The sequence below is a fragment of the Psychrobacter sp. DAB_AL32B genome, from assembly GCF_002224105.1.
In the GTDB taxonomy this organism is placed as follows: domain Bacteria; phylum Pseudomonadota; class Gammaproteobacteria; order Pseudomonadales; family Moraxellaceae; genus Psychrobacter.
On record NZ_NEXU01000057.1, the window covers coordinates 1 to 55,855 of the forward strand.

Here is a 55,855-nt window from a genome sequence, read left to right on the forward strand (position 1 = left end):
CAAAACTTGAAGCAAGATATTAAAAACATCAGGATGCGCTGTTGCGACTTCATAAAACAAAAGTACACTAAAAGGCTGGCGGCGTACAGCCTCAGTCAAATCGCCGCCTTCTTCATAACCGACGTAACCTGTGAGGCGCGCCCACCAAACGACTGACACTGTGCTTCTCCATGTACTCACTCATATCGATACGTACGATGGCATCTTCACTATCGAACAAGAAGTTCGCCAGTGATTTGGTCAACTCCGTTTTACCGACACCCGTTGGGCCTAAAAATAGGAACGAGCCTGAAGGACGATTCGGATCAGACAAGCCAGCACGACTACGGCGTACGGCATTGGCCACCGCTTCGACCGCTTCATCTTGACCGATGACACGCTCATGGAGTTTTTCTTCCATCGCTAGCATCTTGTCACGTTCGCCTTGCATCATTTTACTAACTGGAATACCCGTCGCGGCAGCAACCACTTCTGCAATTTCGTTATCAGTGACTTTATTGCGCAGTAGCTTTATACCACTGCCCTCACCTGTCTGCTCTTTTTGTTCTGCTAAGTCAGACTCAGTGATGCGGCGCTCAAGCTGCGGGATAGTCTCGTATTGCAGCTTACTCATGGTCTCATAATCGCCCTCGCGACTGGCTTTATCATAAGCAGTACGCGCTTTGTCCAGCTCGTCTTTTAGCTGCTGGCTACCTTTAACCAAGGCTTTTTCTGCTTGCCAAATCTCGTTGAGATCGGCGTATTCTTTTTCCAGCTCTTCAATTTGCATATCAAGCACTTTACGCTCTGCTTGTGCGCCAGCGTCTTCTTCATTTTTAAGCACTTCGCGCTGCATTTTTAGCTGAATCAAGCGACTATCGAGCTTACCTAATGCTTCAGGTTTACTGTCCATCTCCATACGCAAGCGACTGGCAGCCTCATCAATTAAATCAATCGCTTTATCCGGTAGCTTGCGATCAGTAATATAGCGATGACTCATACGTGCAGCGGCAATAATAGCGCTGTCTTGAATATCAACGCCGTGATGCAGCTCATAACGCTCTTTGAGACCACGCAATATCGCAATGGTGTCTTCGACCGTTGGCTCATCGACCAATACCTTTTGGAAACGACGCTCAAGAGCAGCATCTTTTTCAATATATTTGCGATATTCATCTAAAGTGGTCGCGCCGACACAATGCAGCTCACCGCGAGCAAGCGCTGGTTTGAGCATATTACCGGCATCCATCGCGCCGTCACCCTTCCCTGCACCCACTAAAGTATGCAACTCATCGATAAATAAAATGACATTGCCTTCTTGCTTCGATAAGTCACTGAGTACGCTTTTGAGACGCTCTTCAAACTCACCGCGGAACTTTGCACCCGCAATCAACGCGCCCAAGTCCAACGACAACACTTCTTTACGGCGTAAACCTTCTGGCACATCACCATTGATGATTTTTTGCGCCAAGCCTTCTACGATAGCCGTTTTACCAACACCCGGCTCACCGATGAGTACGGGATTGTTTTTGGTCCGACGTGAGAGCACTTGAATGGTACGGCGAATCTCTTCATCACGACCGATGACCGGATCAAGCTTCCCCGTTTCAGCCAGTTCAGTCAGGTTAATCGTATATTTATTCAGCGCATCACGTTGATCTTCAGCATTTTGATTATCCACTGTGTCATCACCTCGCAATTGCTCAATCACTGCTTTTAACTTACTCGCCGTCACGCCAGCCTTTTCAAATATCTTTTTGGTTTCGCCTTGTTCAGCGAGTGCCAGCATTACCCATTCGGTGGCAATAAAATCATCACCTTCTTTTTGCGCTTGGCGATCTGCCAAGTTCAAAATTTTAACCGAATTTGGGTTTAGATTAACGTCGCCTGTTGGCTCCGAAATCGTTGCTTGATTGTCCAATGCCTTTGCCACGCCATTTTTCAACGCAGGAATAGACGCGCCCGCTTGCTGACAGATTGATAAATTAGATTCATCTTGTAGCAATACCGCAAGCAGATGCACCGGATCGATACCGGTATGATCACGGCCTAATGCTAGGCTTTGTGCTTCTTGAATCGCAGATTGCAACTTTTGCGTAAATTTTTCGAACCTCATATTTGTGTCCTCTTATAATTGATATAAATAGTATATTCGGCAGCAGACTTATGCTGTCCACCTACCTTCATCTACTGTCTATATATGGTATATAGTGAAAAATTTCAAGCTATTTATAGGTAAAACCTTATTAATAGTAATGATATTACTCATGGTATCTGAGTAACTACAACAAAAGAAAAATCACGATATAAATGTGAATTAAAATAAAAAATCCGAGCTTTTAAGCATAAACCTTTAAGTCTAAAACCTTAACACTAAACAATAGCTTCTACTCAACTATTTCAATAGCTGTGCCAACCTTCACAGCCGCCATGATTTCATCCATTTCATCATTGGTCACTGCCATACAGCCTGCCGTCCAATCGCGTTGCTGGTTGAGCATTGCTAATGTACCAAAACCATTTTTCTGCCCATGAATCATAATAGCGCCACCGGGGCTCACACCTCGTGATTTCGCATTGGCTTTATCTACAGTATTGGGATAACTGACGTGCATAGAACGATAGTATTGAGATTTTTCATTTTTATAATCGAGTGTATAAGAACCTATCGGTGTACGCTGATCGCCTTCTTGTTGCTTATGACCAATGGGATTACCACCGAGCGCAATATGATAAGACTTAACCACTTTATCACCACTTAGTAGCTGCAAACGACGCTCTGATTTATCGACCAATACTTTATCGATAATAGCAGCACTGGAAATGGGCTGCGGATGTTTCGCGGTATCTTTAGCAGTATCTTTAGCAGCAGCGATAGCACTCGTGCCGATAACAGTAGCAAAACTAAGCCCTATGGCGATAAATAACCAGCTTGAATACTTACTAGATTTTGGACGAAAAAATGACATAGGCTTGAATCCTTATAACTAATATTTAATAGCAATGAGTCATAATATATCAAAGTACTATGCCATGTTTTGTGGCCAAGTTTTGTGCAAAAGTTATGAATAAGATAAAAATGGGTTCTGACAGTCGCTAAACTAAACCATACGAATGGCACCATCAAGACGAATGACTTCACCATTTAAGTAGGCATTATCAATGATATGCATAACCAGTTTGGCAAATTCATTGGGATTGCCCAGACGTTTAGGATAAGGAACGCTCGCCTCTAACTGTTCACGCGCTTTTTCAGGGATAGCATTCATCATCGGAGTAGCAAAAACCCCCGGTGCAATCGTCATGACGCGAATACCATGGCGCGACAGCTCACGAGCAAGCGGTAAAGTTAGACCGACCACGCCCGCTTTTGATGAGGCGTAACTGGCTTGCCCTACTTGCCCATCAAAAGCAGCAATAGAGGCCGTGTTGATAATAATTCCGTTATCAGCATTGGCTTCATCTGATGGTTTAGCAGCCACACGCTTAGCGATACTGGCTGCGACCAAACGCGCGACATTAAAAGAGCCAGCAAGGTTGATATTAACGCCGCGACTAAAGGACTCAAGATCCGCAGGATTATTATCACGGTCTAGTAGCTTTTGCACGACAGCGATACCAGCACAGTTAATCGACCCTTGCAGACCGCCAAACTCTTTTTCAGCCATAGCGACAGCCGCTTGTACCTCATCACCACTAGTGATATCACAGCGTACAAAACGAGCATTGTCGCCAAGCTCGTCGACCAGTGCCTGCCCAGCTGATTCGTTAAGGTCGGCGATAATAGCTTTGCCACCTTTAGCGACAATAGCACGAACTACTGCCTCACCTAAACCTGACGCACCACCAGTGACCAAAAAGCTGTGTTGTTCAATTTGCATAATTATTCCTTGGTATTATTATTTAACTGTCTGTTTTATTATCTGGTTCATACTTTAATGTATTTAAGAGGCGGATAAACTTCTCAGTAAAAAGCGCTGAATCTTACCACTTGGCGTTTTTGGTAGCTCAGACACAAACTCAACTTCACGCGGATAAGCATGAGTTGATAGACGCTTGCGTACCAAATCTTGAATTTCCCTAGCAATCTCATCAGTCCCAACAATACCATCTTTTAGCACCACATAAGACTTAATAGTATGACCGCGCACCTCATCAGGTATACCGACGGCGGCTGACTCTGCAACTGCTTCGTGCTCGAGCACAGTATTTTCAACATCGGTTGGACCCACGCGATAACCTGCAGTAGTAATGATGTCATCATCACGTCCTGAAAACCAGTAACTGCCATCACTATGGCGCTCGACCACATCGCCTGTTAGATAGTAATCGTCAACGAACGCTTGTTTTTCATTCCAGCTATAGCCACGGAAATAAAACGCCGGTGATTGACTGACCACCACTGCCAATTGCCCTTGCTCGCCGTCAGGTAATACCTTCATATCATCATCTAATACCACAAGCGTATGCCCTGGTAGCGCCATACCCATCGAGCCGACTGGGCATTCATGTGCTAATGCATGGTGCTCGCAGCAGGTCATACCAGTTTCTGTCTGACCATACTGATCGCAAACTTTGCAGTTTAAATAAGTATCAACCCAATTCACCACTTCGGTATTTAAGGTCTCGCCTGCTGAGTTAGCACAGCGTAGCGACAACTTTGCATCGGCATCGTTATGAGCTTTTTCAAAAACGCCGCTCGACTTCATCATACGAAATGCCGTTGGTGAAGATGCCAAATTGGTAATCTTGTGACGCACCATAAAGTCGCGGGTATTCTGAGCATCAAAACCCGCTTCATTAAAATAAGTGGTGACGCCCAACAATAAAGGACCCGTGATAGCATAATAGAGCCCATATGCCCAGCCTGGATCCGCCATATTCCAGTAATGATCGTCCTCGCGTAAGTCAATGGCATAGCGCATATATAAATAAAAGGCTGATAATGCAGCTAATGGCACGCTGACGCCTTTTGCCTTACCCACCGTACCTGAGGTAAACATCTGTAAAAATGGCGCATCAGTATTCAAAATAACCGCTTCTATGGTTTGAGGCTGCGTCGATACTTTTTCAGCATAGTTATCATCACCCCAGCTTTGCGCATCTACTTTACTACCAACTAGCACCATTCTGGTCTGCTCAGCCAAGTCTTCAAACTTGTCGCGATTTTCTTGATTGGTAATAACGACTTTGGTATTGGCTTTATCCATCCGGTACTTAATTGAATCATAACCAAAAGCGGTGAACAGCGGTTGATACACTGCGCCAATTCGCCAAATTGCTAATACAATGGTTAATAGTTCGGGGGTGCGCGGTAACATGGTCGCTACTTGATCACCCGCTTGCACACCATAAGACTTGAGTAAGTTAGCCACTTTCGCGCTTGCAGCATCTAACTCAGCAAAGCTCATACGCGTCACGTTACCAGCCGTATCTTCATGCACCAGCGCAAGCTTATCCCCACGGCCGTCACGCACATGGCGTCCACAGCACGCCATATAAGCGTTCAAGCGATCGTCTAAATGCTCGCCAAAGATTTCTGTCGATAATGCATTGATATCAAAATTATTATAATAATCGCTGTAGCTTGTTGGCGTGCTTGCAGTATGCGCAGTAGTATTTGAAGGTGAGGTGTTCATAAGCTAATCCTTTAGCAATCGAGAGTCACTGGCGAAATCAGACATTCAGACATAATAAAACAAAGCGTAAAACAGTCATATCCTATCAACTGTTTAAACATATAAAATGATATATACTCTATTAGTAACGCATTTCTATATTTATTTCAATACATAACGTATCATTTTTAATATAAAATATCTACTTAGTAAGATATTTATTGAAGCGCCCTTAAGAACCCAAGCAAGGCCTTCTCTTCACAGCTTTGATATTGTTTGGTGCGTCCACGACGAGCTTGTTTATAAAGCGCGAAAAACTCACCTGCTAAAAACCGCTCAATAATAATAGGATTGATATAAGAAGCACGGCAGACAGCAGGCGTATTGCCAAGTTCCTCTGCTACCTCTTTGACCATATCAGTGACCAACTGCTGGCGCTCAGAGCTACCAGCCTCACTGGCTAATATACTTTCTCCTTCTGACGTTTGCAGTTGATCGTACAAATGACTGGCAGCCAGCACACTTGCCATCCATGTGCGAAAATCCTTTGCGCTGTATAAATTACCGCTATACATTTTACTTTCACAATCATTAGCGCAAGTATGCTTACGTATGTATTCATTGATATCGGCGCTATCAACCACTTGCTTATTACCATTGTCATCCAGATATTTAAAAACCTGATAACCCGGTAACTCAGAACAAGCCTGTATAATTTCAATCAAACGCTCATCTTGTAACTCAATATGATGCGCTTTGGCACTTTTACCGACAAAGTCAAACGCCAGCCCATTATCCGTCTCGCTCACGTGCTTGCTTCTCAGTGTACTCAAACCGTAGCTTTTATTGAGTTTTGCATAGCGGCTATTGCCGATACGGATCAAGGTGGTTTCTAGCAGTTTGACCACCGCCGCAAGCACATTATCGCGTGATAACGGTGTCGCTTCTAAATCTTTTTCAACCTGCGCGCGTAGATTTGGCAACGCTTCGGCAAAACCTATCATGGCCTGAAATTTGGCTTGGTCACGTACGCGATCCCATTCTGCATGATACAAGTATTGTTTGCGGGCTTTGTCATCACGACCTGTCGATTGTAGATGTCCTTTGTCATCTTGGCATATCCAAACCTCTGACCACATCGGTGGAATCACGAGAGCATCAAATCGCTGGCGCAGAGCCTTATCCTTTACTGTTTTTCCAGTGGCGTCTCGATAGGTAAAGCCGCGCCCCCAACGTCTGCGTCCATAACCAGGCTCATCGTCGTTTACATAGCGCAAATTTGCTAGGCTAGCTAGGTGCTCATAATCATGGCGCACATCTTGGATTATTGTCTGCTGATTTGCCTTAACCATAACGATACTCGTTTGATAACATAGTTGTTTTAGCATAATTAACTACGGCAATTATTGCTGTGTGTTTGCCATGGATAAAGTGTAATCCTGTGTAAAATAAACCGATAAAAGCCTTGTAGATTTTAACCGCTAAGGCATAATTTAAGATAAATTTACTAAAGGCACCGCTAATATGGCAAATCCCAATCCTATGAACATAACCAATAGTTCCTTAAAAATAATGCCATTATCTGCCGATGACTATGAACTTTGGCTCAGCTTATGGCAAAGCTATCTGACTTTTTATGAGAGCAGCTTGCCATTAGAAACTACGAATGCAACGTGGAACAATGTGCTCGATAGCAATGTACCTATTTATGGGTTTGGGGCTTGGTTAGATGATGCGTTAGTCGGAATCACTCATGTGGTGCTACATCCCAATACATGGAATAGCACTGAATGTTGCTACTTAGAGGATTTATACGTGCATGAATCTGTACGTGGAAAAGGCGTAGGACGTGCATTGATTGAGCATGTCTATGAATTTGCCAGTAAGAAAAACTGTAATCGCGTCTACTGGACAACTCAAGAAGGAAATACAGCGGCTCGCATACTTTATGATACGCTGGCTACGAAAACGGATATGGTGCAATACCGTAAAAACTTATAATGTATATCAGCTCCTTTATTATTCATAATAAGACCTGAGATCAAAATAAAATACCCATAAAAAAACGCCAAGCATTTAATACTTGGCGTTTTTATAATTCATATCAGTGTAAGCTAAAAAACTATTCACCATAAGTGCATAGATAAGCTGTTTCGACTGCTACTTTTACTTGAAATTTCTGATTGGCGTCAATGGTAAATTGCTCGCCAGCATTAAAAGTCTGCCATTCATCGCTTTCTGGCAGCTTTACCGTCAAAGCACCGCTAACGACTGTCATGGTTTCAAACTCGCTGGTACCAAATTCGTACTCGCCAACTTCCATGACACCGACAGTCGCAGGTTTAGTTGCCGTTTGAAAGGCAATAGAAGTCACTTTATTATCAAAATAATGATTAACGCTTGGCATAATTTTCCTTAATTAGATATTAGTTACTATTCAAAACCGTCTTTACAATCCCGCTTTTAGGCTCGCTTCGATAAATTGATCGAGGTCGCCATCTAATACAGCACCAGTATTAAAAGTCTCGACGCCAGTACGTAAGTCTTTGATACGCGAGTCATCCAATACATAAGAGCGAATTTGACTGCCCCAACCGACGTCAGACTTGCCATCTTCGACCGCTTGTTGAGACTCCATCCTCTTTTGCATCTCAAGCTCATAAAGCTTGGCGCGTAGCATCTTCATTGCCGTTGCTTTGTTACCATGCTGGCTGCGCTCGTTCTGACAAGTCACAACGACGCCAGTCGGTTCGTGCGTAATACGTACCGCAGAATCGGTAGTATTTACGTGCTGACCACCAGCCCCCGATGAGCGATAAGTATCAATGCGTAAGTCAGCTGGATTGATATCAATCTCAACATTATCGTCGATTTCAGGTGACACAAATACCGCGGCAAATGAAGTATGGCGACCGTTATTACTGTCAAATGGTGATTTACGTACAAGACGATGCACACCTATTTCGGTACGTAACCAACCAAAGGCATAATCGCCCTTAATCTCAATAGTTGCTGACTTGATACCAGCGACACTGCCAGCGGACACTTCAATAACGTCCACTTTAAAACCATGTGCTTCTGCCCAGCGCGTATACATACGTAGCAGCATTTCTGCCCAGTCTTGCGCTTCTGTACCACCACTACCCGATTGGATATCCAAGTAACAGTTATTCGGATCCATCTCACCGCTAAACATCCGGCGGAATTCTAAATCTGCAACGCGCTTTTCTGCATTATCTAATTCAGCTTGTACATCGGCAAGCAGTGACTCGTCTTCTGCCTCTACTGCCAGCTCCAACATTGCAGACGCATCTTCCAATGTGGTTTCAAGCGACACCACCACATCAATGACCCCATCAAGCAGGCTTTTTTCTTTATTAATTTTGGTCGCACGCTCAGGATCGTTCCATAGCTCGGGGTTTTCTAATTCTAAATTGACTTCTTCTAAGCGTTCTTGCTTACCATCGAAGTCAAAGATACCTCCGCAAGTCCTGCCCACGCTCTGATAAATCTTTAATTCTTTCTTGATACGGATTGATTTCCATAAGTGTTCCTGTGTGTTTTGAAAAATACGGTGGCGCTATTTTAAATGAGATTTGCATAAAATGTTTGGTTAATTCTCGCTACTATTTTAGCAACTATTTTATCAAATCGACCAATCTTCTACTGCCCAGCGATGGGCAAGTGCATGTGCATGTAGCGCATCATCGGGAGAGACACAAATAGCCACATCCGCCCATTCAAGTAATGGAAGATCATTTTTGGAATCAGAATAAGCATAGGTTTTATCATATTGCAATCCTGAGGCTTGCTGCTTATCTAGCCATTTATCCAAATGATAAATCTTACCTTCTTTAAAGTTTGGTTTGTCCGTTAACTTACCAGTATAGCGCTCGTCTTTTATCTCAAGCGGGGTCGATAACACATTGGCATCTTCAATCCCAAAACGTTTAGCGATAGCAGAAACCACAAAGTCATTGGTCGCCGAGATAATCACCACATCGTGACCGTGTTCAATATGTTGACACAATACTTCCATCGCTTTTGGACGGATATGCGGCTCGATTTCACTTTTAATATAATCTTCTCGTAGCTCGTGTAGTCTATCCATCGGTAGGCTGCTTAAGAATTGCGCGACAAATTCATTGTATGCCGTCGCATCAAGCGTGCCTTCGATATAATCGTTATAAAACTTCTGGTTAGCAGTACGATACTGCGCTTCATCGACAAGATTATGCTTGACGATATATTCGCCCCATAAATAGTCACTATCGACATCGAGCAAGGTATGGTCTAAATCAAATAACGCTAACGTGCGTGAAGTTGGCTGGCTATCGATGCTTGGCGTACTCATAATAAAATACTCATTAAGGATAATTGATGATGGTTAATAGGGTTTTATTCTGGTTGCTCAATCTCTTTTAGACCGGTTTTAAATTTCTGACAACGCTCTGCATAGTGCAGCGCTGACAGTTTCAGCATTGCTGCCTGCTCATCCGTCAATGTTTTGACCACTTTTGCAGGAGCGCCCATGACCAGCGAATTATCTGGAATCTCTTTGCCTTCGGTAACTAGTGCTTTGGCACCAATGATACAGTTTTTACCGATTTTGGCATTATTTAAGACCACCGCACCAATACCAATCAAACTATTATCACCGACTTCGCAGCCATGCAGCATTGCCAAGTGACCAATAGTGACATAGTTGCCAATCTTGACTTCAATACCCGCATCGGTATGAATCACGCTGTTTTCTTGTACGTTACTGTAGTCACCAATATGGATACGCTCATTGTCACCGCGAATGACTGCGCCGAACCAAATGCTGGCTTGATGACCCAAATACACATCGCCAATGACCCTTGCGGAGTCTGCCACCCACCCGTTAAAAGGTACAGCGAATTCAGGTGCTTTGTCTAAATATTGATAAATCATAATCCATCCTTGATGAGTTCTATTCAGTTGTTATTATTCATAAATGTAGTTGGCACTGATGTCGGCTATAAAGCTGATCTATAAATATTTTCGTGCATGATGTAGGAGCAAGCATTTATAGTATAATGCCATTTCTCTTCATCTGCCCTACCAAACTCTCTTTAGGATTGTCGCAATGATCAGCAAAAACGCTTCCGCTATCATTTTATTACCCAGTAGTTTTTTATTATCGAGCAGCTTGCTTATCGCCATGCCAGCTCAAGCCGGCAGTAGCGATAATATAGATAAGGCAGGCGATATTTTATCTTTTGCCATACCGGCAGTTGCTTACGGTAGCACTTATTATATGGATGATAAAGAGGGGCGAGAGCAATTTTATTATTCATTTGCAACTAATGTTGCAGCGACTTATGCCTTAAAATCCGTGATTGATAAAGAGCGCCCAGATGGCAGCGATGATAACGCTTATCCATCCGGCCACACTTCAAGGGCGTTCCAAGGAGCCAGCTTTATTCATAAGCGCTATGGGCTAAAATATAGTGTTCCCGCCTATATTGGCGCGGGTTTTGTCGCCTATAGCCGTGTCGAAGCTGATGAACATGATGCCATTGATGTATTAGCGGGAGCCGCTTTAGGTATGGCGAGCAGTATGTATCTGACAAAAAGCTATCAAGATGACCAACTACATATCGCCACCAATCTCTCTCCAGACTATTATGGTTTATCGGTACATTATACTTTTTGATAAATAAATTTTATTAGCTAGAAATTATTTTATTAGCTAGAAATTAAGACGCATTTAGGCTTTATCTGAATATTATTCACCATACTTATCCTTAAGGTGCTAGCCCTTAACGCAAAAATCTAGTATAATGCGCAAAATCTGTGCCAAAGCGAGCGGACATGATGTAAGTTACTTATTCACCCCCTAGTGAATCCTGTACCTTTTCATCTATGATGTCTTCTCGCTTTTTTGTGGAAAAATTTTGGCGCTGTCTCTTTTATTATGGTTATTTAGCCGCAGTTAAATAGCAATAATCAAAAAAGCAGCGCTTTATTTTAACCAAAAAATCAGCATAGAACTCACTAATAACAGCGGAGGCAACCCTTGAATTCATCGACAGAAATACAAGCAATTTTGGCACTAGCGGACGGTACGATTTTTCATGGAATTAGTATCGGCAGCCTCGGTCATCGTGTCGGTGAGGTGGTTTTTAATACAGCCATGACAGGGTATCAAGAAATCCTAACCGACCCAAGCTATGCGCGTCAGTTAGTAACCCTCACCTATCCGCATATCGGTAATACCGGCACCAATAGTGAAGACACAGAATCCAATACTGTTGATGTGAAGCGTCAAGTGTGGGCAGAAGGTCTTATCATTCGTGATGCAACACTGGCGACCTCTAACTTCCGTAACACTGAGCCTCTAACCGACTATTTGCAGCGCAATGATACGGTTGCTATCGCTGAAATTGACACCCGTCAGTTAACTCGTTTATTGCGCGATAAAGGCACTCAAAACGGCTGTATTATGACTGCGTCAAACGGCGACACTATTAGTAAAGAAGATGAAGCCCAAGCCATTAAACTGGCACAAGAATTTGCTGGTATTGAAGGCATGGACTTGGCAAAAGAATGCTGTACGCCAACGACGTTTGAATGGACAACGGGAACGTGGGAATTATCGGATACCCTGCTTAACCGTAATGTGACCGGTAGCCATGACAGCGGCACGGGTGGCTTTTTTAAACAGCTTGGTACTCATATCGATAAAAAATTCAATGTCGTGGCTTATGACTTTGGCGTAAAAACCAATCTACTGCGTCTATTGGTTGATAGAGGCTGTCATGTGACTGTTGTACCAGCACAAACCCCTATCGCTGATGTGCTCGCGATGAATCCAGATGGTATTTTCTTATCTAATGGTCCTGGCGATCCAGCCACTTGTGATTATGCCGTCGAAGCGGTACGTCACATCATTGAAGAAACCAGTATTCCAACCTTTGGTATTTGTTTAGGTCATCAGCTGATTGGTCTTGCCAGCGGCGCAAAAACCATCAAAATGAAAACCGGTCATCATGGTGCTAACCATCCGGTACAAGATTTGGCGACAGGAAAAGTATTAATCACCAGTCAAAATCATAGCTTTGCCGTTGACGAAAATACACTGCCTGAGCATATTAAATCAACCCATCGCTCATTATTTGATGGCACTAACCAAGGTATGGAGCTGACCAATAAGCCAGTATTTAGCTTCCAAGGTCACCCTGAAGCCAGCCCTGGTCCTCATGAAGCTGCAGCGTTGTTTGATAAATTTGCAGATATGATGGCAGCGGCACAAGCTTAATAGTCAGTTTGTGCTTTAAGAATGATAGAAATCGATCTTTATCATTCTTAACCATCATGAAATAAGCAGTATGAGTAGGCGCACTACTAGCAGCTATTAACTCCCTACAAAATATGCACACCTAATAAATATCACTTCAACGAAGGTAGCTCCAATCATGCCAAAACGTACCGACATTAAAAGTATCCTTATCATCGGCGCAGGCCCTATCGTCATCGGTCAAGCGTGCGAGTTTGACTACTCAGGTGCTCAAGCCTGTAAAGCATTAAAAGAAGAAGGCTACCGCGTCATCTTGGTCAACTCAAATCCTGCGACCATCATGACTGACCCTGCCATGGCAGATGCCACTTATATTGAGCCAATTACATGGCAGACGGTTGAGCAAATTATTGCTAAAGAACGTCCTGATGCTATCTTGCCAACCATGGGCGGACAAACCGCTCTAAACTGTGCGTTAGAACTAGATAAGCATGGTGTATTAACCAAATATAACTGCGAATTGATTGGTGCGACCAAAGACTCGATTGAGATGGCAGAAGATCGCAACTTATTTGATAAAGCGATGAAGCGTATTGGCCTTGAATGTCCACGCGCTGAAACGGCTGAGACCATGGAACAAGCCTTTGCCACCCAAGAAAAAATGGGCTATCCGTGTATCATTCGTCCGTCATTTACCATGGGTGGTTCAGGTGGCGGTATCGCCTATAACCGTGATGAATTTATCGAGATTTGTGAGCGCGGTTTTGACTTATCACCAAACCATCAATTGCTTATCGATGAATCGCTAATCGGTTGGAAAGAGTATGAGATGGAAGTGGTTCGTGACAAAAACGATAACTGCATTATCATCTGCTCTATTGAAAACTTTGACCCGATGGGCGTGCATACTGGCGATTCAATTACCGTTGCCCCTGCGCAAACTTTGACTGACAAAGAATATCAAATCATGCGTAATGCTTCATTGGCAGTACTGCGCGAGATTGGTGTCGAAACGGGCGGTTCAAACGTACAGTTTGGTATCCATCCTGATACCGGTCGTATGGTCGTTATCGAGATGAACCCACGTGTATCACGTTCATCAGCATTGGCATCAAAAGCGACTGGCTTCCCTATTGCTAAAATCGCAGCTAAACTGGCGGTTGGTTATACGCTTGATGAATTGCAAAATGACATCACTGGTGGCAAAACACCAGCAAGCTTTGAGCCGACTATTGATTATGTCGTCACTAAAATTCCACGTTTTAACTTTGAGAAATTTCCACAAGCGGATAATGTTTTATCAACGCAAATGAAGTCGGTTGGTGAAGTCATGGCTATCGGCCGTAACTTCCAAGAGTCGATGCAAAAAGCCTTGCGCGGTATGGAAACAGGCAATGATGGTTTTGATGAGCAAATTGACTTATCAAAGGTAAGCATTGAAAAGGCACGTAGCGAAATTACCAATCGCTTGACCATACCAACGCCTGAACGCATTTATTATATTGCTGATGCTTTCCGTATTGATATGAGTGTCGATGAAGTATTTAATCTTACCAAAATCGATCCATGGTTCTTGGTACAAATCGAAGATATCGTCAAAACTGAAGCTCAAGTTAAAGCTTTAGGCTTTGGTGGTTTAACTGAAAAGAACTTGCGCAGCTTTAAGCGTAAAGGCTTATCAGACTTACGTTTGGCCAAATTGCTTGGTGTCTCACAAAAGCAGCTACGCAAAAAACGTTGGGATTTAAATGTCTATCCAGTTTATAAGCGCGTCGATACGTGTGCGGCGGAATTTGCCACCAGCACCGCTTATATGTACTCAACGTACGATAGCGAATGTGAAGCCAATCCAACGAATAACAAGAAAATCATGGTTATCGGTGGCGGTCCTAACCGTATCGGTCAAGGTATCGAGTTTGACTATTGCTGTGTACATGCGGCGCTTGCGATGCGCGAAGATGGCTACGAGACCATCATGGTCAACTGTAACCCTGAAACCGTTTCAACCGATTACGACACCTCAGACCGCCTCTACTTTGAGCCAATCACGCTTGAAGACGTGTTAGAAATCGTGCGTATCGAAAATCCTGATGGGGTGATTGTACAGTTTGGCGGTCAAACGCCATTGAAACTAGCGCGCGCTCTTGAAGCCGCTGGGGTCAAAATCATTGGTACTAGCCCAGATGCGATTGACCGCGCTGAAGATCGCGAACGCTTCCAGCATATGATTCAGCAGTTAAACCTTGTGCAACCAACCAATGCCTTGGCGACGAGCTTAGAAGATGGTTTGGTGAAAGCAAAAGACGTTGGTTATCCGCTAGTTGTACGTCCATCGTATGTACTCGGTGGTCGCGCGATGGAAATCGTCTACAACGAAGACGAGCTAAGACATTACCTACGCACCGCTGTACAAGCCTCTAACGAAGCACCAGTACTATTAGATCGCTTCTTAGATGATGCAATTGAAGTTGATGTCGACTGTGTTAGCGACGGTACAGACGTCGTGATTGGCGGTATCATGCAGCATATCGAACAAGCTGGCGTACACTCTGGTGACTCAGCCTGTTCATTGCCACCTTACTCACTATCTGATGAGCTATGCGATGTGATGCGCGCACAAACCGTCGCGATGGCAAAAGAGCTTGGCGTGATCGGTTTGATGAACGTTCAGTTTGCCGTAAAAGGTGAAACGGTTTATATCTTAGAAGTCAATCCACGTGCTGCGCGTACCATACCTTTTGTTTCTAAATGTATTGGTATCTCATTAGCGCAAATCGCAGCGCGCTGTATGGCTGGCACGTCGCTAAAAGACCAAGGCTTTACCACTGAAATCGTTCCTTCATTTTTTGCAGTCAAAGAAGCGGTCTTCCCATTTGCTAAATTCCCGGGTGTCGATCCAATATTAAGCCCTGAGATGAAATCAACCGGCGAAGTGATGGGCGTTGGCAAAACCTTTGGCGAAGCTTTTTATAAAGCCGTTATCGGTAGTAATGAGCGTCTGCCAGGTCTACCAACTGAAGGCGAAAACAAAACGGTCTTTATCTCTGTACGTGATAGCGATAAAGAGCAAGTTGCGCCTATCGCTCGTCAACTGATCGACTTTGGTTTTAATATTGTTGCCACTACAGGTACGCAAAAAGTATTGGCTGAAAACGGCATCGAGTGTAAGCAAATTAATAAAGTTACCGAAGGTCGCCCGCACATCGTTGATGCCTTAAAAAATGGCAAAATCGATATGATTATCAACACCACCGAAGGCAAGCAGGCACAAGAGGATTCATTCTCTATCCGCCGTAGTGCGCTACAAGGTAAAGTATTCTACGTCACGACTTTAGGTGCGGCAGATGCGGTTTGTAAATCTTATGCGATTGACTTGCCATTTGAGGTGTATAAACTGCAAGATTTACACGAGCAAGCAAAGTCTATTGTTTAGCTCTATTGACTTGGCTGAAGAATTTCAGTAGATTAAGCATAACCGATAGGCTTGCCTAAAAGCTTATTCAAGCATTGCTCATTGTCTGACATGACAGCAACGCTTGAAAAAAACACTTTTAAAATGATAGACCTAAAAAGCATAGTGGCTAAACTGCGACTATGCTTTTTATTACGTAAGCTTAAGTGTGCGTATTGTTGAATTGAGGTGAAATAACCTCATAAATGATAGCCAACTTACTTGTTACGCAGTCTTAACCATTACTCTTTTTATATTTTATACCCATTGCAACAACACTGACACCATCTCATTATGAGGTGGTGTGGTGTTATTGGTTTAAGGAAAAAACATGCAACGTTACCCCATGACTCCGCAAGGACATGCCGCTTTAGAAGCTGAATTAAAACAGTTAAAAAGTATCGACCGTCCACGTATCACCGCTTCTATTGCTGAAGCACGCGAACACGGCGATTTAAAAGAAAACGCTGAATACCATGCTGCTCGTGAACAGCAAGGCTTTTGTGAAGCCCGTATTCGTGATATCGAAGCCAAACTTGGCGGCGCACAAGTTATTGATCCTACGACTTTACCAAAAGATGGCCGTGTAATATTCGGCGTCAGCGTCGTTATCGAAAACATGGACACTGAAGAAGAAAAACAATACAAAATCGTTGGTGATGATGAAGCGGACTTCAAAGCCGGTAAAATCTCTGTCAACTCACCAATCGCTCGTGGCTTAATTGGTAAATCTGAAGGCGATGAAGCCCGTATTGAAACCCCAAAAGGCGTAGTCGAATACGAAATCATGAAAGTCATCTACGATTAATATAGTTGTCTTTTGTAGTGAATAAAATAGTAATTTTCTTAAGAATTAGATAAAGTAAACCACACAAAAATCATTGTTTATAGAAGAGCACTTACACAACGCTGCTTTTCTACCTAACTCATTTTAGCGCATAATTGTTGGGTTGAGATTGCTGAGCACATGCTTAGTTATTAATTAAAATAATGACGGATAAATCAATAATTTAATAGATAGCCTTTATCGTTTGGCTGTCTATTATTATCAGTATTGTTGCCCTTGTTATTTGACCTGCCCTGTAGCGTCAATTAACGAGGGTTTTCTTATTTAAGCGTTCTCCATTTTTGTTTTACTTATTATAATTTTAAAGGACTTTATTATGACCACCACTATGAATCGCTCGTCAGTTGTTATGCAAAAAACAGCTACATTCACGGCAGTATCCGCACTGTTGGCAGGTACTGTTATGGCTATGTCTGCTGCCAATGCCGCCACTGAGGTGACCGTTCTACCATCGACAGGCGGTAGCACTACCGTGGTCGAGCAGTATTCTGATGGTAAAACGGCTGTTATCACCGCTACGCCTAATAGCATTGGCATGCAAGATGGCATGCCGTTTGCTGTGACGCAGGTGACCAATGTACCGCGCTACGTGGTTCGCCAAGACAATGTTAATACTATCGTTACTCAAGGTAGTGCGACTGTCACTAGCGTACCGGTGACCAATCAAATTACCAATCAAAGCAGTCGTGTTGATGTCATCGCTGTGCCGACTAGCACTGTCACCCAAGTATTGCCAATGACTCAAATACTGCCTGTTACCACAGCGACCCAGTTGCCAGTCATTAATACTTCGGCCATTAATGCACCAGTGGTCACTAGCCCTGTAACCACGATTACCTCTATAGATACCTTACAGCTAAAACCAACTTTTAGTACGCCTGGCGTAGTCAACGCGCAAACTAAGGTTATGAAAATTCTCAAAAATAGTGATGGACGTGAAGTTGCAGTACCGGCTAACCATATCGCACCTGGTGATGTCATTGAGTATCATACTGTTTATACCAATACCACAGCGCAGCCAGTGACTGATATCAATGCCATGGTTTCTTTGCCAAATGGTGTGAAATTGGTGTCGTTGAATAGTCCGCTCCCAACACTTGCGACCACTGGTGGCGATACTTATCAAACTATTCAGCAAGTGGGTAATACCGTCATCGTTGAAGAAAATTACTCTGCTCTTAAATGGAACTTGGTCAACCTTAGTCCAAATGCTGCACAGACCGTAGTTATACGCGCCAAAGTTCAATAGAAATTAGATTTTAAATTATTGTTATTTAATTAATATTGATAACAGGTCTTGCGCGCTAGTTTACTAGTTAGCAAGGCCTTTTTTGTGCGTGTCTTTTGCTCCTCAACCACCATGCCTCTCTCTTCCTTAACTACCAACCTTTTGCTATAGTATTTTTAATTCAAAACAAATATCCGGCTACTATTTGCATGTATAAACTTACTACTCACTATTCATTGGTTTTTATCATTTACGGCTGTATTTTAAGCGCTACATCTTGGGCTAAATCCGCCGAACCAGAATTTGACGATGGCTTTTACATGTCTAAAATTTGCACTTCATATATGAGTAAAGACGATCATGAGTATTGCGATGATGGTTATATCCTTAAAAGCGAAACGTTAAATGATAGCGAAGTAATAGAAACCGTGCTTATGGATGGAATAGGTCATTACGGCTGGAACCATACTTCGCTCAAAAGAATCGATAAAGATACTTATCATGTTTATGTTGGCTGTGGCAATCCATGCGGAGCTAATATGCTATTTGGTCGTGGCGGCAAAGAGCAATACTTTGGCCGTTATTTTGATTTTGATCTAAAAAGTCAATGTAGTGTTGGATATAATAATGATAAACAATTATGGACGGCGAGCCGATTTTTTTCAGATAAAGAAATAATTTTACCTTCGACCTATAACCCTGATGCTTTTGCAGCTTATCCTAACTACAATGTTGAGTTTGATAAAAAAAGTCGCTTGATTATTAAGCACTATTTCGAAGATGAAATAGTACAAACCTTGCCAAATCCTTGTACTTCTAGCTAACCTTAAAAATATATAAATTTGATGGTCATAGGCGACAGCAGTTGTCGTATGTAAGCGATATTTCTCTAATAATTACAGTGACTTACAAACTATTTTGCTAAAATAATAGCCTATAAACGAATTGGTAAACACCGCTTATGGCAACCATCAATTATGAACGACTCCAAGGCAAGCTCAATATTTTAGCCGATGCCGCTAAATATGATGTCTCTTGCTCCTCCTCCGCAGGCACGCGCAAAAATCAAGGTGGCGGTCTCGGCGATGCCTCCGCATCAGGAATTTGTCACAGCTATACCGAAGATGGTCGCTGCGTCAGTTTACTTAAGATTCTGCTGACCAATCACTGTATTTATGACTGCGCTTATTGCACGTCGCGTAAAAGCAATGACACCCCTCGTGCGGCTTTTAGCGTTGAGGAAGTCGTTGATCTAACCATGCAATTTTATCGTCGTAATTATATTGAAGGGCTATTTCTCAGCTCAGGTATATTTAAGAATGGCGACTATACGATGGAGCGCTTGGTTGAGGTTGCTAAAATACTGCGTACTCGTGAGCGTTTTAACGGTTATATCCATCTCAAAACCATTCCCGGTGCATCAAAAGAGTTGTTATTAGAAGCGGGATTATACGCCGATCGCTTAAGCGTTAATATCGAGATTCCGACTAAATCAGGTCTTGCCTTGCTCGCACCAGAGAAGTCACACGAGCAATTAAAAGCACCGATGGAGACAGTCAAAGAAGAGATCATCACCATTCGTGAGAGCCGTAAAACGCATAAAAAAGCCCCTAAATTTGTGCCAGCAGGTCAAACCAGTCAAATGATTGTCGGTGCCAGTAACGAGACAGACTTGCAAGTGATCCAGCTATCCAGTCACTTTTATAAACAATATGATCTTAAGCGAGTTTACTATTCTGGCTATGTGCCGATGTTATCTGATGATCGCTTGCCAGCCATTGGCACGCCTGTGCCGATGATACGCGAAAACCGTCTTTATCAAGCGGATTGGCTGATGCGTTTTTATGGTTTTGGTGCGCACGAGATTGTTGAACCAGAATCGCCATTTTTAGATTTGGACTGCGACCCAAAGCTGGCGTGGGCAATCCGCCATCGTGAACATTTCCCCGTTAATATTCAAACCGCAAGCTATGAGATGATTGTCCGTATCCCCGGCATCGGCACAAAAACCGCTAAAAAAATCATCAAAGCGCGCAAGTTTAATCAGTTGACGCTTTATCATTTGAAGAAAATGGGCGCTGCAGTCAATCGTGCTAAATACTTTATCGCTACGACCGGTAAAAACGAGCATCTAGCGCATTTAACCTGTGATAACTTCCGCCAATATGTTCTGGCACAAACGCAGACGAAATTTAAAGATCAACGCAGTGGGCAACTGGCTTTGTTTTAATCATAAATAATTTTGATAAATTGAGCCATAATCATCAAGTTATCTTAGGACAAAAAATGTCGCTATCACTGTCAGAACTTGCTGGAAATCAAACTCATCAGCTAGGTCAATTAACACCAAACATTGTGCTTTACGAGCCAAGTTTTGAAGGTTGGCTGAGTGCTGTATTTTATGTTTACGCACACAAACTTCAAGACAATGAGGCACTTCAATTAACGGCACAAGATTGTTATGTGCCCTCATTAATTTCTCAATCGACTAGCGTGGTCACTGATGAAAACAAAGCTGAGCGCGTGCTGATAAAGCTCAATGAACTCTTAGGTCGCTCAGGTATGCGCAACATACTGTGGGGATTTTTATCTGAAAAAGACTCTATCGGTACTACTTTATTTCATGTGGTCAAATATGCCATCGATTATCCTAATCGCCTTATTATGGATGATTTGGGTAATCTCAATGTATTAGAGCTGGTACAAACGGTCAAGTCTGTTGGTCGTGAAAAACACCGTATGGAAGCGTTTGTGCGCTTTGAGCATACGATTGATGACATTTACTTTGCCCGCGTAGAACCTGATTTCAATGTATTACCGTTAATTGGTGAGCATTTCCGCCAACGTTATCAAGATCAGCATTGGGCGATTTATGATATCAGTCGCGGGTTTGGTATTTATTATAACAAAAGTCAAAGCACACCCTCGCACCCTGCTGCATTGCAAACTATTACGAACCTTGACGATGCAGTATTACGTAATCCTGCTAGTATCCATAGTGAAGATGAGCAGCGTTATCAGCGTTTTTGGCAAGGTTATTTTACCAACGTTAATATTAAGGAACGTAAAAACCCACGTTTGCACAAGCAATATCTGCCGCAGCGTTACTGGAAATACCTAAGCGAAAAGCAAGTATTGCCGAATGCCGAGCATCTACAAAAACATCGCTAATCGTTTTAAGCGCTTAGTTAAAGCCTTCATGTATAACTCTCTTCTAGCTCTCTTTAGAAAAACCAACTATCTAACCTTATCTTTTTATCTTGATGGTTGAGTTTTAGCGACTTTTAACTGACAATAGCAACTTGATCTTCTCAACCAGTGACCTACGCCAATATGAAAGTGATGCGCTTACTATCGTCTTTAAAGCATGATGAATCCGAGCGCGGTATTTTTCATCTTGGACGCGCATTGGTCAAAAATGAGCATACTTCGATCATTATCTCTAGTGCTGACGAAGATAATGATTTGGTCAGACGTTTAAAGCGTGATGGCAATCACTATCACCAGCTATATATGAATAAAAAGTCTTGGCTGTCATTGCTACAGGTCGCCCCGCTGCGTCGTCTCATCGAAAAATATGATCCTGATATTATTCATGTGCATTCGCGCACACCTGCATGGATATTACATTTAGCGCTGCGCCGTGCGCGTGTGAAACGTCGACCAAAGCTGGTTTCGACGATGTATGGTTTTTATCCTATCAATAAATACTCACAAGCATTGCTCGATGTCGATACCATCATTACGGTGTCTGATAGTGTGACCGATTACCTTAAAAAAGGACTGCGCCGTGAAGACCTTGATCCTAAAGTGATTAAGCGTATCTATCGCGGTATTGATACGCGCCGTTACCCTTATCGACATAATCCATCTGTATATTGGCTAAGGTATACATTTGCTGAATATCCTGAGCTTGAGAACAAAAAATGGCTGGTATTCCCCACTATCATTGGCAAGGAATATGGACAAGAATGGCTTATTGATATCTTGGGTAATTTAGAAGCAGATTTCCCTAATATTCACGTCATTATTATGGATGAGGATTATCGACCTGGTGATGTCGCCCATGAGGACTTTCGCCAACGCAGCAATACTTTAGGATTTTCTGAACGCATCACCTATGTAGGCAGTAAACGTAATGACATGCGCGAGTGGTTATCAGCAGCCAATATCGTGTTGGCACTTGCTAACGAGCCTGAATCAATCGGTATTAATGCCCTGCAAGCCATTCATCTAGGTACGCCTGTGATTGGCTGGGATCAAGCCGCCTTTAGCGAGATTTTACAACCGCTTTATCCGCAAGGTTTAGTGAAAAAATACAATGCCAATGCGCTTTGTAAAGCAGTAAGAAACCAGTTAGAAAGCGTCACTCGTCCTGAGATGACCAATAAATTCACTATGCGTGAAATGATTGAAGAAACCCTTGCTGTGTACCAAAGTCTGTATGAAAAATCGCTAGCAGAAGGACAGGCACAAGCTGATGCGGCCGCCGTAAGAAGAGTTAAAAAAAGCCTTAAACCAACAATGAAACCTTTTGATAAGCCCTCTGAGCGTCTGGTTACTCAACAGCCTACTACCCCCATTGTTCTGAGTAAAAGGAAAACTATTAATAAAGGTACTGATTATAAAGTCAGTGACAAACCTGAGCGCACGCTAGTAACGAAACCTTTGAATCCTAAAATTGTCGCTACTGAAGATGCCGACCTTAAAAAAGCACCACCGAAAAATCCTGACTCTTTAGTGCTAAAAGATAAAAAGCATGATGAGGAACTTTCAAATAGCGAGCTTCCATAAGGTCGCCCGCTATCATTATCTGATGAATGCCCGCTCCAAAGTGACCATTCCTTTACTAAAAGGAATGGTCACTTTTATGGTAAACCATCCTAGCTAATATCAGAACACCAGTATTTAGTCACGACATACTCTTCGATACCGTATTTCGAACCTTCACGACCGAATCCCGACTGTTTAACGCCACCAAACGGCGCCACTTCAGTAGAAATCAAACCCGTATTGTGACCAACCATGCCATATTCAAGACCTTCTGTCACCCGCCACGAGCGTGCAAAATCACTGCTATAGAAGTAAGCGGCAAGTCCATAAATGGTGTCATTGGCAGCACGAATAACTTCTTCTTCGCTTGAGAAAGTAAATATCGTTGCGATAGGACCAAAAATTTCTTCGCTGGCAATGTCCATGTCAGCATTCAGGTCAGTAATGACGGTCGGATTAAAACTGAGTGCTGAGGCGTCATTCTTATCGCCACCAGTGATAATTTTTGCGCCTTTATCTAGCGCGTCTTTTAATAGCGCTTGAACCTTTTCTAGGCCGTCTTTATTGATGAGCGGTCCTATATCGACGCCGTCGTCCATGCCATTGCCGACTTTAAGTTCCTTCACTTTTTTGACAAAAATATCTAAGAACTTATCTTTAATGCTGTCTTGAACATAGACGCGGTTAGCGCAGACACATGTTTGACCAGCATTGCGATATTTGGAAGCAATCAAACCATCAGCCGCCTTTTCCAAGTTAGCGTCATCAAATACAATAAACGGGGCGTTTCCACCAAGCTCTAACGACAGTTTTTTAATTGTCGGTGCACATTGTGTCATTAAGGTACGACCTACTTCTGTAGAGCCGGTAAACGATAGTTTTTGGATACGAGCATCACCGGTTAGAATTTTACCAATGACTGATGATTTACCGGTGACCACTTGGATGACACCCGCTGGAATGCCTGCTTGCTCTGCTAATACACCTAATGCTAAAGCAGAAAATGGCGTTTCAGTGGCAGGCTTAATGATAATCGTACAGCCCGCTGCTAGTGCAGGCGCAGCTTTGCGAGTAATCATCGCAGCTGGAAAGTTCCATGGGGTAATCGCAGCGCAGACACCCACTGGCTGTTTTAAGACGACATAACGCAGCTGTGACTTGGTGGCAGGAATGACATCGCCGTAGACACGCTTACCTTCTTCTGCAAACCAGCGAATAAAGCTATTAGCATAGCCAATCTCACCACGCGACTCGGTCAATGGTTTACCTTGCTCAGCGGTCATGATAATCGCTAAATCTTCTTGATTCTCATCGATAAGATCCGCCCATTTTTGCAGCAGCTCTGCACGTTCTTGAGGCGTTTTTGCCGCCCATGTTACTTGCGCTTGATGAGAATACGTGACGGCATCATTAACATCTTGCTTAGTCAGGCTTGGAATAGTACCGATAATGTCACCATTAAAAGGATTGGTAACATCAATAGTGGCACTGTTATTATTGATGTCACTGGCATCATGCCAGCCGTCTTTAATGAAGCATTGTTGTTTGAGTAAATCTGGGTTTGATAGCTTTAACGTATTTTTTGGCGTGGTTTTTGACGTAGCTTTGGACATATTTTTTTGCATAGTAACGCTCCTTGGCGTTGCGCTTATTTATAGTTATTAGTAAAACAGTTATCAATGATAATCATCATTATAAGAATGATAAAATGATAAGATGCCATTCGCAACCCTCACTAACACTTCTATCACCATTCTAAGTTAAGCGTTACTATTATGACATTCTGACAATGTCTTTAAGAAGAACTCCTTTTATCTTTATCTTTCTACTTAACTTATGCACGTATAGTCAGTTCAAAATAAAAGCGATACGATTGTGAGAACGTGCTATTGCTATCATTTTTTCTTGCTTGCTGTTCGCAGGCGTGACAGAGGCTGCAAAAAATTTATAGCCAATAGCACTGTATCGTTTTTAAAATGAATCGACTATAACTGCTGGTTATGACCCAGATAAACTCGACCTAAAGACTATGAAAATGCTTGGATACCCGTTTGGGCACGACCTAAGATTAGCGCATGGATATCGTGCGTCCCTTCATAAGTATTAACCGCTTCTAAATTCATGACATGGCGAATGACATGATATTCATCAGAAATACCATTACCACCATGCATATCACGGGCAACACGAGCAATCTCTAGCGCCTTTCCGCAGTTATTACGCTTAATCAGAGAAATCATCTCAGGCGTCGCTTTGTTATCATCCATCAAGCGTCCAACACGTAGCGCCGCTTGTAAACCAAGGGTAATCTCTGTTTGCATATTGGCAAGTTTTAACTGTACTAACTGGGTTGCTGCTAATGGACGGTCAAACTGAATGCGGTCAAGCGTATACTGACGGGCAGCTTTCCAGCAGAATTCAGCTGCGCCCATCGAACCCCATGCGATGCCGTAACGGGCCTTATTTAAACAACCAAACGGGCCTTTGAGACCACGGATATCTGGGAAAGCATTGGCTTCAGGGACGAACACTTTATCCATCACAATCTCACCAGTGACTGAGGCACGCAATGAGAACTTGCCCTCAATTTTCGGCGCTGATAAGCCTTTCATACCTTTTTCTAAGACAAAACCTCGTATTTTACCTTCGTCATCTTTTGCCCAAATAACAAACACATCAGCAATCGGACTATTGGTAATCCACATCTTATTACCAGTTAGCTCATAACCTCCAGCAACTGCGCGTGCACGCGTCAACATCGAAGCAGGATCTGATCCTGAATCTGGCTCGGTCAAACCAAAGCAGCCGACATATTCGCCAGTGGCAAGTTTAGGGAGATATTTTTCTTTCTGCTCTTCAGTGCCATACGCCCAAATTGGATGCATGACCAAGCTTGACTGCACACTCATCGCTGAACGGTAGCCTGAATCCACAGCTTCTATTTCCTTAGCAACTAGACCGTAAGCAACATGAGACAATCCTGCGCAGCCATAACCTTCAATGGTCATGCCAAGCAAGCCCATCTCACCCATTTGGCGCATAATATTGCGATCAAAGTGCTCATGGCGGTTGGCTTGTACGATACCGGGCATGAGCTCTTTTTGACAAAATTGCTGTGCGCTGTCGCTGACTATGCCTTCTTCTTCAGTTAATTGATCGCGCAATAAGAAAGGATCTTCCCAGTCAAAGCTAGGGCTAGACGTAGTATGTAAAATGTTAAGAGCTGACATAGTAATTTCCTTGGCTATGCTGTGCAATTGGTTAAATATTAATAAGATGTCGATCTTTTAAAAACCTGCTTCGCCATGCTAAGTTACGTTTTGAGCCGCAAAACTATTTCAACAGAACGCAGCGCTACTGTAAATCTTTAAACGGTTCATATTCACCTTCTCTAGGATCATAGATCATTATCGAACCATTGGCATTAACCTTATAGCGATTACGAACATGACCAACGTAAGGATCGCCACCGCAGATTTCATCATGAATTTCAATAGCGGCAAACTCCCAAGTTGTCGCTATGGTGTCATCATAAGTCTCTGAGCGAAACTGTAAGCAATCAAGACCTGCAACCTTCGTTTGCTTTAAAGCCATTAGTAATAATTCAAATGCCGCCCTCTCGGTGATACCTAGCAGAGTCGATTGGTTGTCGACTAAGCCAACTGTTTGCTTTGATTCGGACAGTGGATAACAAGCCGTCAGTAAGACGATTAAAATAAAACAAACGCTTGCTTTGAGGTGCTGCACATCTAACTCACTTAACTTTCTATTTCATTAAAGTAGTATTCGTTATTGTGGAAACACTTAACTATATGTGTATGATGAAAGATACCTAAAACAAGTTAAATAGGAAAGGATATAATTTTATCCCATGTAAAATTGACTTTAGTCACGACAAACCGATAGTCAAAAGCTATGATTTTAAGGAATAGGAATGCTTATGCCGACTTTATACACAAGCCCATACCGAATAATTCCTCTGCTCACCGTGTTATTACTAGGTTTAACAGCTTGCACACCAACAACGGATACCGTTAGCGATAACGACGTTGATAATACTAGTGAGGTCAAAGTCGATGAGCGCATGGCTACCGATATCTCGCCCTCTGGCTCTTTTACTACCAATAGCCTTGATAATATAAAGATCGGTGCTACCTTTGACCCGCAGATATTAACGCAAAACACTGAAACTTTGGGCAACTGCTTCGGCGCACAAATCCCCTCTCATCCTGCTGCCGACTACATGATTATCGATAATACGGTAGTTGAAATAAGCACGTGGAGCAAAGATATTTCATCGGCCTATGGTGTTACGACTGGTGATAGCCTTGATCAGCTCTATGCTAAGCATGACGGTCAATCACCTGAGGTCGAATACAGTCCTTACGGCAATCCTAACGAAAATATTATCATTTACTATTGGTATGAAGATAATGGTCAAATTTTAGGCACTAAATATCAAGTTGATAATGGTATCGTGACTAGTATTAGTATTGGTCTTGAATCAGCGTTGAGGTTATGGGAAGGTTGTGCTTAAATAGCTACGATAGATTTAGATAGGTGATCATGACAGCATTTTTATGTAATTTATAAGGTATTTTTACCCAACTCATCAAACTTAAGCCCGAACTTCATCAGATACTTACGCAACCTATCACTGTCATTCGGACTTTTTAGCTTATCTCTTGAATTAGCATACAGATAGCGCCCAGCCGTTGCTTGGTTCTTATGTTGGATACAAACCTCAATCACATACGCCAATTGCACCGCATCAAAAGGATCAATAGTAATGAGGGTTCGTTCATCAAGATACTGACTTAAAACAGTATGGCTACCCTGTTCTGCCATTTCCCTATTTAAAGCGGGTTTAGGCTCATTTCCACTTAGGCTATTTTGTGACTGTAGAATATTACTTATTGGTAGTAACCATAACTCTTTTAACCGCTCAATCTCCGCTTGCACATCCTCCACTCTAATAGCTTTACTTTCAGCAAGCGTAGTCAGCCGAATCATACTGGCGGTCAAATCGCGAAAGTTGCCTTGCCATGTCGCATCAGCACTCATGGCAAAGGATTCATACAGCTGCCGTGCTTCTACAGTAAAGCGATATTGCTGCTGTTGCTCGCTACCCAAACGTGCCAGCTCATAATCGATATTGGCAGGTAAATCCTCTAGTCTATCTTTAAGTGATGGCAAAAAAAATGTCCATGTGTTGAGCCGTGCAAATAAGTCCGCACGAAACTCGCTATTGGCAACCGCTTGCCGCAAGTCTTTATTGGTTCCTGCCATTAGTTGAAACGAGACGTTAATCGGCGCATCACTACCCAGCGGATAAAAGCGCTGCTCCTCTAGTGCCGTTAATAACATTGCTTGCTCATCCAGTCCCAATTCACCAATTTCATCTAAGAATAATAAACCGTTATCCGCTGATTTAAGTAGGCCATCACGATTGCTCGCTGCACCCGTAAATGCGCCTTTGACATGACCAAACAGCACACTCATTGCCGTGTCACCACGCAAAGTGGCACAATTGACCTCGACGAACTTATCCAAAGCATATTTAGCTTGTGTCGTACTGTCAGATTTTATCTTTTTCAGGGCGTAGATTTGGCTTGCCAATTGCGACTTGCCTGCCCCTGTTGCGCCCATCAATAATATTGGTGCGGTCGAGCGCGTAGCGACCTTTTCGATATCGGAGATGAGCTGTTGATAAGCAGCGTTTTGAGTGACGAGATTGGCTTGCAAGGTTTGCCAATGCTGCTGCTTTTCCGCCTCAAAGCGTGCGCGTAAACCATCATAACGCGAGACATCTAAATCTATTACTTGATAGCGACCTTGCGGATCAGCTTGGTCAGGTCTCGAACAAGGAGAAGTTTGCAGTAAATCAGCAGGAATAAATCCTGCCTCAACCAATAAAAACCAGCAAATCTGCGCGACATGCGTACCCGTAGTCAAATGCAGCAAATAATCAGTATTATCCCGAAACTCAAACGCTGCCGCGAAATCATACAGTTCGGCATAGACATCGGCAAAATCCCACGGACTAGATAACGAGACATGATGACCAATAACTTGTGTCTGCGGGCTGACCTGTGCCACATCATCTTTGATAATCTTAAATAGACGCTTGTCACGGGTGCTATATAAAATATGCAGCTCATCAACCAGCAGCTCATCATGCAAACCTAAACTCACCGTAGGCCGCCAGCGTTGCCAACGCTTATCGTTAAAGCCATTGTCTAAAGTGGTGCCGAGGAAGCCGATGACGGCAGTTTTGTTAGCCACGTTTTTGTTTAACTGGTTGTTATTAAGCATGGTTATCTCTTTTTTATTCGCAAAGTAAACACTGATAAGTAAATTAACTTTTCCATTTTATATGTTTATGCAATGCTTTTAAGCAGCGGGTATCCTTTCGGTTCCAAACTTTTATTCGACTGTATTTATCATCACTTGCTCGACAACCTTATTATAACCACCGTCTAAATCAATATTTTGAGATGCATAATGAGAATATACTGAAAAACTAACAGTCAATATACTTGGTAGTAATATGCTAAATGCATAAGCTTTAGCATGTTTGTCTGTCCAATTATCAGGCAGCAGTAGTTGAAATATTTTTACAATAACGGTCACCGTTATTGTTACATTGACTATTACCATCGATTTCGTCAGCCACGATACTGTAAATATCAATACCCACAGAATAGTATTATTAAAATAGTTGAAATATGTCTCTGGTCTAGATAATGCATACTTAGCACAACCTATAATGAATGCCCAAGTAATTATTGCTATGACTATCAAGATATATACTGTAGACCCCAAGACTGAATAAGGGTATAAACCTACTAATAGCATCCCAAATAAGAAACTCATAAGGGTACCTATTTTTATCATTCGATTTGACAACTCTATAGTCAGCACAACTGCCAATGTCATGAAAAATAAAAATACGTGTGAAATATTAAAGAGCCCACTACGCATAGTCAGTACGGCAACCGAACCCAATATACATGTGATAATCATTCGTGTGCTTATCGATAGCTTACTGATTAGCAGTTGGATAGGTGCCAGTAGCGATTTTAGTACTCTAGCTAGATTTATCATTTATTAATTTTTCGCTTTCTGTAAGAACGATCATTAGTGTACAAATCATTTAGCACAACTCCTACTAGTTAAATATAAATAATTCTATAAATGTAGAATTATTTATATTACCACTCACTTACGCATATATCTAAAGCATTTATAATATGTTGCGCATTTATTTTTTTGCTATAAATATCAAATACTTAATATAAATATTAGATACAATTTTAAAACTTGGCACAGCCTTCGCATTATATAAAGTACAGCTTATTCAATAATAAATGATATTTTTAAATCTAAGGAAAGTGCTATGCAACCAACCACTCATAATATTATTCAGGACGGTGGAACTCCTATCAGACTTTGGACAAAAGGCGTACCTGTTGACCCAAAAGCTCATGACCAACTTATCAAAGCTTCGCAAATGCCGTTTATTTATAAATGGCTTGCGGTAATGCCTGATGTGCATGTTGGTATTGGCGCGACTATCGGTACGGTGCTACCGACCAAAGAAGCCATTATTCCAGCAGCGGTCGGTGTCGATATCGGTTGCGGTATGATGGCAGTGCAAACTACTCTGACCGCTGATGATTTACCCGATAACTTGCTGGGTTTGCGTACTGAACTTGAAAAAGCCATTCCGCATGGTCGTAGTAAAACTCGTGGACGCGGTTCACGTCGTGATGTTGGTGCCTGGTCAAATCCTGATAATAGCGTAATGGATGGTTGGGGAACGTTAGTCGATGATTTTAACTATATAGCCCAAAAGCATCCTAAGCTTAAAAACACCAATAATCTTAATCATTTGGGAACGCTAGGGACGGGCAATCACTTTGTAGAAGTCTGCTTGGATGAGACCAATCAAGTGTGGATTATGCTGCATTCAGGTTCGCGCGGTGTCGGTAATGCTATTGGTCGCTACTTTATCGAGCTGGCACGTGAAGATATGCGCAAGTGGTTTATTAACTTGCCTGATAAGGACTTGGCTTACTTTGCCGAAGGTACAGAGCATTTTGATGACTATTGGTTTGCAGTGGGTTGGGCGCAGCGATTCGCCTTTAAAAACCGTGAAATCATGATGGAAAAAGCGATTAAGGCGCTGCGTCAAATCATCACTAAGCCCTTTGATGCCAAGGTCAAAGCGGTAAACTGTCATCATAACTATGTGGCAAAAGAAGAGCATTACGGCGAAGAAATATTTGTCACTCGCAAAGGTGCAGTACGTGCTCGCGTTGGTGAATACGGTATCATTCCTGGCTCAATGGGCGCAAAGTCCTTTATTGTGCGTGGTAAAGGTAATGAGGAATCGTTTTGCTCTTGCTCGCATGGCGCTGGACGTGTGATGTCACGGACTGAGGCGAAAAAAATATTTACGGTCGCCGATCAAATTGCGCAAACCGAAGGGGTTGAATGTCGTAAAGATGCCGAAGTGATTGATGAAATTCCAGCAGCTTATAAAAATATTGATGATGTGATGAATGCGCAAAGTGACTTGGTGGAAGTTGTGCATACGCTGCGTCAGGTGGTTTGTGTTAAGGGTTGAGACACAGTAATCTAACCAAAAAAATAATATATACTTTTTCGAACTAAAAAAATTGAGGGAAATATAATGAATAAATCTTGGCAATGCCCTTATTGTTACCACCATGCAACTATCACTGATGAGAATATTTCTGGCACTGACTATAGCTTTTTTGATGGAAACAAACATAAACAAACTCTAAATTTTCAAGTTGAGTCAATTACATGCCCGAACCCTACGTGTGGAGAATATACGATTAAAGCAATTTTAAGGCATTCAAGTACTTTTAAATTACTTGAATTATGGAAGTTGAGACCTCAATCAGCGGCTAAACCCTTACCTAACTATATTCCTGAAGCTATAAAAGAAGATTATAAAGAGGCATGTCTAATTTTAAATTTGAGTTCTAAAGCATCAGCAACGTTAGCTCGACGTTGTTTGCAAGGAATGATAAGAGACTTTTGGATAATAAAACCTCAAAACCTTTTTCAAGAAATAGAGTCTATTAGAGACAAAGTAGAGCCAGATACTTGGGAAGCTATTGATGTAGTCAGAAAAATAGGCAATATTGGTGCTCATATGGAGAAGGATATTAATCAAATTGTCGAAGTAGATGAAAATGAAGCAGGCTTGCTTATTGGTTTGATAGAAATGCTTATCGAAGAATGGTACGTTAGTCGATATGAACGCCAACAACGTTTAGAGAAAATTAAACAACTTGGACAAGATAAAGATGTCCAGCGAAAAACGAAAAGTGGCTCCATTGCTCCAGACCAACAAATAATTTAAAAGGATGAATAAGGTTAAAAACTTTAATCTCTAAAAGGAAATCAGAATGAAACTCGCAGAAGCCCTACTTATCCGCAGCGATATGCAAAAGAAGCTTGCCCAGCTCAAAGGACGAATTCGCAGTAATGTCAAAGTCCAAGAAGGCGATACGCCAAGCGAAGACCCTAATGAGCTGATGATCGATGCCAGCCAAATTATTAGCGAATTATTCGCATTGATCGAACGCATTCACCGTACCAATGCCATTGCTAAGACGGATAAAGGTCAATCGATGCTGACACTATTGGTTGAGCGTGATACCTTAGAGATGCGCCATAAGTTATTGATTGAGGCAATTGAAGCCACTGATACTGAAGCTGATCGCTATAGCCATCGTGAGATTAAATGGAATATCATAGTCTCGGTTGCAGGATTACAAAAGCAAGCTGATGACATCGCGATGAAATTACGCAAAATTAATATTGTTATTCAAGCCAATAACTGGCAGATTGATTTGGTTGAATGATTTGCTTAAATAACAATGTTAAACCACATATTTTAGAGTTTTCTACGTGCTGAATATAAGCGCATAGACGACCCCTTTGGGGCCGGCTGGGCGAGTGTCAGACCCCAAACTTACACAGCAGGGGGTTGAAAATATACTGTAGTGTCGACTACGCGTTGCGGGCAGACGCCTTTTTTACACCTCATGCCCCGTACACGTCACTGGTCACAAAGTACTATTTAAACCTTACCACCAGACACTGACAGTCGGTTTCAATTTATTTAGTTAATCAGAATACCTTTGAAAATTCTATTTATGAGCAAGGAGTAACAACTGTCTGGGAGACAGTTGTCCGCAGCGCAAGACGGAAGGCTGTGCCTGTAGATATTTTCCTTGCAAGCCTTCAGGAGGAATAAGCGAAGCACTGCTTTGCCCAACGTAAGACAAGAGCTGTGCTCGCAGTTAGCAGTGCTCTTGTCTTAACGGCTCTCAGGTTTCAATTTTATTTTTATTGCTCTCTACTATTTATATTTTTATAAAACCTATTCAACTACCCTTACGCGATGAATGTCATCAAAAAACTCTAAAAGCATCCCAAAAAATAAGAAAGTCTCACATCATGCCAATATCAAAAACCAAACCTCTCAAAATCGATGGCAACACTGGCGAAGGCGGTGGACAAATTATCCGTACCGCATTGTCTTTATCTATGTTAACCGGCACCCCAATTGAGATAGTTAATATTCGGGCTGGACGTGCCAAACCTGGATTGATGCGTCAACATTTAATGTGCGTGCAAGCGTCACAAGCGATATCAGCTGCCAGCGTGTTAGGCGCACATTTAGGTAGTACGGCATTTAGCTTTACGCCCAATACGATTAACTCAGGCGATTATATTTTTGATATCGGCTCGGCTGGTAGTACTAGTCTTGTGCTCCAAACCTTGCTCCCTGCCCTGCTGTTTGCTAATACCGATAGCAAAACTGCTTCAACCGTAACGATTAAAGGCGGCACTCACAATCCATTGGCGCCAACTACGGATTTTTTACAACATGCGTTTATTCCTGCGCTTACTAAGCTGGCTATGCAAGTAGATATTGAATGTCTGCAAGCAGGCTTTGCGCCCGTTGGGGGTGGCACTATTAAAGCAACGATAGCGCCGTTTTTGCGCCGTGCTGATAGGTTACCGTTTAAACTAATGGAACGCGGTGAGCTTATCAGCATAGAGTTGGTTGCCAGTGTGCTGAATTTAGAGTACGACATTTGCCAACGTGAACTTGCCAGCGCGAAAGCGCTATTGGTTGAATCTGGAATCGACGAAACACTTATTACCACAAGATGTAATAAACTGATTGGTATTGGAGAAGGCAATACTTGCTACGCGAAAGTAACTCATAAAGTTGCTGCAACCCACAATCATGAACAAAATCACCAAGAGATGTTTACTTTGCTCGGAGAAAAGCGCACTTCGGCTGAAAAGATAGGCAATCGCTTAGCAGGACTGGTGAAGCGTTACTTGTTTAAAACCGATGCATTAGTCGACGAGTATCTAACCGATCAGTTGCTGCTTCCTTTAGCTTTATCCGGCGGCGGTGAGTTTACCGCGCGCGTCATCAGTCAGCATACCGAGACTCAAGCTTGGTTAATAGAACAGTTCTTACCGGTTAAAATTACCTTTGACATTATTGATAACGATAGAACAATAGTCAAGATTATGGCTTAAAACGAGTGGGCTGCAGAAATCGAGTTAGCACACTGTTACCCAATTACACCGATGCAGTGATATCATAAGCGTATAATGTGCGCGTTAATTATAAGTTAAGATAAAGCTAGCTTACTTCCAAACCATCTGTATCGATGATTGGGGTATATTGCTTTTATCTCTTACTAGTAATTAGCGCGTTTTTTAACTTTCATGTCTTATTGTTGAGCGTTGCTATGCCCCAATCTCGTACCAATCTAAATCCCAAACCTGACCATAACTCTCCTTATTTGACCGGTGTATTGCTGCGCTATAGCACCTTTGGCGCTGCTATATTACTGTTCTTAGCGGGCGTACTATTATTTAATTGGTGGCTGATTGTGATTGGCGGTATTGGGGTCGCTATAGGTATTTATGATTTGCTGCAATCAAAACACTCTATATTAAGCAACTACCCGATCGCAGGGCATATCCGCTATGTACTGGAGGATTTTCGTCCTGAGATTCGTCAGTATTTACTTGAAGATGATAAAGAACAAGTGCCGTTTTCGCGTCAGCAGCGCGCCTTGGTCTATCAACGTGCCAAAAATGTCAGCGATACCAATGCTTTTGGTACGCTTGATAATTTATATGCTCATGGCAAAGAGTGGTTTTTACAATCAGCAATTAGCGAACCGTTAAAAAATAAAGATTTTCGTATTATTGTTGGCGGCGAGCGTTGTCAGCAGCCGCATGATATGTCAGTGTTTAATATCTCAGCGATGAGCTTTGGCAGTTTATCAGCCAATGCCATTATGGCGCTCAATCAAGGCGCAAAGATGGGCGGCTTTACCCATGATACTGGTGAAGGAGCTATCAGTCCTTATCATCGTAAGTTCGGTGGCGACTTGATTTGGGAGCTGGGCACGGGTTATTTTGGTTGCCGCGATGACCATGGCAATTTTGATCCACAATCCTTTGCTGAAAAAGCCGTCGACCCACAAGTTAAAATGATAGAAATAAAACTATCACAAGGTGCGAAACCCGGACAAGGTGGCGTGCTGCCTGCAGAAAAAATTACCCAAGAAATCGCTGATACCCGCCAAGTGCCAATGGGACAAGATTGCGTATCGCCCTCTTCACACTCAGCTTTTAGTAATCCACGTGAGCTGGTCGCATTTTGGCAACAACTACGTGAACTGTCAGAAGGTAAACCGGTTGGCTTTAAGCTTTGTATTGGTCAGCCGTGGCAATTTATGGCGATTGTTAAAGCCATGATTGAAGCCGACAACTATCCTGACTTTATCGTCATTGACGGTGCTGAAGGCGGTACAGGTGCAGCACCGGTAGAGTTTATGGATAACGTCGGCATGCCAATGGTCGATGGTTTCTTATTAGTACACAATACTTTAGTCGGTGCCGGTATCCGTGACAAAATTAAGCTCGGCGTCAGCGGTAAAATCGTCTCCGGCTTCGATATTGCACGTCTGATCGCATTGGGCGCAGACTGGTGTAACTCAGCACGTGGCTTTATGTTTGCCGTAGGTTGTATTCAATCGCGCTCATGTCATACCAATACTTGCCCGACAGGCGTTGCAACGCAAGACCCTTATCGTCAAAAAGCACTCGATGTGCCCAGCAAAGCGGATCGTGTCGCAAGCTTCCATAAGAACACGCTCAAATCACTTGCCAGCATCGTAGGTGCGGTTGGTCTGCAACATCCGAGTCAATTGCAGCCTTATCATATCGCGCGCCGTTTGGATGACGGGCAGATTAAGCTATTGTCTAAATTCTTCTATTTTACCGATAAGGGCGCGCTGCTCAATAATAGCGCGCGCGCGGACGTGTTTAATCAAATGTGGGTGATGGCAAATGCTGATAGCTTCTTAGCCAATAACGATGCCTTAATTGCTTATAATCAAGACTCGCGTGATAAAGGTAAAGAAACCAGTGCGACAACAGATCAGGGTCTTGGGAGTTTTGTGAATATCACTGGCGGTGGGCGGTTAATCGGTAACGTTAACAACACTTTTCGCGACTTTCCACCTACAAGCGACTAAGCACTATTAAGTAGTTAAGATAGACAAACTCTGTCCACATGATAAAAGATACGTCATTGATGCCAAGCTCCATTTTTACTAGATCTCACACCATACTAGCAGCAGCACTTATGGCATTTAGTATAAGTGCTTGCCAGCCAACGGACACCCATAGCACTGCCCCTGGTGCGACTGACTGGTCGTGTCAGTCACAGAAATCGCCGTTTGCTTATAGTGTTTGTTATGTTCAATCTGAAGTATTAGCTGGCGAACGTTATTCACTACAGCTATTTTGGCAGCAAGCTAATAGTACTCAGCCGTTACTGTCTTTTGATAACTTATTAACGACTTTGCCAGCAGAACAAACGCTGAATTTTGCCATGAACGCTGGCATGTACAACGAGAATTACGCGCCTATCGGCTATACCGTTATCAAAGGTAAAGAGGTACGTGCGTTAAACCTTAAAGAAGGTGGTGGCAACTTTCACTTATTGCCTAATGGTGTGATGTGGTGGGATAAGACTGGTACAGTGCAAATCACCGAAAGCAACACCTTAGAAGAGCAGCTAAAAAATGGTCAAGCCCAACCTTGGTATGCCACTCAATCGGGCCCTATGCTGGTTATTAATAATGAGATTCATCCGCAGTTTAACCCTAATAGCACATCAACCAAGCTTCGTAACGGCGCAGGCGTTTGCAGTGATGGCAGCATGCGGTTTGTTAATAGTGAGGAGCCTGTGACATTTTATCAATTTGCAGCGCTGTTCAAAGACGATCTAAAGTGTCCAAATGCGCTGTTTTTGGATGGTGGTATCGCTTCAGCGTTGTATGCGCCCAGCATCGATAAACACGATAAAAAAGAGATGGGTGTTATCATTGGGCTCATTGAAACTAAGAAGTAGCCGTTATGAATTATAACGGCTACTTCTTATTAAGTGATTTATTACTGAAATGAGCCAAATAATGCTCAAAACCGTTACTACCGTGCCATATAGTTGGTCATCTCTTCGACTCCATGCAACGTCATCGGATACATTTTATTATCGAATAACTTTTTAATCTCAACGATGGTTTGGGTATATTGCCAATAGGCAGGATTCTCAGGATTGAGCCAAGCCACTTTATCAAAATGTGCTAATACCCTTTTTAACCAGACAATACCTGCTTCATTATTCATATACTCTACACTGCCGCCGACCGTCATCAGCTCATAAGGCGACATCGACGCATCACCAACGAATATGACACGATACTCTCGTCCATATTTATTAAGCAGCTCAAAGGTTGGCATCGGTGCGCTATGGCGACGGTCATTGTCTTTCCACACATAATCATACAAACAATTATGAAAATAAAAGAACTCTAAGGTCTTAAACTCATTTTTGGCTGCAGAAAATAGCCTTTCTAACGCTTCGACATGGATATCCATACTACCGCCGACATCGAACAGCATCAGCACCTTGACGCGGTTACGGCGCTCAGCCTGCATATGAATATCAAGCACGCCTTTTTTGGCAGTGCGTTTAATGGTTTCATGAATATCAAGCTCATCAGCGCTACCTGTACGCGCAAACTGGCGCAGATTGCGCAATGCCATCTGAATTTGACGGGTACCAAGCTGACTGTCGTCATCAAGGTTGCGGTATTTACGCTGCTCCCAAACTTTGGCTGCGCTGCGTTTACGCGATTCGCCACCAACACGTACGCCTTCTGGATGATCGCCATAAGCACCAAATGGCGATGTGCCACCTGTGCCGACCCACTTACTACCGCCCTGATGACGCTCTTTTTGCTCCTTGAGGCGTTCTTCTAATGCTTTCATCAACTCTTCAAGTGAGCCGTACTTTTTAAGCAATCGACGCTGCTCATCGGTCAGATTTTTGGGATCTAATTTTAAATCTAACCACTCTTTAGGAATATCCGTTAGCTTAGCCAACAGCTCATCCATATCGAGACTATCAACGCCCTCAAAATAATCTGCCATCGCCCGATCAAATTTATCAAAATGGCGCTCGTCTTTGACCATGCATAGCCGAATCAGCCGGTACATGTCTTCACGGCTGGCAAAGGTAGATAATTTTGCATCTTCAGGATGTGGCTGCATCATCAACCCTTGCTCAAGCGCGGCATTTAGATCAAGCAGCTCACGCGTACTGACAGGCACGCCGTAAGTACGCAAGGTATAGAATAGTTTGATAAACATAAGATATGCATCACTTATTGGCTGATATGGTTACGATTTGGACCTGTGTATGAGCTTGGTCATGTCCATTAAAAGCTCAGATCATGACCTCATTGTAAATAACAATGCTTAACGGCGAATCATACTTAACGACGCATAATATTGGCAAAGCGCTGGAGCAGGCTCACATCAGCTTCGTTTTTAAGCAAAGCACCATATAACGGCGGAATAGATTTTTCACCGCGCAAGTTTTCCTCTAATTCTGCTTGTGCCATATCATCGGCAAGTAATAGCGTTAACCAATCGACCAATTCTGAGGTTGATGGTGGCTTTTTGAGCCCTTGAATATTACGTAGCTTATAAAAGATATCAAGCGCATCATTGACCAGCTTTTCTTGAATATTAGGAAAATGCACTTCAATGATTTGGCGCATGGTTTCTTCTTCTGGGAAATCAATATAATGGAAGAAGCAACGACGTAAAAATGCATCCGGTAGCTCTTTTTCATTGTTTGAAGTGATAATTACTACTGGGCGTTGCTCAGCGGTGATGGTCTCACCGGTCTCATAAACATAAAAAGACATCTTATCAAGTTCGTGTAGCAGATCATTTGGGAATTCAATGTCCGCTTTATCAATCTCATCAATCAATAGTACGCTACGCTCTTTACTGGTAAAGGCATCCCACAATTTACCCGGCTTGATATAGTTGCCAATCTCATACACCTTATCATCACCCATTTGCGAATCACGCAGACGCGATACCGCATCGTATTCATACAGCCCTTGCTCTGCTTTAGTAGTCGATTTGATATGCCATGTAATCAGTGGCATACCTAAACTTTCGGCAACTTCTTCTGCCAGTAAAGTCTTACCGGTACCCGGCTCACCTTTGATCAGCAATGGCTTTTGTAACGTCATCGCTGCGTTGACTGCCAGCTGTAAATCATCGGTGGCAATATAGCTTTGCGTGCCAGTAAATTTTTTCTTCGTTTTATCCGCTGTGGTCATAATCAAGTCTCAGTTATTGTTATACGTTAAAGGATTTAAGCGTAATAAAAGGGTTATAAGCAATCGATGAATGATAAATAATCATTTAGACTAGCACAGCATTGTTGATTGCCAAAATACTCATGCGTTCGCAGATACTAACAACTCTTACATATTTTTGAATGCGCTCAATTACTCAAGTTAACCAGTAAAGAGCAAACCATCTCACATAAAAAAAGACACACACGGTGTCTTTTAAGATCATAAGAAAATCATGATGAAGCTAAAGTTAGAAGTAATATATATTAAAAACTAAAAGTATTAAGGCTGGTCAGCATCTTTAGACACTTTTTTAAGCAGCTTATTATCTTTTTTTAGACTAATCTCTGTCTCAGAATTTACTACTGGCACTGACGCGTCAGACTCTGTTGCCATATAGTTACCGGACGCCAGCTGCATATTAGCTTGGGTATCCTCAGAGGTATGCCGACGGGCTTTGTCTAAACTCGATTCAAATGCTCCGCGAATGAGCTGCCAAACAAAGCCAACAAACAAGCCCACCACCAGCACGACTAATATGGGTAATAAGTTCGCAATCGCGCCAGCCGTGTCTTTCATCATAATGGCATAAACAACACTGATACTGGCCGGTGCAATCACACTGGGGTCGCCAAGTGCAGTCCCTGGAGCGAGCAAAACGGCAAACAATATCATCCAGCTCATACCACCCAATGGCCGTGGTAATACCCGAGCAACCAGCACCCAAAGTACCAATACGATAATGACACCGCCAAGATACGCATACATCGGTAAGTCTGCTGCCGGAACGTCTTTTACCAACTGCCCCCACCAAATAGCAATCTCACCAAGAATGTCACTAATGGCTTCTAGCGGTAAGCTATGTAAGAGATTTTTTAACCAGTCCATGCGTTTTTATTACCTGCGTTTGTCAATAATGCGGGATATTGATGATAGTAACCATGTTAATCAGTGCCTAGTTTATCACGACTATTCACCAAAATGAATGACACTAAATGTTTCATATATGTCTATCTACTATTTTTAAAAAAGCAAATTAAGAAAGAGAACTAAGAAATAGAATTTAATAAAACGAATTTAAAGCTTTCATTTTGAACCTTCTTAAAGCCTTTTTTAGAGCATTTGCTAATCATAAATATTGTCTTGGGCTTCGCGTGCACGCAACTCTGCTTGGCGGCGCATGACATCTTGTGGTGGCATCTGCACGAAATACCCTTGCGACTGTAATTTTGCCAATACTTCTGCTTTGTCGACACGAGCAAGGGTTGGCGTGGCTGCCAAATCTAAATGCATGACAAACTTGCTACGACCTAAGCTGGCACGAAAGTCTTTCGGTAGGACACCCAGCCAATCCTTAATCTCGTCGGTATCGTTAGGATAATCAGGACGCGCAACATAGACATACATATCATCATGTTTGGAGAATTTATAAATATCGCAATGCATAAGAACAACCTATCAGAAACTATCGTCATAGGTTAGCATATTTCAAGCAAACATCATTAGTCGCTTTACGTTTTGATATGGTAAATCGCTTTAAAAGCTATGCGCTACAATAGACATAAAAACGTTCACATCCTATAAGGTTTGGCGAATTATCCTGATAAAAAGTGATTTTTGCCAAAATTATTCACTTTAATACCTTTGATGACTTGTAAAAAAGCTGTGAACCTTCCATAATAAAAGCGTTTTTCAGGAGAGAGTCTTTAGCATCAAATTAGTTACGCTCAGATCAATGAGCATGAGCTGACAGCCGCTATATGACCACCGAAGGCGCATCCACCCTGCCAATCGCTCAGGTAAAAGGACTGAAAAACACATGTCACAACGGTTTATCTGTATCGCGCTGATAGGCGTATTGCACTCTAAACCTTAGGCATAACAAATCTGGAGAGCGGTAAGGACGGACGACGCCTTACCCACCGAAGGGGAGAAAACGCGACATCATTAGCTTTTTAAAAACAGACAATGATGGGTCGTGTTGAAAATCTCAGGTTACAGGACAGATAGGGCTTTTACCTAAACCGACGTTCAGCGTTTGTTTGGTGAATTGCTTTGTATTTTTTCTGTACCACCCTTTGATGTGATATTCGCGCCATGCGATATTGCTTCTCGCTACTATGATAATGTGCATCAGCTATGATACTTTTCATCGAGTACGACTGATGTACACTTAAGGATTTGTTATGACCGCTACTCAAGATATCACTGCTCAAGATACCACTACTCAAGATACCCATAGCCAAGCTCCTCAGCGCACGCCCCTTTACCAGTCTCACGTTGATAGTGCTGGCAAACTGGTGGACTTTTCTGGCTGGGAATTGCCTATTCATTACGGCTCACAAATCGAAGAACACGAAGCCGTTCGTAGCGATGCCGGTATGTTTGATGTCTCACATATGGTTATTGTTGATGTGAAAGGCAGTGAGGCCAAAGCGTGGCTACAAAAGCTGCTCGCTAATGATGTTGATAAACTAAAAACAGTTGGTAAAGCCCTATATTCCCCTATGCTTAATGAGCAAGGCGGCATCATTGATGACTTAATCGTTTACTTATCGAATAGCGAAGAAACGGCATACCGTATCGTATCAAATGCTGGAACGCGTGATAAAGATATGGCGCATTTTGAAAAAACTGCTAAAGAATTTGATGTTGCGTTAACTGAGCGCACAGAGCTTGCTATGCTTGCCGTTCAAGGACCAAATGCGGTTGAAAAACTGGCACAAGTTAAACCTAGCTGGACTGATACTTTAACAGCGATTAAGCCTTTTGTTGGTGCCGACTTAACGGATATCGAAGGCGCAGATTGGTTCGTCGCCCGTACCGGTTATACCGGTGAAGATGGCCTCGAAGTCATCATGCATGGCGATGATGCTCCAGCGTTCTTTGAGCAATTAAAAGCCAATGGCGTTAAACCTGCTGGTCTTGGCGCTCGTGATACCTTGCGTATGGAAGCTGGCATGAACCTTTATGGTCATGACATGGATGAAGGTATCAGCCCTTATGAATCAAACATGGGTTGGACACTTGCGTTAAAAGACGAGCGTGACTTTATTGGTCGTGAGGCACTTGTTAATAAACGCAAACAGTCAAAAGATGACAATACTGCCATGAAGCAAGTTGGCCTATTAATGACCAGCCGTGGCGTATTACGTGAAGGCATGGAAGTGACCATCAATCAAGGCACTGATAAAGAGCAAAAAGGTATCATTACTAGTGGCACCTTCTCCCCTAGCCTCAAAAACTCTATCGCCATCGCCCGTGTTCCTGCTACCCTAGCAGACGATGATAATGTGCAAATTGATCTGCGCGGCAAAGGTAAATTCGTCGATGTACGCGTTCTTAAGCTACCGTTTGTTCGTAATGGCAAACAGCAGTTTGACTCATAGGCGTCATAAATTCTATTATTAGCTTCTACTATTTTTATTAAGTAACCTCTATCACTTAGGAGAGAGACCATGAGTAACATCCCAGCAGAACTAAAATACATCGCCAGCCACGAGTGGTTACGCTTAGAAGACGACGGTACTATTACTGTTGGTATCACTGACCATGCGCAAGAGCTATTGGGTGATGTGGTATTTGTAGAATTGCCAGACGTGGGTGACATCATCGCAGTTGATGACGAAATCTCAGTGGTTGAATCAGTAAAAGCGGCCTCTGACGTTTATGCGCCTATCTCAGGTGAAGTCGTTGCGATTAACGAAGCACTAGAAGATGATCCAGAGATCATCAACTCTGACCCATACGGTGAAGGTTGGTTCTTTAGAATGAAGCCTGACAATATGGCTGACTACGAAGCATTACTGTCTGCTGATGAGTACGAAAGCGAGCTGTAATATTAGCTTTACTTACTCATATAAAAGCGAGGTTTGATTTAAGTCTCAGTTTTATCTAGAAAAAATACGACTCCTTATTATAGATACTAGCGTCAGCTGGTATCTGTACTTTTTACTTATTTAAAAGCTTTTACTAATGAAAGATTTTTGCTAATTAAAGGCTCTTGCTATTTAAAAGTGCCTACTCGTTAAAAGCGCTGAATCGGCCAATTTATTACTTCCAATCGCTATCTCGTTTATTCGTATTAATCACTTGTCAGTTTATCTTAAAGATGTGCAATCGATAATGACTCAAGTTGATTACTCAATCCCCAGCATGGATCCTAATATGAACCCCAACACTCATAGTAAAGACAGCCTCGCTACGCCTAATCATACCCCGCAGCTACAAGCGTTTCGCGACATAGTAGAGTCGCGCCGTTCAGTACGCCGTTTTACGGACACGCCAATACCTGACGATGTATTAGCAGACTGTCTGCGTCTGGCTATGCTAGCGCCGAACTCTAGCAATCTACAGCCATGGGAGTTTTATGTTATCGATGATGCTGATAATCGCAAACGCGCGGTCAAAAACTGCATGAATCAAAATGCGGCAAAAACATCAGCGCGCTTAATCGCTGTCGTTGCTCGTACTGACGTTTGGCATGACCATGCTAAGCAGATTCTACGTGAATATCCTGATACACCGGTTCCAAAAAAAGTCAAAGACTACTACACCAAAGTCGTTGCCATGGACTTTTTGCGTGGGCCAGCCAATATGCTATCAGCCGCTAAATGGGGTGCAACTCAAGTGGTTAGGCGTGTAAAAGGTCCGATCAAATCGCCTTACTATACCTTTGAAGATACAAAAAACTGGGCAACCAATAACACCTCTTTAGCTGCCGAAAACTTGATGTTGGCACTACGAGCGCATGGCTTTGATAGCTGTCCGATGGGCGGCTTCGATGAACCTGCCATGAAGCGCTTGTTAAAGTTAAGCGACGAGCATCATATTGTTATGATGATTGGGGCTGGCGAGCGTGCGGACAATGGCGTCTACAATACCCAGTTTCGCTTTGAGCAAAATCAATTTGTGCACTACGTATAATTAATAAACGGACAATATAATCATGCAAATGGCGGCATTACACATTAGATTTATTGCTAAATTTATTGATTTAATTGTATGTTTTTCGATCTACACATTAATATCTACACTATTTGGTCGAGAAACAGCTTTACCTGAAATTGCTTTTTTCTCTCTTTTCTTACTGAGCGATAGTATAAATGGTCAAAGCATTGGAAAACGTTTGCTTAATATTCGTGTCATTGAATTTAAAACTCAGAATTCAATAGGTTTTATAAGATCAATTATTAGAAACAGTTTAGCTTTATTAAATTTTTTACTAATACCCGCTGCAATTGATTATATCTTATATGTTAGCTATTTTCGTAGGCTAGGAGACTTCATGGCAGGTACTTGTGTGGTAAAAACGACTTAACTCTTACCTGAATATTAAAAGCATAAAACGCTCAAGTTAAACTATTAAAAGCAAGCTTCATCATTATTATTTTATTCCTCCCTTAACCAAGGATTGTCATGACTATCTCTCAAAACCCAACGTTCGATACCTTTAAAGGTTTATTTAACGAAGCTGAATTCGTTTATCGCCATCTTGGCTCTAATGAAACCAAGCAAGCGGATTTACTTAGTGCTGTTGGTTATAAAGATATGGCAAGCTTTATCAATGATACTGTCCCTGAGCCAGTACGTATGCATAAAGCATTAGATTTACCACTTGCCATGAGTGAGCACGCTGCTCTCGCCAAATTGCGCAAGATGGCAGACGGTATTACCGTTAATAAAAGCTATATTGGTCAGGGGTATTCGCCTGTGCGCATGCCAGCCGTTATTCAGCGTAACGTGTTAGAAAATCCAGGCTGGTACACAGCTTATACGCCTTATCAAGCTGAAATTGCCCAAGGTCGTCTAGAAGCATTGCTTAACTTCCAACAAGTTTGTATCGATTTGACAGGCCTTGAGCTTGCTGGTGCGTCATTACTTGATGAAGCAACGGCTGCTGCAGAAGCTATGGCCATGTCAAAACGTATGAGCAAAAGCAAATCAAACCAATTCTTTGTTGATGAGCGCATTTATCCACAAACGCTAGACGTTGTTAATACTCGCGCCAAATACTTTGGTTTTGACGTTGTCGTTGGTGATTTCGAGCTAGCTAAGTCTGGTGATTATTTTGGTGCATTATTCCAATATGTTGGCGTCGAGGGTGATGTTAAAGATTTAACCGACGTTATCGCGGCAGTGAAAGAAAAGAAAACCTATACCTCAGTTGTCAGCGACATCATGAGTTTAGTATTGTTAAAATCACCTGCTGATATGGGTGCAGACGTAGCACTTGGTAGCACCCAGCGCTTTGGTATTCCAATGGGCTTTGGTGGTCCACATGCTGCTTACTTTGCCTTCTCCGATAAAGCAAAACGTTCAGCACCTGGTCGTATCATTGGCGTATCAAAAGACGCTCAAGGCAATACCGCTCTACGTATGGCGCTACAAACTCGTGAGCAACATATCCGCCGCGAAAAAGCCAACTCAAACATCTGCACCTCACAAGTATTACTTGCTAACTTAGCGGGTATGTATGCTGTGTATCATGGTCCAACTGGCGTTAAGCGTATTGCTACCCGTATTCATGCATTTGCTACTGCTTTTGCTGACGTGATTAAAAATGCAAATGGTGACAATAAGTTAAGCGTAGTTCATGACCAATTCTTTGATACCGTGGTTGTTGATTGTGGTTCAGAGCAGCTTGCGACGCAAATCTTTGAAAATGCGGATAATGTTGGCTATAACTTATGGCGTCTTGGCAATAATAAACTGGGCGTTGCTTTTAGTGAAACCAGTGACCAAGAAGACTTTAGCGTCCTAACCCAGTTATTTGTTAGCAAAGCGCATGATTTACCAGAAGCGGCTACTGTTTCATTAGATGCTGCGCATTTACGTACCGATGATATCCTAAGCCATCCAGTATTTAACTCGCATCATACCGAGCATGAAATGCTACGTTATTTAAAATCTTTAGAAGATAAAGATTTAGCGATGAACCGTAGTATGATTGCCCTTGGTAGCTGTACCATGAAACTGAATGCGACCAGTGAGATGTTACCGATTACTTGGCCTGAGTTTGCAAACGTGCATCCTTTCGCACCAGTAGATCAAGTCACTGGTTATGTGGCGATGATTGACAGCTTGCAAGAACAACTTAAAGCCATCACAGGTTTTGATGAAATCTCTATGCAGCCAAACTCTGGTGCCTCTGGTGAATACGCTGGTATCCTTGCGATCCGTCGTTATCATGAGTCGTTGGGTGAAATGAATCGTGATATCTGCCTGATTCCGCAATCTGCACACGGTACTAACCCTGCAACCGCCATCATGATGGGTATGAAAGTGGTCGTGGTCAAAACTGATGACAATGGTAACGTTGACATTGCTGACCTAACCGCTAAATGTAAAGAGCACAGCGACAATCTAGGTGCCTTGATGATTACCTATCCATCGACGCACGGTGTATTTGAAGAAGGTATCCGTGATATTTGTGACCTTATTCATAACCATGGTGGTCAGGTCTATATGGATGGTGCCAACATGAACGCACAGGTCGCTATCATGCAACCAGCGGAAGTGGGTGCTGATGTATTGCACATGAACTTGCACAAAACCTTCTGTATTCCTCATGGCGGCGGTGGCCCAGGTATGGGTCCTATCGGTATGCAAGCGCATTTGGCACCGTTTATTGCCAACCATAAGATTATCCCTGTACATAATGCGCAAAATGATTGCTCAGCAGTATCAGCTGCCCCTTATGGTTCAGCGAGCATTTTGCCAATCTCTTGGATGTATATTACCATGATGGGCCGTGATGGCTTGTTAGCAGCGACCAATCTTGCATTGTTAAACGCTAACTATGTTGCTGATCAGCTTAAAGGTGACTACCCTATCTTGTACGCTGGCAAAAACGGCCGTGTAGCGCACGAATGTATCATCGATATTCGCCCATTAAAAGACGAAACCGGCATCAGTGAAAGTGATATTGCCAAACGCTTAATGGATTATGGCTTCCACGCCCCAACTATGAGCTTCCCAGTATCAGGCACCTTGATGATTGAGCCTACTGAGTCTGAATCAAAAGAAGAATTGGATCGCTTTATTAATGCACTGAAATCTATCAAAGCTGAAGCGATGAAAGCCAAAGCTGGCGAAGATGGTTGGACATTAGAGGACAACCCATTAGTCAATGCACCACATACCGCCGCTGTGATTACTGGCAGCGACTGGTCACATCCGTATAGCCGTGATGTAGCCGCATTCCCATTACCTTATGTACGCGAACATAAATTCTGGCCAAGCGTTGGTCGTATTGATGACGCTTACGGTGATAAGAACTTAATGTGCTCTTGCCCAAGTATTGAAAACTACATGTAGTTTCCAATAACAGACTTCTCAGTAAATTGTCTGTTATGAAACTTAAAAAACCTCCAAGTCAGCTACTGACTTGGAGGTTTTTATTTGGTCTGTTTATTGTTCAGTCATATATTATTTATGTACTTTCAATATTGAAAGCTGTCATAAAAGCTTAATATACTTAGAATATAAGCTAATTTATTTAAGTAAAAACCTTTTCTTGGAAAATACTATGCAGCAAAAAAACCGCACTATTCTTATTCACGGCTTACATCAAACCGCATGGATTATGCGTCCACTCGCTAAACGCCTACAAGCGCAAGGGCTTGACACTCATCAATATGGCTATCGTAGTATGCGCGATGGCATTCAAACCAATAGTGATCGTCTTAATAAATGGCTTAAGCAACATCATCATCCTGACCAACCCATAAATCTAGTCGGGCATAGTTTAGGCGGTCTTATCATTCGTGATTTTGTTTATCATTATCCGCAGTGGCAGATCGGACGCTGCGTGACGCTTGGTACACCGCATATTGGCAGTATATGCGCCGATTATATTTGGCGACTGACACCTGCTATAGTAGGAAAATCGTATGTGGACGCTTTGGATGGTACCGTTGCGCCATTACCTGAGCATATTACCTTGGGTATCATTGCTGGCAATCGCCCCTACGGTTTAGGGCAAGTATTTTTGCAGTATCATAATCGCAAACTGCGTAAAGCTGGTAATCCACTGCTCGATGAACATTTTGTCCATGATGGCACAGTATATTTGAAAGAGACAAAACTTGAAGCTGCTACAGACCATTTAATCATGCCGGTATCGCATACCGGCATGTTGGTCGATAATGACGTCGCTAAGCAGACAGGATATTTTTTACAGCATGGGCAATTTAAACGTTAGTAAATACCAATAAAGATTAAACATTAATTCCCATACCTTGTTGTAGCTCTTTTTTATGCGCTTCAATCACTGGAATCAATGTTTGCGTTACCCATTTATTACGCCAGCCTTTTAAGCCTTGTGGTAATGCTGCTAGCCCTTGCTCAAAGGCGATAACTTCGTACAATTGTCCTAGCCATTTTTTACGCATCAATACGCTAGCGGGTACACCGATTTTCTCTGCTTGGTTATCTATTGCTTCTTGCACCGCTTTTGATAGCACTTTATTTTTAGAACGATAAGGGGGCAGTAGGCAAGGTGGATGCTCAACAGGCGCAAGCATTTTTGCGTCCTTAATCACCTTCATTAACTCTTCACCATATAGGCGCAGCATACTACGGTGCATGGTCGTTTTGTGCACAAGCTCACGCATATTACTTGGATTTTCAGTGATAATCTCACGTACCGCTTGTTTTTTAATCACAAAAGTACGCGGTTGATTGGTCGCACGTGCAAGCTCCTCACGCCATGTCGCAACTGCTTGTAATACCGCCATTTGTTGTGAGGTATAGCGATAATCAGCCATGGTCAGATACATGGCCTCATCTTCTACATGCTGTGCTTTATATAAATCATGGGCGTATAGCTGACAGTCCGCCCACACATAATCGTATAAATTCTGTTTTTTTAGCTCATATTCAAGGCTCAAATATAACGCTGGCAAAAAGCGTACATCATCAATCGCATACTGCTCTTGCTCATCTGATAGCGGACGCTGTAGCCAGTCTGACTGACTTTGTTCTTTATCGATATGCATATCCAATTGCTCATCAAGCGCCTGCTGATAGCCCATTTGCAATTGTCCCGTCAAATAAGATAAGGCAATTTGGGTATCAAAAATATTGGTCAACGGCGGGCAGCCAGACAATAGGTAAAAAATACCCAAATCCTCACCGCAAGCATGCCAAATAGCCACATCCACTTTAATTAGGGCTTGCCACAACTCATCTAGCTGTAGCTGCGGCGCATCTAATAGATAAATATGGTCGCCAACGTTAAGCTGTACCAATGCCAAGCGCGGATAATAAGTATCACGCTTGATAAACTCAGTATCTAATGCTACCCGCCCGCAAGTGGCTAATGCCTCAATCACTTCATTCAATTGGCTTTGCTGACGCACCCAAGTGATAGCAACCTCATCAGCGATATCCAACAGCGCATCGATATCTGGTTCTAGTGGCAACTCTGCTGACTCTACATCAGTATTGTCAGATTGCTTTGATAAGTCATCAGTAACAGCAGAAAGTTGGTCTTGAAGGTTTGAATCGGTTAAAGCGTTGTTGGACACGGGCAGATACCTGCATTGATGAGAGAAAATAAAACGCTAAAACGCGTCTTAATAAAATTAAAGGAGAAAACAATAATAAAGCCATTATAACAATATCATAAAATAAAATGGGCAAGCATTCGATTTTATAAAAATGCTATATAGATAATACGATGATAGATACTATGGTAGATACTATGATGTTATACAGATACTATAAAAAAGAGCGATTTTGCATGGCTTGACCAAGCGTCATACTATCAAGGTATTCAAGCTCGCCGCCCATCGGCACCCCTTGCGCCAGACGTGTCACCTTATTAACATGACGGCTGACCGCTTCACTGATAAAGTGTGCTGTAGTCTGACCTTCAACCGTAGTACCGGTTGCTAATATTATTTCTTCTACCGGCTCTTGCTTCACCCGCCAAACCAGCTGCTCAATATTTAAATCGTCGGCGCTAATACCATCAATCGGTGACAGATGACCACCCAAGACAAAATAACGGCCACGATAGCCTGCCGTCTGCTCAATCGCCATGACATCAGCAGCGGTTTCGACCACACATAATAGGTTGTCATCACGTCTTGGATCTTGGCATAAAGGACAAATCGCCTCATCACTAAAGCTATGACAGCGCTGACATTCAACAATATCACGCATTGCCTCATCAAGCGCTTGAGCAAGCGCCAAACCTTGTGGACGTTTTTTGGTGAGTAAGTGTAGCGCCATACGTTGGGCGCTTTTTTGACCCACACCCGGCAAAATACGCAGCTGTTTGACCAGCTGATCAAATTTGGCTGTCAGCAAAGTGTTTTCCTTTATTTAGAAACCATAGCTATGAAAATGGGGTCGTATCGTGTCGATAACAACCCCATTTCTCACGTTTATATGACACATTCATATAGTCAGATGACATTCAGATAACATATAGCCAAGTGATTAAAAAACAATCTGTATATCAATACCAACCATTAAAGATTTAGAACATACCTTGCATACCTGGTGGTAGACCCATACCTGAGGTAGCACCAGCCATCGTTTCTTCATATAGCTCATCTGCTTGACGGACGGCATCATTGATAGCCGCTGCAATCAAATCTTCGATCATATCTGGCTCATCTTCAAGCAAACTTGGATCGATGGTCAAACGCTTGACCACATGACGACCAGTCATGGTCACTTTTACCAGACCACTACCCGATTCTGCATGAACTTCTTTATTGGCCAGCTCTTTTTTAGCATTCTCAACGTTTGCTTCGACTTTCTTTTGCATCGTTTGTGCTTGTTGCATTAATGCTTGAATATTCATAGTTGCCTCTTTGTTTTGTAACAATAAATAATTGATATTGTCATGAGTTAAAATAAAACACTAACAGCGATTATACCGTTATCTTTACAAACTGTCTAAACCACGCGCCAAATCTTTGATGATATCTTCGACATCTTCTAGACCAACTGACAGACGGATAAGACCATCTTTAACGCCAGCTTCCACTCGTGCTTCAGGCGTCAGACGGAAATGAGTGGTGGTCGCCGGATGAGTAATGGTGGTTTTGGCATCACCTAAATTGTTGGTGATAGAGACCATTTGCGTTGAATCAATCACATGCCAAGCAGCAGCTTTTGGATCAAGTTTATCGGTAGCTTTAACTTCAAAGCCCATGATCGCGCCGTAGCCATCTTTCATATGATGCTGGCGTTTGGTCAATTCATGTGAGGGATGATCGCTCAAACCTGAGAAATGCACAATACTAACATTGGGATGATTGACTAAAAAATCAGCTACCTGATTGGCATTGGCACAATGCGCCTGCATGCGCAACTTAAGCGTCTCAAGCCCTTTGGTAAACACCCATGCATTAAATGGACTCATGCTGATACCGCCTGAACGTATCACGGTAAAGGCTTCTTGCATTAGTTTGTCACTGCCGACCAGCGCGCCGCCCAACACTCGACCTTGTCCATCTAAGTATTTGGTCGCAGAATGAATCACCACATCAGCACCCAAATCGAGTGGACGTTGCAATGCAGGTGTCGCAAAACAGTTATCAACCACCAATAGTATGTCATTGGCTTTACATAGTTGACTTAAATAACCGATATCACAAATCTGCGCCAATGGATTACTTGGGCTTTCGCAATAAATAACCTTGGTATTTGGTTGAACAGCCTTTGACCATGCGTCATTGTCGAAGCAGTCAACGTAACTGACTTCAACGCCGAACTTAGCCATATAGTTATTAAACAGACCAATAGATGAGCCAAATAATTGATTGGCAGCCAGTAGATGATCGCCAGCTTTTAAATACGCCAAGCACATGGTCAAAATCGCACCCATACCCGAAGCCGTGGCAACCGCGCGCTCACCGTTTTCAAGCGCTGCTAAACGACGTTCAAAGGTACGCACACTTGGATTGGTATGGCGCGAGTAGACGTTGCCAGTTTTTGTGCCATCAAAATGGGCAGCAGCATCAGCTGCTGAGTGATAGACGTAAGAGCTGGTGGTAAATATAGCTTCTGAGTGTTCGCCCTCATCGGTACGATGCTGTCCTGCACGCACAGCAATGGTTTGCATGCCATAATCGAGTTTTAAATTTAGCGCATCATCGCGCCAGTTTGGATCTAATGTATTCAAATTGCTTTCACTATCCACTTGCGACTGACTCATAATTTTTCCATTGCACTGGTTATTATTAAAAATACGGCTTATTGTTGATTATAAACATCATTTATTCGCGTTATCATATCATGTCAACTTATTCCAAACAGCTGGTTTCAGATACTCACTACATATTATTTTTGAATAGCGATCGACCTGTTGATTAAGACGATATGAAAGAAATCACGAAGGCTACATCTAACAAAAACAACGTATTTATAATAGGCACAGCTGCCGACAACTGATAAACTTAGCGGCCATTTAAAATCTACCTTGGGCTGATATTATCCTATGCCTCATAATCAGTGTTGTCATTAGTATTGTCATCTGCAAAACCCGTCACAAAGCTCACGCACGTTTTTCGGCAAATTTTTATTATATTAAGGTTCACTAAGGTAACTTATTTATGTCGATGTTCACTATAGAACCAAGCAACTTATCGTTGAGTCTGACACTCGGCCTGACTTTATGTCTTAGTGGATGCCAAATTCTACCAAAGCAGCCGCATTTACCTGAGAGCCAAGCACTATCGGCACGTGTTGAAGCGTTATACCAACAAGACAATAAAAAATCAGATAGGGTTCAAATAAAGCGTTTGGATAACGGTACGAGTATTACCAACTCAAACACGGATAGTATTGATTTGGTTGCGGCCATCAGTGAACAAAACGACATTCACCCCGATTTGTCAGGCTACCATCCGATCGTAACCGGCGCCAACGCTTTTGCCTCACGCAGTATTTTGACCGGCATGGCCACACGCAATATCGATGCGCAATATTATATTTGGCATGATGATCAGGCGGGTCAGCTGATGCTAAAAGACTTATGGGATGCTGCTGAGCGCGGGGTCATTGTTCGTCTATTACTGGATGATTTTAATAATAACGCTAAGTTCGATCAGCATTTATTACGTTTTTCCAGTCACCCCAATATCGCCGTACGTATCATCAATCCATTGATGTATCGTAAATTTCAGACCTTAAACTATCTGACAGGCCTACCTCGTATCAATAGACGCATGCACAATAAAAGCATGATTTTTGATAAGCAAATCACCATCATTGGTGGGCGTAATATTGGCGATGAATACCTTAGCAACGATAAAAATAGTCAGTTTGCTGATTTGGATGTTTTACTGATCGGTAAAGTGGTGGCAGATATAGACAATAGTTTTGCCGACTACTGGTCGGCGCCGATATCATTTGATATCGAAACCTTAGCCAAACTCGATAAAGGGGAAACAACTGACTTCTTAGAAGGATTAGATAAGTTAAGAGCAGATGAGAAAAACAACAACAAAAGCAGCTTAGCGATTTATAAGACTGCGATTGATGACTCTTCTATTGATACAGATTTAATCAATAAGCGTGTGCCCTTCCGCTGGACGGATATGCAGTTTTTAAGTGATGATGTGGGTAAATTGACTAAAACGGTGCCAGCAGACACCAATTTGGTTCATCAACTACGCACTCTATTAGGTAGCCCATCAAAAAAACTGACCATTATATCCTCTTACTTTGTACCGACCAAAGACGGTGTCAATACGCTGGTAGAATTAGCCGAATCTGGTATCGATATCAAAATTTTAACCAATTCATTTGATGCAACCGATGTCACGGCTGTACATTCTGGTTATAGCCAATGGCGTCCTAGCTTACTGCGCGCTGGGGTCAAAATCTATGAGCTAAAAGCGACCGCTGGTGAAGAAAAACGCGAAAACAAACTCTGGAAAGCACGCAGTCAATCATCAACCAGCCTACATGCCAAGGCTTTTGCGGTAGATGATTATCAAGTATTCATTGGTTCCTATAATGTTGACCCTCGCTCCGCTAATATCAATACTGAGATGGGGGTGATTATCAATGATGATCAACTTGCCACCCAGTTACATGATGCGTTGAGCGTCGACTTATTAAGCCAAGCTTATGAGGTTAAATTACAAGATAATGGCAATTTACAGTGGCATACCATTGAAGATGATAAAAAAGTGATTTACGATTCAGAACCGCGCGTCGATGTGAGCGACCATGTTTGGCTTACTATCATGTCATGGTTACCGATCGATTGGCTGTTATAATAGTCTTAACTTTATCTGATAAGCTTTAAATCAATATCTGATAAGCTTTAAATCAATATCTGATGATATTTAAATCAATAACACGCACTTGAATGCTCTTAATTTAAGTGCTTACTTTTCAAACCTCTCAGCTCAATAACTTTTATTTTTTCGGCAAATCATTATTTATTGATACTGATTTGTCGTTTTTTATTATAGCTGGTTATCTATATAATGACCTTTTTAACCAATACTCTCATATGTGGATGCGCGACCTATTATGCCCTCTCGTTCTGAATATGCACTAATGTCCTCTAAAGACAGAAATACAGTACTGTTTATCTGCTTCAGCGGCGCAATCGCGTTCTTTGATTTTTTGATTTACTTATACCTCGCAGATATTATTGCTGCCTCTTTTTTCCCTGCTATTACCGATCCTGCTACTATAAAAATACAGGGGCTTGTACTGTTTGCCACTGGTTATTTGGCGCGCCCACTTGGCGGTGTCATCTTTGGTCGTTATGGTGATATCAAAGGTCGCAAACCCATGCTATTAATCAGTATTTTGGTTACTGCTGGCAGTGTATTAGCCATGGCTTGCTTGCCTACTTATGCACAACTGGGATTTATTTCTCCGGCTTTATTTCTTAT

At 42.5% G+C, this 55,855-nt stretch carries 43 protein-coding genes, 3 pseudogenes and 2 riboswitches; of the genes and pseudogenes, 25 read left to right on the forward strand and 21 right to left on the reverse strand.

Going from position 1 to position 55,855, the window contains the following annotated elements:
• The 5 genes and pseudogenes from CAN34_RS06475 to CAN34_RS06495 all read right to left on the reverse strand — a co-directional run.
• Positions 1-2,095 (reverse strand): annotated as a pseudogene (locus CAN34_RS06475) (AAA family ATPase); the annotation flags it as partial.
• 271 nt (positions 2,096-2,366) lie between these two features.
• Positions 2,367-2,948, reverse strand: a complete 582-nt coding sequence (locus CAN34_RS06480; RefSeq protein WP_089554960.1) for a murein L,D-transpeptidase family protein — start codon at positions 2,946-2,948, stop codon at positions 2,367-2,369.
• A gap of 132 nt (positions 2,949-3,080) precedes the next feature.
• The gene (locus tag CAN34_RS06485; protein ID WP_089554961.1) at positions 3,081-3,860 is read right to left on the reverse strand and encodes an SDR family NAD(P)-dependent oxidoreductase; all 780 of its coding nucleotides are present in this window, start codon (positions 3,858-3,860) and stop codon (positions 3,081-3,083) included.
• Positions 3,861-3,923: 63 nt separating this feature from the next.
• Complete coding sequence (locus tag CAN34_RS06490; RefSeq protein WP_089554962.1) at positions 3,924-5,618, reverse strand: AMP-binding protein; 1,695 nt, start codon at positions 5,616-5,618, stop codon at positions 3,924-3,926.
• A gap of 197 nt (positions 5,619-5,815) precedes the next feature.
• Positions 5,816-6,949 (reverse strand): DNA topoisomerase IB, encoded by a 1,134-nt coding sequence (locus CAN34_RS06495; protein ID WP_089554963.1) that lies wholly within the window; start codon positions 6,947-6,949, stop codon positions 5,816-5,818.
• 172 nt (positions 6,950-7,121) lie between these two features.
• Between CAN34_RS06495 and CAN34_RS06500 the strand changes: the two genes are divergently transcribed.
• Positions 7,122-7,598, forward strand: coding sequence for a GNAT family N-acetyltransferase (locus CAN34_RS06500; protein WP_089554964.1), 477 nt, complete (start codon positions 7,122-7,124; stop codon positions 7,596-7,598).
• Positions 7,599-7,719: 121 nt separating this feature from the next.
• On the opposite strand, the gene CAN34_RS06505 is transcribed toward CAN34_RS06500, so the two are convergent.
• The 4 genes from CAN34_RS06505 to CAN34_RS06520 form a co-directional block, all read right to left on the reverse strand.
• On the reverse strand, positions 7,720-8,004 hold the full coding sequence (locus CAN34_RS06505) for a pyrimidine/purine nucleoside phosphorylase (RefSeq protein ID WP_089554965.1): 285 nt from the start codon (positions 8,002-8,004) through the stop codon (positions 7,720-7,722).
• Between the two features lie 42 nt (positions 8,005-8,046).
• Positions 8,047-9,142 (reverse strand): peptide chain release factor 2 gene (gene prfB, locus CAN34_RS06510; protein WP_121509225.1). Its coding sequence is split into 2 segments (ribosomal slippage): positions 8,047-9,069 and positions 9,071-9,142, totalling 1,095 coding nucleotides; the frame shifts between segments, so codons are not numbered across the junction.
• 101 nt (positions 9,143-9,243) lie between these two features.
• The gene (locus tag CAN34_RS06515) at positions 9,244-9,951 is read right to left on the reverse strand and encodes an HAD family phosphatase (protein ID WP_089554967.1); all 708 of its coding nucleotides are present in this window, start codon (positions 9,949-9,951) and stop codon (positions 9,244-9,246) included.
• A 44-nt stretch (positions 9,952-9,995) separates the two neighbouring features.
• Positions 9,996-10,532 (reverse strand): gamma carbonic anhydrase family protein, encoded by a 537-nt coding sequence (locus tag CAN34_RS06520; protein ID WP_089554968.1) that lies wholly within the window; start codon positions 10,530-10,532, stop codon positions 9,996-9,998.
• 175 nt (positions 10,533-10,707) lie between these two features.
• On the opposite strand from CAN34_RS06520, the gene CAN34_RS06525 reads away from it, so the two are divergent.
• The 9 genes and pseudogenes from CAN34_RS06525 to CAN34_RS06565 all read left to right on the forward strand — a co-directional run.
• On the forward strand, positions 10,708-11,277 hold the full coding sequence (locus tag CAN34_RS06525) for a phosphatase PAP2 family protein (protein WP_089554969.1): 570 nt from the start codon (positions 10,708-10,710) through the stop codon (positions 11,275-11,277).
• Between the two features lie 363 nt (positions 11,278-11,640).
• Entirely contained in the window at positions 11,641-12,882 is a 1,242-nt protein-coding gene (gene carA, locus CAN34_RS06530) for a glutamine-hydrolyzing carbamoyl-phosphate synthase small subunit (RefSeq protein WP_089554970.1), read from the forward strand.
• A 157-nt stretch (positions 12,883-13,039) separates the two neighbouring features.
• Positions 13,040-16,294, forward strand: a complete 3,255-nt coding sequence (gene carB / locus CAN34_RS06535; RefSeq protein ID WP_089554971.1) for a carbamoyl-phosphate synthase large subunit — start codon at positions 13,040-13,042, stop codon at positions 16,292-16,294.
• Between the two features lie 349 nt (positions 16,295-16,643).
• Positions 16,644-17,120: a transcription elongation factor GreA gene (gene greA / locus CAN34_RS06540; protein ID WP_011513174.1), complete on the forward strand. Its 477-nt coding sequence runs from the start codon at positions 16,644-16,646 to the stop codon at positions 17,118-17,120.
• A 355-nt stretch (positions 17,121-17,475) separates the two neighbouring features.
• Positions 17,476-18,408 carry a hypothetical protein gene (locus tag CAN34_RS06545; RefSeq protein ID WP_089554972.1) on the forward strand — a complete coding sequence of 311 codons (933 nt, stop codon included), beginning with the start codon at positions 17,476-17,478 and terminating at the stop codon, positions 18,406-18,408.
• A gap of 188 nt (positions 18,409-18,596) precedes the next feature.
• A complete protein-coding gene (locus tag CAN34_RS06550; protein WP_123891908.1) occupies positions 18,597-19,211 on the forward strand; it encodes a hypothetical protein in 615 nt (204 codons plus the stop codon).
• 137 nt (positions 19,212-19,348) lie between these two features.
• Complete coding sequence (locus tag CAN34_RS06555; protein WP_089554974.1) at positions 19,349-20,617, forward strand: putative DNA modification/repair radical SAM protein; 1,269 nt, start codon at positions 19,349-19,351, stop codon at positions 20,615-20,617.
• A 56-nt stretch (positions 20,618-20,673) separates the two neighbouring features.
• The gene (locus CAN34_RS06560) at positions 20,674-21,558 is read left to right on the forward strand and encodes a TIGR03915 family putative DNA repair protein (protein WP_089554975.1); all 885 of its coding nucleotides are present in this window, start codon (positions 20,674-20,676) and stop codon (positions 21,556-21,558) included.
• Positions 21,559-21,720: 162 nt separating this feature from the next.
• A pseudogene (locus CAN34_RS06565) lies at positions 21,721-22,842 on the forward strand (glycosyltransferase); the annotation flags it as partial.
• Between the two features lie 428 nt (positions 22,843-23,270).
• On the opposite strand, the gene CAN34_RS06570 reads toward CAN34_RS06565, so the two are convergent.
• The 3 genes from CAN34_RS06570 to CAN34_RS06580 all read right to left on the reverse strand — a co-directional run bounded on the left by CAN34_RS06570 (position 23,271) and on the right by CAN34_RS06580 (position 26,907).
• Positions 23,271-24,773 (reverse strand): NAD-dependent succinate-semialdehyde dehydrogenase, encoded by a 1,503-nt coding sequence (locus tag CAN34_RS06570; RefSeq protein WP_089554994.1) that lies wholly within the window; start codon positions 24,771-24,773, stop codon positions 23,271-23,273.
• A gap of 414 nt (positions 24,774-25,187) precedes the next feature.
• Positions 25,188-26,390, reverse strand: coding sequence for an acyl-CoA dehydrogenase (locus tag CAN34_RS06575; protein ID WP_089554976.1), 1,203 nt, complete (start codon positions 26,388-26,390; stop codon positions 25,188-25,190).
• A gap of 124 nt (positions 26,391-26,514) precedes the next feature.
• Positions 26,515-26,907, reverse strand: a complete 393-nt coding sequence (locus tag CAN34_RS06580; RefSeq protein WP_089554977.1) for a hypothetical protein — start codon at positions 26,905-26,907, stop codon at positions 26,515-26,517.
• 193 nt (positions 26,908-27,100) lie between these two features.
• Between CAN34_RS06580 and CAN34_RS06585 the strand changes: the two genes are divergently transcribed.
• Positions 27,101-27,697, forward strand: a complete 597-nt coding sequence (locus tag CAN34_RS06585; RefSeq protein ID WP_123891909.1) for a hypothetical protein — start codon at positions 27,101-27,103, stop codon at positions 27,695-27,697.
• 50 nt (positions 27,698-27,747) lie between these two features.
• Here the strand turns inward: CAN34_RS06585 and rtcR are convergent, their stop codons facing one another.
• Positions 27,748-29,475 carry an RNA repair transcriptional activator RtcR gene (rtcR, locus tag CAN34_RS06590; RefSeq protein WP_089554979.1) on the reverse strand — a complete coding sequence of 576 codons (1,728 nt, stop codon included), beginning with the start codon at positions 29,473-29,475 and terminating at the stop codon, positions 27,748-27,750.
• A 1,084-nt stretch (positions 29,476-30,559) separates the two neighbouring features.
• Here rtcR and CAN34_RS06600 point away from each other — a divergent pair.
• The 6 genes from CAN34_RS06600 to CAN34_RS06625 all read left to right on the forward strand — a co-directional run bounded on the left by CAN34_RS06600 (position 30,560) and on the right by CAN34_RS06625 (position 37,666).
• On the forward strand, positions 30,560-31,792 hold the full coding sequence (locus CAN34_RS06600) for an RtcB family protein (RefSeq protein WP_089554981.1): 1,233 nt from the start codon (positions 30,560-30,562) through the stop codon (positions 31,790-31,792).
• A gap of 66 nt (positions 31,793-31,858) precedes the next feature.
• Positions 31,859-32,560 (forward strand): DUF4145 domain-containing protein, encoded by a 702-nt coding sequence (locus CAN34_RS06605; RefSeq protein ID WP_089554982.1) that lies wholly within the window; start codon positions 31,859-31,861, stop codon positions 32,558-32,560.
• Positions 32,561-32,606: 46 nt separating this feature from the next.
• Positions 32,607-33,065, forward strand: coding sequence for a DIP1984 family protein (locus CAN34_RS06610; RefSeq protein ID WP_089554983.1), 459 nt, complete (start codon positions 32,607-32,609; stop codon positions 33,063-33,065).
• 598 nt (positions 33,066-33,663) lie between these two features.
• Positions 33,664-34,767 carry an RNA 3'-terminal phosphate cyclase gene (rtcA, locus tag CAN34_RS06615; protein WP_089554984.1) on the forward strand — a complete coding sequence of 368 codons (1,104 nt, stop codon included), beginning with the start codon at positions 33,664-33,666 and terminating at the stop codon, positions 34,765-34,767.
• A gap of 215 nt (positions 34,768-34,982) precedes the next feature.
• A complete protein-coding gene (locus CAN34_RS06620) occupies positions 34,983-36,785 on the forward strand; it encodes an FMN-binding glutamate synthase family protein (RefSeq protein WP_079693037.1) in 1,803 nt (600 codons plus the stop codon).
• 110 nt (positions 36,786-36,895) lie between these two features.
• A complete protein-coding gene (locus CAN34_RS06625; RefSeq protein WP_254423115.1) occupies positions 36,896-37,666 on the forward strand; it encodes a phosphodiester glycosidase family protein in 771 nt (256 codons plus the stop codon).
• 77 nt (positions 37,667-37,743) lie between these two features.
• Here the strand turns inward: CAN34_RS06625 and CAN34_RS06630 are convergent, their stop codons facing one another.
• The 4 genes from CAN34_RS06630 to CAN34_RS06645 form a co-directional block, all read right to left on the reverse strand.
• A complete protein-coding gene (locus tag CAN34_RS06630; protein WP_089554986.1) occupies positions 37,744-38,967 on the reverse strand; it encodes a VWA domain-containing protein in 1,224 nt (407 codons plus the stop codon).
• A gap of 125 nt (positions 38,968-39,092) precedes the next feature.
• Complete coding sequence (locus CAN34_RS06635) at positions 39,093-39,956, reverse strand: MoxR family ATPase (RefSeq protein WP_079691327.1); 864 nt, start codon at positions 39,954-39,956, stop codon at positions 39,093-39,095.
• A gap of 300 nt (positions 39,957-40,256) precedes the next feature.
• On the reverse strand, positions 40,257-40,862 hold the full coding sequence (locus CAN34_RS06640) for a hypothetical protein (protein WP_079691326.1): 606 nt from the start codon (positions 40,860-40,862) through the stop codon (positions 40,257-40,259).
• A 237-nt stretch (positions 40,863-41,099) separates the two neighbouring features.
• Positions 41,100-41,420 (reverse strand): YcgL domain-containing protein, encoded by a 321-nt coding sequence (locus tag CAN34_RS06645; RefSeq protein ID WP_079691325.1) that lies wholly within the window; start codon positions 41,418-41,420, stop codon positions 41,100-41,102.
• 237 nt (positions 41,421-41,657) lie between these two features.
• Positions 41,658-41,795: riboswitch (glycine riboswitch) on the forward strand.
• Positions 41,796-41,851: 56 nt separating this feature from the next.
• Positions 41,852-41,990: riboswitch (glycine riboswitch) on the forward strand.
• 170 nt (positions 41,991-42,160) lie between these two features.
• Between CAN34_RS06645 and gcvT the strand changes: the two genes are divergently transcribed.
• From gcvT to CAN34_RS06675, 6 genes are all read left to right on the forward strand, one after another.
• Positions 42,161-43,363, forward strand: coding sequence for a glycine cleavage system aminomethyltransferase GcvT (gcvT, locus tag CAN34_RS06650; RefSeq protein WP_089554987.1), 1,203 nt, complete (start codon positions 42,161-42,163; stop codon positions 43,361-43,363).
• 69 nt (positions 43,364-43,432) lie between these two features.
• Positions 43,433-43,813 (forward strand): glycine cleavage system protein GcvH, encoded by a 381-nt coding sequence (gene gcvH / locus CAN34_RS06655; RefSeq protein ID WP_079691323.1) that lies wholly within the window; start codon positions 43,433-43,435, stop codon positions 43,811-43,813.
• Positions 43,814-44,141: 328 nt separating this feature from the next.
• Entirely contained in the window at positions 44,142-44,900 is a 759-nt protein-coding gene (locus CAN34_RS06660; protein WP_171996324.1) for a nitroreductase family protein, read from the forward strand.
• Positions 44,901-44,922: 22 nt separating this feature from the next.
• Positions 44,923-45,294, forward strand: coding sequence for an RDD family protein (locus CAN34_RS06665; protein WP_089554988.1), 372 nt, complete (start codon positions 44,923-44,925; stop codon positions 45,292-45,294).
• 98 nt (positions 45,295-45,392) lie between these two features.
• Positions 45,393-48,293, forward strand: a complete 2,901-nt coding sequence (gene gcvP, locus CAN34_RS06670) for an aminomethyl-transferring glycine dehydrogenase (protein WP_089554989.1) — start codon at positions 45,393-45,395, stop codon at positions 48,291-48,293.
• 211 nt (positions 48,294-48,504) lie between these two features.
• Positions 48,505-49,179 carry a triacylglycerol lipase gene (locus CAN34_RS06675; protein ID WP_089554990.1) on the forward strand — a complete coding sequence of 225 codons (675 nt, stop codon included), beginning with the start codon at positions 48,505-48,507 and terminating at the stop codon, positions 49,177-49,179.
• Positions 49,180-49,195: 16 nt separating this feature from the next.
• On the opposite strand, the gene CAN34_RS06680 is transcribed toward CAN34_RS06675, so the two are convergent.
• The 4 genes from CAN34_RS06680 to CAN34_RS06695 form a co-directional block, all read right to left on the reverse strand.
• Complete coding sequence (locus tag CAN34_RS06680) at positions 49,196-50,506, reverse strand: HRDC domain-containing protein (protein ID WP_089554991.1); 1,311 nt, start codon at positions 50,504-50,506, stop codon at positions 49,196-49,198.
• 193 nt (positions 50,507-50,699) lie between these two features.
• Positions 50,700-51,293, reverse strand: a complete 594-nt coding sequence (gene recR / locus CAN34_RS06685; protein ID WP_079691317.1) for a recombination mediator RecR — start codon at positions 51,291-51,293, stop codon at positions 50,700-50,702.
• 172 nt (positions 51,294-51,465) lie between these two features.
• A complete protein-coding gene (locus tag CAN34_RS06690; protein ID WP_079691316.1) occupies positions 51,466-51,795 on the reverse strand; it encodes a YbaB/EbfC family nucleoid-associated protein in 330 nt (109 codons plus the stop codon).
• An 84-nt stretch (positions 51,796-51,879) separates the two neighbouring features.
• Positions 51,880-53,154: an O-succinylhomoserine sulfhydrylase gene (locus CAN34_RS06695; RefSeq protein ID WP_089554992.1), complete on the reverse strand. Its 1,275-nt coding sequence runs from the start codon at positions 53,152-53,154 to the stop codon at positions 51,880-51,882.
• A 397-nt stretch (positions 53,155-53,551) separates the two neighbouring features.
• On the opposite strand from CAN34_RS06695, the gene CAN34_RS06700 reads away from it, so the two are divergent.
• Together CAN34_RS06700 and CAN34_RS06705 are read left to right on the forward strand one after the other, a co-directional pair.
• Positions 53,552-55,225, forward strand: a complete 1,674-nt coding sequence (locus CAN34_RS06700) for a phospholipase D family protein (protein WP_089554993.1) — start codon at positions 53,552-53,554, stop codon at positions 55,223-55,225.
• Between the two features lie 259 nt (positions 55,226-55,484).
• Positions 55,485-55,855, forward strand: a pseudogene (locus CAN34_RS06705) (MHS family MFS transporter); the annotation flags it as partial.

Bases quoted from the DNA above. Each gene is read 5' to 3' on its own strand.
- CAN34_RS06480 (WP_089554960.1), bottom strand. From the start codon at position 2,948: ATGTCATTTTTTCGTCCAAAATCTAGTAAGTATTCAAGCTGGTTATTT.
- CAN34_RS06485 (WP_089554961.1), bottom strand. From the start codon at position 3,860: ATGCAAATTGAACAACACAGCTTTTTGGTCACTGGTGGTGCGTCAGGT.
- CAN34_RS06490 (WP_089554962.1), bottom strand. From the start codon at position 5,618: ATGAACACCTCACCTTCAAATACTACTGCGCATACTGCAAGCACGCCA.
- CAN34_RS06495 (WP_089554963.1), bottom strand. From the start codon at position 6,949: ATGGTTAAGGCAAATCAGCAGACAATAATCCAAGATGTGCGCCATGAT.
- CAN34_RS06500 (WP_089554964.1), top strand. From the start codon at position 7,122: ATGGCAAATCCCAATCCTATGAACATAACCAATAGTTCCTTAAAAATA.
- CAN34_RS06505 (WP_089554965.1), bottom strand. From the start codon at position 8,004: ATGCCAAGCGTTAATCATTATTTTGATAATAAAGTGACTTCTATTGCC.
- CAN34_RS06515 (WP_089554967.1), bottom strand. From the start codon at position 9,951: ATGAGTACGCCAAGCATCGATAGCCAGCCAACTTCACGCACGTTAGCG.
- CAN34_RS06520 (WP_089554968.1), bottom strand. From the start codon at position 10,532: ATGATTTATCAATATTTAGACAAAGCACCTGAATTCGCTGTACCTTTT.
- CAN34_RS06525 (WP_089554969.1), top strand. From the start codon at position 10,708: ATGATCAGCAAAAACGCTTCCGCTATCATTTTATTACCCAGTAGTTTT.
- carB (WP_089554971.1), top strand. From the start codon at position 13,040: ATGCCAAAACGTACCGACATTAAAAGTATCCTTATCATCGGCGCAGGC.
- greA (WP_011513174.1), top strand. From the start codon at position 16,644: ATGCAACGTTACCCCATGACTCCGCAAGGACATGCCGCTTTAGAAGCT.
- CAN34_RS06545 (WP_089554972.1), top strand. From the start codon at position 17,476: ATGACCACCACTATGAATCGCTCGTCAGTTGTTATGCAAAAAACAGCT.
- CAN34_RS06550 (WP_123891908.1), top strand. From the start codon at position 18,597: ATGTATAAACTTACTACTCACTATTCATTGGTTTTTATCATTTACGGC.
- CAN34_RS06555 (WP_089554974.1), top strand. From the start codon at position 19,349: ATGGCAACCATCAATTATGAACGACTCCAAGGCAAGCTCAATATTTTA.
- CAN34_RS06560 (WP_089554975.1), top strand. From the start codon at position 20,674: ATGTCGCTATCACTGTCAGAACTTGCTGGAAATCAAACTCATCAGCTA.
- CAN34_RS06570 (WP_089554994.1), bottom strand. From the start codon at position 24,773: ATGTCCAAAGCTACGTCAAAAACCACGCCAAAAAATACGTTAAAGCTA.
- CAN34_RS06575 (WP_089554976.1), bottom strand. From the start codon at position 26,390: ATGTCAGCTCTTAACATTTTACATACTACGTCTAGCCCTAGCTTTGAC.
- CAN34_RS06585 (WP_123891909.1), top strand. From the start codon at position 27,101: ATGCCGACTTTATACACAAGCCCATACCGAATAATTCCTCTGCTCACC.
- rtcR (WP_089554979.1), bottom strand. From the start codon at position 29,475: ATGCTTAATAACAACCAGTTAAACAAAAACGTGGCTAACAAAACTGCC.
- CAN34_RS06600 (WP_089554981.1), top strand. From the start codon at position 30,560: ATGCAACCAACCACTCATAATATTATTCAGGACGGTGGAACTCCTATC.
- CAN34_RS06605 (WP_089554982.1), top strand. From the start codon at position 31,859: ATGAATAAATCTTGGCAATGCCCTTATTGTTACCACCATGCAACTATC.
- CAN34_RS06610 (WP_089554983.1), top strand. From the start codon at position 32,607: ATGAAACTCGCAGAAGCCCTACTTATCCGCAGCGATATGCAAAAGAAG.
- rtcA (WP_089554984.1), top strand. From the start codon at position 33,664: ATGCCAATATCAAAAACCAAACCTCTCAAAATCGATGGCAACACTGGC.
- CAN34_RS06620 (WP_079693037.1), top strand. From the start codon at position 34,983: ATGCCCCAATCTCGTACCAATCTAAATCCCAAACCTGACCATAACTCT.
- CAN34_RS06625 (WP_254423115.1), top strand. From the start codon at position 36,896: ATGGCATTTAGTATAAGTGCTTGCCAGCCAACGGACACCCATAGCACT.
- CAN34_RS06630 (WP_089554986.1), bottom strand. From the start codon at position 38,967: ATGTTTATCAAACTATTCTATACCTTGCGTACTTACGGCGTGCCTGTC.
- CAN34_RS06635 (WP_079691327.1), bottom strand. From the start codon at position 39,956: ATGACCACAGCGGATAAAACGAAGAAAAAATTTACTGGCACGCAAAGC.
- CAN34_RS06640 (WP_079691326.1), bottom strand. From the start codon at position 40,862: ATGGACTGGTTAAAAAATCTCTTACATAGCTTACCGCTAGAAGCCATT.
- CAN34_RS06645 (WP_079691325.1), bottom strand. From the start codon at position 41,420: ATGCATTGCGATATTTATAAATTCTCCAAACATGATGATATGTATGTC.
- gcvT (WP_089554987.1), top strand. From the start codon at position 42,161: ATGACCGCTACTCAAGATATCACTGCTCAAGATACCACTACTCAAGAT.
- gcvH (WP_079691323.1), top strand. From the start codon at position 43,433: ATGAGTAACATCCCAGCAGAACTAAAATACATCGCCAGCCACGAGTGG.
- CAN34_RS06660 (WP_171996324.1), top strand. From the start codon at position 44,142: ATGAACCCCAACACTCATAGTAAAGACAGCCTCGCTACGCCTAATCAT.
- CAN34_RS06665 (WP_089554988.1), top strand. From the start codon at position 44,923: ATGCAAATGGCGGCATTACACATTAGATTTATTGCTAAATTTATTGAT.
- gcvP (WP_089554989.1), top strand. From the start codon at position 45,393: ATGACTATCTCTCAAAACCCAACGTTCGATACCTTTAAAGGTTTATTT.
- CAN34_RS06675 (WP_089554990.1), top strand. From the start codon at position 48,505: ATGCAGCAAAAAAACCGCACTATTCTTATTCACGGCTTACATCAAACC.
- CAN34_RS06690 (WP_079691316.1), bottom strand. From the start codon at position 51,795: ATGAATATTCAAGCATTAATGCAACAAGCACAAACGATGCAAAAGAAA.
- CAN34_RS06695 (WP_089554992.1), bottom strand. From the start codon at position 53,154: ATGAGTCAGTCGCAAGTGGATAGTGAAAGCAATTTGAATACATTAGAT.
- CAN34_RS06700 (WP_089554993.1), top strand. From the start codon at position 53,552: ATGTCGATGTTCACTATAGAACCAAGCAACTTATCGTTGAGTCTGACA.